Annotated in this window: 49 protein-coding genes, 1 riboswitch and 1 other annotated feature; of the genes, 32 read left to right on the forward strand and 17 right to left on the reverse strand. The window is 42.5% G+C overall.

All coding sequences use genetic code 11. The features are described 5' to 3' along the window. Nucleotides 1–336: 336 nt before the first annotated feature. Together E2626_RS15835 and E2626_RS15840 are read right to left on the reverse strand one after the other, a co-directional pair. A complete protein-coding gene (locus E2626_RS15835) occupies nt 337–939 on the reverse strand; it encodes a TraR/DksA C4-type zinc finger protein (RefSeq protein WP_134383021.1) in 603 nt (200 codons plus the stop codon). Between the two features lie 147 nt (nt 940–1,086). Then, entirely contained in the window at nt 1,087–2,016 is a 930-nt protein-coding gene (locus E2626_RS15840; protein WP_134382931.1) for a 1,4-dihydroxy-2-naphthoate polyprenyltransferase, read from the reverse strand. Nucleotides 2,017–2,250: 234 nt separating this feature from the next. Between E2626_RS15840 and E2626_RS15845 the strand changes: the two genes are divergently transcribed. The 6 genes from E2626_RS15845 to menC all read left to right on the forward strand — a co-directional run bounded on the left by E2626_RS15845 (nt 2,251) and on the right by menC (nt 9,595). Beyond that, entirely contained in the window at nt 2,251–3,645 is a 1,395-nt protein-coding gene (locus E2626_RS15845) for an isochorismate synthase (RefSeq protein WP_134382933.1), read from the forward strand. Then, on the forward strand, nt 3,642–5,351 hold the full coding sequence (menD, locus tag E2626_RS15850; RefSeq protein WP_134382935.1) for a 2-succinyl-5-enolpyruvyl-6-hydroxy-3-cyclohexene-1-carboxylic-acid synthase: 1,710 nt from the start codon (nt 3,642–3,644) through the stop codon (nt 5,349–5,351). The genes E2626_RS15845 and menD overlap by 4 nt, the downstream gene beginning before the upstream one ends. After that, entirely contained in the window at nt 5,352–6,170 is an 819-nt protein-coding gene (gene menH / locus E2626_RS15855) for a 2-succinyl-6-hydroxy-2,4-cyclohexadiene-1-carboxylate synthase (RefSeq protein ID WP_134382937.1), read from the forward strand. 16 nt (nt 6,171–6,186) lie between these two features. Beyond that, nucleotides 6,187–7,005 (forward strand): 1,4-dihydroxy-2-naphthoyl-CoA synthase, encoded by an 819-nt coding sequence (menB, locus tag E2626_RS15860; RefSeq protein ID WP_134382939.1) that lies wholly within the window; start codon nt 6,187–6,189, stop codon nt 7,003–7,005. 69 nt (nt 7,006–7,074) lie between these two features. After that, nucleotides 7,075–8,505: an o-succinylbenzoate--CoA ligase gene (locus E2626_RS15865; RefSeq protein WP_341785748.1), complete on the forward strand. Its 1,431-nt coding sequence runs from the start codon at nt 7,075–7,077 to the stop codon at nt 8,503–8,505. Continuing rightward, entirely contained in the window at nt 8,492–9,595 is a 1,104-nt protein-coding gene (gene menC / locus E2626_RS15870; protein WP_134382943.1) for an o-succinylbenzoate synthase, read from the forward strand. Before E2626_RS15865 ends, menC begins: the two co-directional genes overlap by 14 nt. Before the next feature lie 41 nt (nt 9,596–9,636). Here the strand turns inward: menC and E2626_RS15875 are convergent, their stop codons facing one another. Together E2626_RS15875 and yidD are read right to left on the reverse strand one after the other, a co-directional pair. Further along, on the reverse strand, nt 9,637–10,791 hold the full coding sequence (locus tag E2626_RS15875) for a metal ABC transporter solute-binding protein, Zn/Mn family (RefSeq protein WP_134382945.1): 1,155 nt from the start codon (nt 10,789–10,791) through the stop codon (nt 9,637–9,639). A 91-nt stretch (nt 10,792–10,882) separates the two neighbouring features. Next, on the reverse strand, nt 10,883–11,122 hold the full coding sequence (yidD, locus tag E2626_RS15880; RefSeq protein ID WP_134382947.1) for a membrane protein insertion efficiency factor YidD: 240 nt from the start codon (nt 11,120–11,122) through the stop codon (nt 10,883–10,885). A 140-nt stretch (nt 11,123–11,262) separates the two neighbouring features. On the opposite strand from yidD, the gene E2626_RS15885 reads away from it, so the two are divergent. Beyond that, a complete protein-coding gene (locus tag E2626_RS15885) occupies nt 11,263–11,709 on the forward strand; it encodes a Dps family protein (protein ID WP_134382949.1) in 447 nt (148 codons plus the stop codon). 112 nt (nt 11,710–11,821) lie between these two features. Here the strand turns inward: E2626_RS15885 and E2626_RS15890 are convergent, their stop codons facing one another. Next, nucleotides 11,822–12,055, reverse strand: a complete 234-nt coding sequence (locus tag E2626_RS15890; protein WP_134382951.1) for a DUF6154 family protein — start codon at nt 12,053–12,055, stop codon at nt 11,822–11,824. A gap of 132 nt (nt 12,056–12,187) precedes the next feature. Between E2626_RS15890 and E2626_RS15895 the strand changes: the two genes are divergently transcribed. After that, complete coding sequence (locus E2626_RS15895; protein ID WP_134382953.1) at nt 12,188–12,538, forward strand: hydrolase; 351 nt, start codon at nt 12,188–12,190, stop codon at nt 12,536–12,538. A 233-nt stretch (nt 12,539–12,771) separates the two neighbouring features. On the opposite strand, the gene E2626_RS15900 is transcribed toward E2626_RS15895, so the two are convergent. Next, on the reverse strand, nt 12,772–13,629 hold the full coding sequence (locus E2626_RS15900) for a DUF6612 family protein (protein ID WP_134382955.1): 858 nt from the start codon (nt 13,627–13,629) through the stop codon (nt 12,772–12,774). Nucleotides 13,630–13,717: 88 nt separating this feature from the next. On the opposite strand from E2626_RS15900, the gene ytkD reads away from it, so the two are divergent. Genes ytkD through E2626_RS15915 form a run of 3 tightly spaced genes read left to right on the forward strand, consistent with a single transcriptional unit; the run spans nt 13,718 to nt 15,232 of the window. Beyond that, a complete protein-coding gene (ytkD, locus tag E2626_RS15905; protein WP_134382957.1) occupies nt 13,718–14,203 on the forward strand; it encodes an RNA deprotection pyrophosphohydrolase in 486 nt (161 codons plus the stop codon). A 55-nt stretch (nt 14,204–14,258) separates the two neighbouring features. Continuing rightward, a complete protein-coding gene (locus E2626_RS15910) occupies nt 14,259–14,984 on the forward strand; it encodes an alpha/beta hydrolase family protein (RefSeq protein ID WP_134383023.1) in 726 nt (241 codons plus the stop codon). A gap of 5 nt (nt 14,985–14,989) precedes the next feature. Beyond that, the gene (locus E2626_RS15915; RefSeq protein WP_134382959.1) at nt 14,990–15,232 is read left to right on the forward strand and encodes a DUF2584 family protein; all 243 of its coding nucleotides are present in this window, start codon (nt 14,990–14,992) and stop codon (nt 15,230–15,232) included. 39 nt (nt 15,233–15,271) lie between these two features. Here E2626_RS15915 and pckA read toward each other — a convergent pair whose 3' ends face one another. Continuing rightward, entirely contained in the window at nt 15,272–16,864 is a 1,593-nt protein-coding gene (gene pckA / locus E2626_RS15920; protein ID WP_134382961.1) for a phosphoenolpyruvate carboxykinase (ATP), read from the reverse strand. A 166-nt stretch (nt 16,865–17,030) separates the two neighbouring features. Continuing rightward, nucleotides 17,031–17,173: riboswitch (SAM riboswitch) on the forward strand. Between the two features lie 158 nt (nt 17,174–17,331). Between pckA and metK the strand changes: the two genes are divergently transcribed. Together metK and E2626_RS15930 are read left to right on the forward strand one after the other, a co-directional pair. Beyond that, nucleotides 17,332–18,531 carry a methionine adenosyltransferase gene (gene metK / locus E2626_RS15925; RefSeq protein WP_134382963.1) on the forward strand — a complete coding sequence of 400 codons (1,200 nt, stop codon included), beginning with the start codon at nt 17,332–17,334 and terminating at the stop codon, nt 18,529–18,531. A 301-nt stretch (nt 18,532–18,832) separates the two neighbouring features. Continuing rightward, a complete protein-coding gene (locus E2626_RS15930; protein WP_134382965.1) occupies nt 18,833–20,941 on the forward strand; it encodes a type IA DNA topoisomerase in 2,109 nt (702 codons plus the stop codon). A gap of 26 nt (nt 20,942–20,967) precedes the next feature. On the opposite strand, the gene E2626_RS15935 is transcribed toward E2626_RS15930, so the two are convergent. Further along, nucleotides 20,968–22,461 (reverse strand): potassium/proton antiporter, encoded by a 1,494-nt coding sequence (locus E2626_RS15935; RefSeq protein WP_208528161.1) that lies wholly within the window; start codon nt 22,459–22,461, stop codon nt 20,968–20,970. A gap of 12 nt (nt 22,462–22,473) precedes the next feature. After that, nucleotides 22,474–23,010: a gamma carbonic anhydrase gene (locus E2626_RS15940; protein ID WP_134382967.1), complete on the reverse strand. Its 537-nt coding sequence runs from the start codon at nt 23,008–23,010 to the stop codon at nt 22,474–22,476. 106 nt (nt 23,011–23,116) lie between these two features. Between E2626_RS15940 and E2626_RS15945 the strand changes: the two genes are divergently transcribed. The 3 genes from E2626_RS15945 (at nt 23,117) to E2626_RS15955 (ending at nt 26,142) form a co-directional block, all read left to right on the forward strand. Next, nucleotides 23,117–23,920 (forward strand): alpha/beta fold hydrolase, encoded by an 804-nt coding sequence (locus E2626_RS15945; protein WP_134382969.1) that lies wholly within the window; start codon nt 23,117–23,119, stop codon nt 23,918–23,920. A gap of 43 nt (nt 23,921–23,963) precedes the next feature. Further along, entirely contained in the window at nt 23,964–25,058 is a 1,095-nt protein-coding gene (locus E2626_RS15950) for a tetraprenyl-beta-curcumene synthase family protein (protein WP_134382971.1), read from the forward strand. A gap of 82 nt (nt 25,059–25,140) precedes the next feature. Next, entirely contained in the window at nt 25,141–26,142 is a 1,002-nt protein-coding gene (locus E2626_RS15955; protein ID WP_134382973.1) for an LLM class flavin-dependent oxidoreductase, read from the forward strand. A gap of 246 nt (nt 26,143–26,388) precedes the next feature. Here E2626_RS15955 and mnmM read toward each other — a convergent pair whose 3' ends face one another. Both mnmM and mnmL read right to left on the reverse strand, forming a co-directional pair. Beyond that, nucleotides 26,389–26,961, reverse strand: coding sequence for a tRNA 5-(aminomethyl)-2-thiouridylate-methyltransferase MnmM (gene mnmM / locus E2626_RS15960; protein ID WP_134382975.1), 573 nt, complete (start codon nt 26,959–26,961; stop codon nt 26,389–26,391). Then, nucleotides 26,958–27,917 carry a tRNA modification radical SAM protein MnmL/YtqA gene (gene mnmL / locus E2626_RS15965; RefSeq protein ID WP_134382977.1) on the reverse strand — a complete coding sequence of 320 codons (960 nt, stop codon included), beginning with the start codon at nt 27,915–27,917 and terminating at the stop codon, nt 26,958–26,960. Before mnmL ends, mnmM begins: the two co-directional genes overlap by 4 nt. Before the next feature lie 444 nt (nt 27,918–28,361). Here mnmL and E2626_RS15970 point away from each other — a divergent pair, with 444 nt between their 5' ends. From E2626_RS15970 to E2626_RS15980, 3 genes are all read left to right on the forward strand, one after another. Then, nucleotides 28,362–29,543 carry an MDR family MFS transporter gene (locus tag E2626_RS15970; RefSeq protein ID WP_134382979.1) on the forward strand — a complete coding sequence of 394 codons (1,182 nt, stop codon included), beginning with the start codon at nt 28,362–28,364 and terminating at the stop codon, nt 29,541–29,543. A 52-nt stretch (nt 29,544–29,595) separates the two neighbouring features. Then, nucleotides 29,596–29,804, forward strand: a binding site (T-box leader). Between the two features lie 57 nt (nt 29,805–29,861). After that, nucleotides 29,862–32,273 (forward strand): leucine--tRNA ligase, encoded by a 2,412-nt coding sequence (gene leuS / locus E2626_RS15975; protein WP_134382981.1) that lies wholly within the window; start codon nt 29,862–29,864, stop codon nt 32,271–32,273. A gap of 251 nt (nt 32,274–32,524) precedes the next feature. Then, entirely contained in the window at nt 32,525–32,839 is a 315-nt protein-coding gene (locus E2626_RS15980) for a rhodanese-like domain-containing protein (RefSeq protein ID WP_134382983.1), read from the forward strand. Nucleotides 32,840–33,138: 299 nt separating this feature from the next. Here E2626_RS15980 and E2626_RS15985 read toward each other — a convergent pair whose 3' ends face one another. Further along, nucleotides 33,139–34,401, reverse strand: a complete 1,263-nt coding sequence (locus E2626_RS15985) for a BaiN/RdsA family NAD(P)/FAD-dependent oxidoreductase (RefSeq protein WP_134382985.1) — start codon at nt 34,399–34,401, stop codon at nt 33,139–33,141. A 153-nt stretch (nt 34,402–34,554) separates the two neighbouring features. On the opposite strand from E2626_RS15985, the gene E2626_RS15990 reads away from it, so the two are divergent. Both E2626_RS15990 and E2626_RS15995 read left to right on the forward strand, forming a co-directional pair. Continuing rightward, nucleotides 34,555–36,171: a putative polysaccharide biosynthesis protein gene (locus tag E2626_RS15990; RefSeq protein ID WP_134382987.1), complete on the forward strand. Its 1,617-nt coding sequence runs from the start codon at nt 34,555–34,557 to the stop codon at nt 36,169–36,171. A 12-nt stretch (nt 36,172–36,183) separates the two neighbouring features. Beyond that, a complete protein-coding gene (locus tag E2626_RS15995; RefSeq protein ID WP_134382989.1) occupies nt 36,184–36,900 on the forward strand; it encodes a pseudouridine synthase in 717 nt (238 codons plus the stop codon). Nucleotides 36,901–37,146: 246 nt separating this feature from the next. Here the strand turns inward: E2626_RS15995 and E2626_RS16000 are convergent, their stop codons facing one another. After that, entirely contained in the window at nt 37,147–37,365 is a 219-nt protein-coding gene (locus tag E2626_RS16000) for a DeoR family transcriptional regulator (protein WP_134382991.1), read from the reverse strand. Nucleotides 37,366–37,684: 319 nt separating this feature from the next. Here E2626_RS16000 and pepV point away from each other — a divergent pair, with 319 nt between their 5' ends. After that, nucleotides 37,685–39,106: a dipeptidase PepV gene (pepV, locus tag E2626_RS16005; protein WP_244094362.1), complete on the forward strand. Its 1,422-nt coding sequence runs from the start codon at nt 37,685–37,687 to the stop codon at nt 39,104–39,106. A 14-nt stretch (nt 39,107–39,120) separates the two neighbouring features. Then, entirely contained in the window at nt 39,121–39,990 is an 870-nt protein-coding gene (gene dat, locus E2626_RS16010) for a D-amino-acid transaminase (RefSeq protein WP_134382993.1), read from the forward strand. 420 nt (nt 39,991–40,410) lie between these two features. On the opposite strand, the gene cysK is transcribed toward dat, so the two are convergent. Then, a complete protein-coding gene (gene cysK, locus E2626_RS16015) occupies nt 40,411–41,343 on the reverse strand; it encodes a cysteine synthase A (protein ID WP_134382995.1) in 933 nt (310 codons plus the stop codon). Between the two features lie 128 nt (nt 41,344–41,471). Between cysK and thpR the strand changes: the two genes are divergently transcribed. The 4 genes from thpR to E2626_RS16035 all read left to right on the forward strand — a co-directional run bounded on the left by thpR (nt 41,472) and on the right by E2626_RS16035 (nt 44,830). After that, entirely contained in the window at nt 41,472–42,038 is a 567-nt protein-coding gene (thpR, locus tag E2626_RS16020; RefSeq protein ID WP_134382997.1) for an RNA 2',3'-cyclic phosphodiesterase, read from the forward strand. Next, nucleotides 42,022–42,990 (forward strand): NERD domain-containing protein, encoded by a 969-nt coding sequence (locus tag E2626_RS16025; RefSeq protein WP_134382999.1) that lies wholly within the window; start codon nt 42,022–42,024, stop codon nt 42,988–42,990. The genes thpR and E2626_RS16025 overlap by 17 nt, the downstream gene beginning before the upstream one ends. Next, nucleotides 42,987–43,931 (forward strand): diacylglycerol/lipid kinase family protein, encoded by a 945-nt coding sequence (locus E2626_RS16030; RefSeq protein WP_134383001.1) that lies wholly within the window; start codon nt 42,987–42,989, stop codon nt 43,929–43,931. Before E2626_RS16025 ends, E2626_RS16030 begins: the two co-directional genes overlap by 4 nt. 104 nt (nt 43,932–44,035) lie before the next feature. Beyond that, entirely contained in the window at nt 44,036–44,830 is a 795-nt protein-coding gene (locus E2626_RS16035; RefSeq protein ID WP_134383003.1) for a phosphotransferase family protein, read from the forward strand. Here the strand turns inward: E2626_RS16035 and E2626_RS16040 are convergent. Further along, nucleotides 44,823–45,032, reverse strand: a complete 210-nt coding sequence (locus tag E2626_RS16040) for a hypothetical protein (RefSeq protein WP_166786855.1) — start codon at nt 45,030–45,032, stop codon at nt 44,823–44,825. The two genes, E2626_RS16035 and E2626_RS16040, sit on opposite strands and share 8 nt — an antisense overlap. A gap of 109 nt (nt 45,033–45,141) precedes the next feature. On the opposite strand from E2626_RS16040, the gene trmB reads away from it, so the two are divergent. Both trmB and E2626_RS16050 read left to right on the forward strand, forming a co-directional pair. Continuing rightward, nucleotides 45,142–45,783 (forward strand): tRNA (guanosine(46)-N7)-methyltransferase TrmB, encoded by a 642-nt coding sequence (trmB, locus tag E2626_RS16045; RefSeq protein ID WP_134383007.1) that lies wholly within the window; start codon nt 45,142–45,144, stop codon nt 45,781–45,783. 86 nt (nt 45,784–45,869) lie between these two features. Beyond that, a complete protein-coding gene (locus E2626_RS16050; protein ID WP_134383009.1) occupies nt 45,870–46,724 on the forward strand; it encodes a YtnP family quorum-quenching lactonase in 855 nt (284 codons plus the stop codon). A 45-nt stretch (nt 46,725–46,769) separates the two neighbouring features. Here the strand turns inward: E2626_RS16050 and E2626_RS16055 are convergent, their stop codons facing one another. Further along, complete coding sequence (locus E2626_RS16055; protein ID WP_134383011.1) at nt 46,770–47,087, reverse strand: PepSY domain-containing protein; 318 nt, start codon at nt 47,085–47,087, stop codon at nt 46,770–46,772. Between the two features lie 167 nt (nt 47,088–47,254). On the opposite strand from E2626_RS16055, the gene E2626_RS16060 reads away from it, so the two are divergent. Both E2626_RS16060 and E2626_RS16065 read left to right on the forward strand, forming a co-directional pair. After that, nucleotides 47,255–48,328, forward strand: a complete 1,074-nt coding sequence (locus tag E2626_RS16060; protein ID WP_134383013.1) for a M42 family metallopeptidase — start codon at nt 47,255–47,257, stop codon at nt 48,326–48,328. A 2-nt stretch (nt 48,329–48,330) separates the two neighbouring features. Continuing rightward, the gene (locus tag E2626_RS16065) at nt 48,331–48,840 is read left to right on the forward strand and encodes a DUF84 family protein (RefSeq protein WP_134383015.1); all 510 of its coding nucleotides are present in this window, start codon (nt 48,331–48,333) and stop codon (nt 48,838–48,840) included. A 34-nt stretch (nt 48,841–48,874) separates the two neighbouring features. Here E2626_RS16065 and E2626_RS16070 read toward each other — a convergent pair whose 3' ends face one another. Next, nucleotides 48,875–49,321: a YtoQ family protein gene (locus E2626_RS16070; RefSeq protein WP_134383017.1), complete on the reverse strand. Its 447-nt coding sequence runs from the start codon at nt 49,319–49,321 to the stop codon at nt 48,875–48,877. Between the two features lie 145 nt (nt 49,322–49,466). Here E2626_RS16070 and E2626_RS16075 point away from each other — a divergent pair, with 145 nt between their 5' ends. Beyond that, nucleotides 49,467–49,991: a hypothetical protein gene (locus E2626_RS16075; protein ID WP_134383019.1), complete on the forward strand. Its 525-nt coding sequence runs from the start codon at nt 49,467–49,469 to the stop codon at nt 49,989–49,991. The last annotated feature ends 64 nt before the right edge of the window (nt 49,992–50,055 follow it).

Here is a 50,055-nt window from a genome sequence, read left to right on the forward strand (position 1 = left end):
TAAGACACCGCCCTTTCACGGCGGTAACACGGGTTCGAATCCCGTACGGGTCATAAATAAAAGCAGTTTCCAGATCAATTTGATTTGGAAACTGCTTTTTTCTTTTGGTTATATGAAAGCAGGATGTTGATTTCTGCTTCGGGCCGACGCTCACGGCCGGGCGGTGAGCCTTGTATAGCTTTAAAGCTATACAAGGGTTTCATTTCATCACCTAATCGACTTCTCATGCGTAGCTATTCGCCGTCTGGCGCTATATATAATTAAAGTTGTTGAAAACGATAACTAAGATTTCAATATAAAAAACCCCCTTCAGCAAAAGAGAAGGGGGCGTTAACCTTATTTATCATCATCAGGCATAATTTTTCTGTGCGTACCGTCAATTTCGTTTGCAACGTCTTCATCTTCAGAGTCATCTTCATAAAGGTCATCATAACTTTTTCCGCCGTTTGGCATATCAGAAGGCGTTTCTGAAGTACCATAACGTGCTGCCTCATCAAAACTGTTTTCATAATCCCTTACTTCCTCATCTTCACCACGATAAGGGTGGTCTGCAGAAGGGCTGATCACAGCTTCTTCACTTGGACGCTGATTCTGGTTGTTGTAATCTTCAGCATGCTCCACACACGTTAAAGCTGTCGGTATCGCTTCTAGGCGCTCAAAAGGTATCTCTTCTCCACTAACTGTACATATACCATATGTGCCTTCTTTCATTGCATTTAACGCTGCATTGATATCATCAAGCTCTTTTTGTGTATGTTCTTCAAGTGCCAGATCCTTTTCGCGTTCAAAAAGGTCAGTAGCATTATCTGCAGGGTGATTATCATAATTTGATAGCTCAGTAGTTTCATACGGCTCTGAATTTTCATGTTGCTCTATAATTTGTTTCTTACGTGTATATAATTCCTCTTTTAACAGGTTTTGCTGTTCATTCGTAATCATGGTTGTCATCCTTCCTTCATATCTAATGGCATATTACAGTTTATCCTTCTGACAGAATTTAAAACCTTTCGAACTTTTCGGAATGTCTGTACAAATAGAGTATAAATCTGAAAATGAATACCCCCGCTGCAAGTAGCGGGGGTATTGTTATGAAAAATATCCGATTAAAAAGCCAATTGATAACAAAAAGCCAAATATGGTGTTTGTCTGAGCTGTCGCTTTCATAGCCGGCATCATCTGCATGGGTTTTGTTTTACCTATGAAGCCTTTGGTCGCTTTTACTGCTTTAGGTATGCTCAGGAAACTGATGAGCATCCATGGCGTTACTGTGCCCGTAAGCACTAAGATCACGACAAAGCTGTAAGCAGTGATAAACATTGAAGCAAGGAAATAAATTGCGTATTTTCTGCCTAAAAGTATCGCAATCGTTTTTCTGCCATTCTCTTTATCGCCATCCAGGTCACGGATATTATTAGCAAGCAAAATCGCACCGACTAAAATTGAGACGGGTATTGAAACAAACATTGCAACGGCATTAATCATTCCGGTCTGAATATAAAACGAAATCAGAATGATGACAAATCCCATGAAAAATCCTGCTGCCAGCTCTCCAAATGGAGTATAGGCAATTGGCACGGGGCCTCCTGTATAAAAGTAAGCTGCTGCCATACAGATTAAACCGATCACGGCGATCCACCAGGAGCTGTTTATACAAATATAAATTCCCAGCAAAAGAGCAATTCCGAATAAAGCGTAGGCTAGATTGATCACTGTTTTAGGCTTCACACCATTCCGTACAATTGCTCCACCAATTCCGACAGAGTTTTCATTATCGAGTCCGCGCACATAATCAAAGTATTCATTAATCATATTTGCGGCTGCCTGGATCAGTATGCTGGCAGTTAACATTGCCAGGAACAATAACCAGTCCATTTCAGCATAATTTAATGCGAGTACTGTACCCAGCAGGACTGGTACAAAGGCGGCAGTCAGCGTATGGGGGCGTGTTAGCTGCCACCAGATTCGCCAACCCTTGTCGCGTTCAGGTCTTTCGCTCATATTATTCTCTCCTAACATTCTATTAAAGTTCGCTAATGCGAATAGTGACAAAATATCTACATCTATTATATCGTTTTTAAGTGTTTATAAAAAGAAACAGATTGTTTTGAAAAGCGTGTGAAATACAAGGATGAAAACAGTTTCAAAAAAAGCATTCAAAAATGACGATTCGTTGACAGTGCTGTCAAAAGAAGTGTATCTTTAAGAGAGCAAATTGTGGACAAATGTGCGTATTTTTTGGAGGGAAGCACAGTGAGAATCCTACATCAATCTCAAGGATTTACAACTTTTGAACAGGCTTTTGAAATTGCTGAAAAGTCGAATCAGCCTGTCTTATATAGTAAAACAATGGAAATCGAAGCGATTGACCCTCTTCAGTTTTATGAAGCGGGTTATTCTATCTTTAATGGAGAGCGTTCTTATTGGCAGGATCCTAAATCTGAGTGTACTTATGCAGGTGCAGGTTCAGCTAAAACTTTTCATATTAAAGAAACAGATCGTTTTAATGCGCTAAGTGAACAGTGGAAAAGGTTTTTAAAAGATGCAGTGATTGAAAAAGGTGCAGTATGGACGGGTCCAGTTATTTTGGGTGGATTTTCATTTGACCCTGAAAAAAATAAGGGTGCTGAATGGGGTTCATTTAACCAGGGTCATTTCCAGCTTCCTGCATTTATGCTGACTGTTGATCAGTATGGGAAATCATTTTTGACTGTTAATGTTGTGTGCAACAAGGGTGAGCATGCTGTCACAGTATGGAATCAGATGCAAAAGCAAAAAGCTGCACTATTAAACAAAACTGTAAACAGTTTGAAGGATGTAAATGTTTTATCAATAAAAGAATGTCAGCCGCTGGAATGGAAATCATCTCTTACTGCAGTTGTTGAGCGAATCAACCGGGATGAGCTTGAAAAAGTGGTGCTCGCGAGAAAAGTGAAAGTTGAATTTGATGACAGGAAACGTTCTGATTCTATACTTGAAAAGCTGCGAGATGATCAGAGTGAAAGCTTTATATTTTCATTTGAAGCTGGTGAGAGCTGCTTTATAGGAGCGACACCGGAGCGATTGATTAAAAAATACAAAAATAAAGTGCTGTCCACTTGTCTTGCCGGTTCCATTGCACGGGGTAAGACAATGAATGAAGATCAGGAGTTCGGGAAAGAATTGCTGAGTGATGAAAAAAATCTGGGAGAGCATGAAATCGTCGTGCGTATGATTTCACAAAGCCTGGAAGACTTGTGCAGTCATTTATCCGTACCAGATCAGCCTGTATTGATGAAAATGAGAGATATTCAGCATTTGTATACACCGGTTGAAGGAATAACTGAACGCGATTCAATCCTTGAGTTCGTGAAAAAGCTGCATCCTACACCAGCATTAGGCGGTACACCAACGCATAAAGCGATGGAGATTATTCGTGAGGAAGAAGAGATGGACCGCGGATTTTATGCAGCACCTGTCGGCTGGCTGAATGCTGAAGGTGATGGAGAGTTTGCAGTAGCAATCCGGTCAGGACTGTTGTCGGGTAAACACGCTTATCTATATGCAGGATGTGGTGTGGTGAAAGATTCTGATGCTGAAAGCGAGTATCAGGAAACGTTAATTAAGCTGCGTCCAATGGTAAGAGCAGTGGGAGGAACAATTTCATGAATCACAAAGAAAGTTTGACGATTTATACGTCATCATTTATAGAACAGCTTTATCAAAGCGGCGTCAAAAGAGCAGTGATCAGTCCAGGATCACGCTCTACGCCGCTTGCTTATTTGTTGGAGGCTCATCCGCACATTCAAACCTTTGTAAATGTTGATGAGCGTTCAGCCGCTTTTTATGCGCTTGGCATGGCAAAAGCTTCACAGGAGCCAGTTGCGATTGTCTGCACTTCTGGTACTGCAGCTGCGAATTATTTTCCTGCTGTTGTTGAAGCGCGTTATGCCAGGGTGCCACTGGTCGTATTAACCGCAGATCGTCCTCATGAACTGCGTGATAACGGGGCACCGCAGGCAATCGATCAAATCAACCTGTTCGGAAAGCATGCTAAATGGTTTTACGATATGCCGCTTCCTGAATCAGACACAAATATTCTGCAGTACACAGGCCGTATAGCAGCAAAAGCAGCTGCAAAATCAATTACTTCACCAAAAGGACCGGTCCATCTGAATTTTCCTTTCAGAGAGCCTCTGTCTCCTGATCTGTCAAAGTACCGTGAAATGAAATCTTATACCTCAGTTTTCGGGGCAGAAAAACAGTTGAGCAGTCATCATGTTTCACAGCTGACTGACCAGGTGAATAACGCTTCTAAAGGGTTAATCATTGCCGGACCTTCTGAAGATGATAGCGCAGTTGAAGCGATCCTGTATTTAGCAGAAGTCACAGGTTATCCGGTGCTAGCGGATCCTTTAAGCGGGCTGAGAACGAATATGGAGAATCATAAACACGTAATTGAATGCTATGATGCATTTTTACGGGAAGATGAATTAAAGAAACAATTATCAGCTGACATTGTGATCCGCTTCGGTGGTATGCCTGTGTCGAAAGCTCTTTCACAGTATTTAAAAGGAAATTCATCCGGGCAGTGGTTGATTGATGAAGGTGCTGACTGGCGGGATCCGACTTCTTCGGCGACGTCATATATTGAAGCGAATGATCGTCTGTTTGCAGAGCAATTGGCTTCAGCAGTTACCGTGCGTGCTGATCAGGAGTGGCTGGATAAATGGATCAGCTATAACCAGAAAGCAACAGGTGAAATCCGACAATACATCGATCAGGAAAAAGATGAGGGAGCGGCAGTCGGAACGCTTCTACAGTCTCTGCCGGAAGGTGCCCATTTAGTGGCTGGTAACAGTATGCCCATCCGGGATGTGGACACGTTTTGGATTCGGGGAATGAAAAAAATTCATGTGTGGGCCAATCGTGGGGCGAATGGAATCGATGGAGTGGTTTCCACAGCTTTGGGCATTGCCTCGGTGAAAGCAGAACCTGTTTACTTATTAATAGGAGATCTCTCAATGTTCCATGATTTAAATGGACTGCTTGTGACCAAACAGTACTCAAATCAATTGCAGATTATCATTATGAATAATAATGGCGGCGGTATTTTCTCTTTTCTTCCACAGGCATCTGAGCCTGAACACTTTGAAACGCTGTTTGGCACACCACCTTCACTCGATTTTAAACATGCTGCAAAATTATACAGCCTGGATTATATTCGATGCGAATCAAAGGAAGAGCTGCAGCAAGCAATGACACACCATCATGATCAAGTAAACATGATTGAAGTCATCACTGATCGTGAGGAAAATACAGCGGCCCACCGTATATTGTGGGAACGCATAGCCACAGCATTACGGGGTGAGTAAATGGATATTCAGGTGAAAGAAGCTCATTACAATGTGCAGATTACGGGCAAAGGTTCTCCACTTGTTCTGCTTCACGGCTTTACCGGAAGCACAGCAACATGGAAGAGGTTCGCAGACTGCTTCAAAAACGATCATCAACTGATTGCGATTGATTTACCCGGACATGGTCTCACATCCGCACCACTGAATGAGCACTATTTTTTGATGGAGAATGTTTGTGAAGCAATACAAGACATTTTAGACCAGCTGAATATTGATCAGGCGGCATTTCTTGGTTATTCAATGGGAGGCAGAACTGCATTGGCTTTTTCAGTTTTGTACCCTGAATATGTCAACAGTCTGATACTCGAGAGTGCTTCGCCTGGACTAAAGACGACAGCTGAACGTGTTGATCGAAAGACACGTGATGAAAAGCTTGCGACGTTTATTGAAAATGAAGGGTTAGAGCGTTTCACAGATAAATGGGAAGAAATTCCGCTTTTCGAGTCTCAAAAAAAATTGAGTCCTGAACAACGTATGGAGATTCGTTCTGAGCGTCTTCGCAATACGACAGAAGGCCTTTCAGCCAGTTTGCGCTACATGGGAACCGGCAGCCAGCCCTCCTACTGGAGTATGCTGGACGTGATTGGAATTCCTGTTCTTTTAATCACCGGTGAATGGGATCGGAAGTTTATTGATATTGCGAAAAAAATGAAAAAATTGTTCAAAAATGCTGAACATCAAATTATTTTACAGGCAGGGCATGCAATACAGGTGGAACAGCCAGAAAAATTTGATACAATGGTAAGGGAGTTTTTAGTGAAAAACTCGACTACATAATAAGGAGGTTTCTTTCATGACTCGTGAATGGGTACAGGAACGAAACTATGAAGATATTTTATATGAAACGTATAATGGGATTGCGAAAATCTCTATCAACCGTCCGGAAGTGCGCAATGCATTCCGTCCGAAAACAGTAATGGAATTGATCAATGCATTTGCATATGCGCGTGACGATTCTAAAATCGGTGTGATCGTACTTGCAGGTGTGGGTGAAAAAGCATTCTGTTCAGGCGGTGACCAAAGCGTCCGCGGACACGGAGGTTATGTTGGAGAAGACGAAATTCCCCGTCTGAATGTACTTGACCTTCAGCGATTAATCCGCGTGATTCCTAAGCCGGTTGTAGCGATGGTATCAGGTTATGCGATTGGTGGCGGACACGTATTGCACGTTGTCTGTGACCTGACAATTGCTGCTGATAATGCAATCTTTGGTCAAACGGGTCCAAATGTAGGCTCATTTGACGCTGGTTATGGTTCAGGTTACCTGGCGCGTATTATCGGTCATAAGAAAGCGCGTGAAATCTGGTTCCTTTGCCGTCAATACGACGCGAAAGAAGCACTTGATATGGGCTTAGTCAATACAGTTGTGCCTTTAGATGAGCTTGAAGATGAAACGGTTAAGTGGTGTGAAGAAATGCTTGAGAAGAGCCCAACAGCACTGCGCTTTATTAAAGCTGCTATGAACGCAGATACTGATGGTCTTGCAGGTCTTCAGCAGTTCGCTGGAGATGCAACACTTCTATACTATACAACTGATGAAGCAAAAGAAGGCCGCGATGCCTTTAAAGAGAAGCGTAAACCTGACTTTGGTCAGTTCCCGCGTTTCCCGTAAATCGAATTGTCTGCCCTGTGAGCTCCGTGCTGCAGGGCAGTTTTCAATTTAAAGAAAGGAGGAAGAATGATGAAGAGCTGGCTTGAGAAGAGAGCGGATTTGTCACCGGATAAAGTTGGACTTTATTGTAATAAAAACGTCTGGACTTTCAGAGAGATGGAAGAGGAAGCAACCGTGCTGGCAGAAAAAATTTGGCCATATTTAAAAAATCAAATGCCTGTTGCGCTGTTGATTACGAATCAGCCACAATCTGTTTTTCTTATACACGCACTACAAAAAATTCGTGTACCTGTCCTGATGCTTAATAACCGTCTTACATATGAAGAATGGCAGTACCAGCTGAAAGACAGTCAGGCGCAGCTGGTGATTTATGAGGACCGGTTCGGGATTGAGGCAGATTCAGCTGTTTCGATCGATGAGTTGAAGCAAAGTGAGCGTAAAAAATTAACTGCATTTGACTCTCAGGATGTGTGTTCCATTATGTACACATCCGGAACGACCGGGAATCCTAAAGGCGTAATACAAACTTACGAGAATCACTTTGCAAGTGCTTCCGGGTCTGCATTTAATATTGGGCTTGATCCTGAAGATATCTGGTTGTGTGCAGTCCCGCTTTTTCATATAAGCGGATACTCAATTCTAATGAGAAGCGTTGTCTATGGGATCGCTGTGCGGCTGTATGAGAAGTTTGATGAACATGAAATGAATAATGATCTTGTAAATGGAAAAGGATCGATTGTCTCAGTCGTCACAACGATGCTCCAAAGACTGCTGGATGTAAAAAGTGATCGTTATCATTCATTTTTCAGATGTATGATTCTGGGTGGGGGACCTGCGCCATTACATATGGTTGAACGCTGTCACAGTGAAAAAATTCCGGTTTATCAATCTTACGGTATGACGGAAACATCATCACAGTTCACTACACTTTCCCCGGCGGATGCTTCCCGGAAGATCGGCTCATCCGGGAAGCCCTTATTTCCAGGTGAAATGAAGATTGCTGATCAAGATGGTGGAAAGTGCGCTGTAAATGAAATTGGTGAAATTCTTGTGAAAGGTCCTTCTGTTACGAGAGGTTATCTGAATAACGAATCAGCGACCAATGAGGCTCTGACAGATGGATGGCTTAAAACAGGTGATGTCGGTTATCTCGATCATGAAGGATTCCTTTATGTTGCAGACAGACGATCAGATCTCATTATATCAGGCGGCGAAAATATTTATCCTGCTGAAGTTGAATCTGTATTAGCGAGTCATCCTGCTGTGAGAGAAGCTGGTGTAGTCGGGAAAAAGGATGAAAAATGGGGAGAAGTCCCGGTTGCTTTCCTTGTTATGGCAGATCAGGTGAAAAGCGAGTCTTTGGAACAGTTTTTGAGAGAGCGTCTTGCGGGTTATAAAATACCGAAATTGTTCATGTTTGTTGAAGAACTGCCGAGAAATGCTGCAGGTAAACTTGTTAGAAGAAAGCTTAAAAAGGAGATAGATCATGAATCTTTCTAACGCGGTCATCAGTAAAATCAGCATGACGTTAAAAACGCCTTTTCACACGAGTCTCGGCACGGTATCTGAACGTGAGGGACTTATTATTGAGCTTTATGACAATGAGGGTCTTTACGGTCTTGGAGAAGGAGTCGCTTTTTCTTCACCCTGGTACACAGAGGAAACAGTAGATTCTAGTTTTTCAATCATTCAACAGCATCTTTTGCCATTATTATTTGAAGAGGTAATTTCACACCCTGAAGATCTCGAGACAAGATTTACATCTGTCAGAGGAAATCCAATGTCCAAAGCTGCACTGGACATGGCTGTATGGGATTTGTTCGCAAAACAGCAGAAGAAACCTTTGTTCGAGCTGATTGGTGGTTCGAGAACGCACGCACTAGCAGGTGTAGCGATCGGATCTAAAGATTTGGATGACCTCTTAGCTAAGGCGGCATCAGCCGTTAAGCAGGGTTATAAACGGGTCAAGGTGAAAATACATCCAGGTTATGATTACGAGCCACTTCGAGCCTTAAAGGAACACTTTCCTGACCTGGAGATTCTGGCCGATGCAAACTCAGCTTACAGTGGTTTTACAGATGATCTTTTAGCGTTGGATCAACTCGGTCTTCAAATGATTGAGCAGCCATTTTCACCGCAGGATCTTGCGCTGCATGCAGGAGTTCAGCGTGTGATGAATACAGCGATTTGTCTTGATGAGAGTATTACGTCATATGAGACGGCAGTTAACGCGATCACTTTTAACAGTTGCAAGGCAATTAATATTAAAATTGGACGTGTTGGCGGGCTGACTGCAGCGAAGAAGATTCATGACTTGTGTATAGCGAATGATATACAGGTCTGGTGCGGCGGCATGCTTGAGTTTGGTGTTTCGAGGGCACATAATGTATCACTTTCACTGCTACCCGGTTTTACGATTCCTGGAGACTTATCTTCGTCGGACAGGTACTGGACGGAGGATATTACACTACCTGAACTGAAAGTGACTGATGGTCTTGTGAAACCATTCCAGGGAAGCGGAATAGGTGTGGAAATTAATAGAAAAAGACTGAACGAGGTTACACTTGAGCGGTTTGAATATAAAAAATAGACATTGTCGCGAAGACAATGTCTATTTTTAAGAAGTAAGCACTACTCGGCTCTCATAGCAGTTCTTAATGATTCAATATTCTTTTCCATTAGTGAGAAATAAGTTTCTTCATTTTGAAGATCTTCATCAGTTAGAACGGACAAATTGTGGAGCGGAAGTGTTTCTGCACCAATCTCACTCTGAATGACATCAGTCAGCTTAGATGAAACGTTCTGCTCAACCAGCAGATACTCAACATTTTGCGCAGCTGCAGATTCAATCAGTTCCGTTAACTCACGTTGAGATGGTTCGTCAGTCGTTGACATGCCGGCAATGGCCTGTTGCTCAATGCCATATCGGCTTTCCCAATAACTAAAAGCTGCGTGGGAAACGAAAAATTGATTAATTTCAGCATCATGTGCGAGTTCTTCAAACTGATGATCCAATTCATCCAGCTGTTCAATCAGACTTTCATAATTCTCTGTGAAATATGCTTCCTGATCGGGCATTTCTTCAATCAATGTATCTTTCACAGTCTCAGCAAGTGACTGGGAGAGCACTGGATCCAGCCATACATGCGGATCTGTATCACCGTGATCATGCCCTTCATGCCCTTCTTCGGTTGCGTGCTCGTCTTCTTCGTGAGCATGTTCTTCTTCATCTTCATGAGCGTGCTCATCTTCCTCGTGAGCATGTTCTTCTTCATCTTCATGAGCGTGCTCATCTTCCTCGTGAGCGTGTTCTTCTTCATCTTCATGAGCATTCTCGTCTTCCTCGTGAGCATGTTCTTCTTCATCTTCGTGGGCGTGCTCATCTTCCTCGTGAGCATGTTCTTCATGCCCTCCAGCCTCAAGTTCTTCATCTGAAATTGCATCAGCTGCAGCAACCATATTCAGATCTTCACTTTGCAGAACATCTTTTGCATTTTCAACAAAGCCTTCAAGTCCAAGACCAATGTAAAAGAAGACGTCACCTTCAGCAAGATCGATCATATCTCTTTGTGACGGTTCAAATGTATGTTCATCAGAGCCGGGCGGGTAGATTGTCTCAACAGATACAAACTCTCCGCCAATTTCTTCTGCAAAATATTGAAGTGGATATACAGTCGTATATACTTCAAGTGCATCTTCATTGCTGGATTCATTTGATCCTGTATTACAGCCTGCAAGTATCCATGGGGCTACAGCAGCTAACATTAAAAGTGATTTTTTCTTCATGGTGCACCTCTTGTAAATAGTAATAATTACGATTTGTGACTCAACAATCGTTACTTTACTATGAAATTAAAAAGAATGCAAGAGGAAACCGTCAGGAATTTTTTCTTCCTGACGGCCATTGATCCGGTACGTGATCTACTCCACCCGGGTGAAGGGGCTGGCATTTTAAAATTCTTATCAGTGTCATAAGACCACCTTTAAGAGCGCCATGTTTCTGTATGGCCTCTAATCCATATTGCGAACAGGTAGGATAAAATCGGCAGCTTGGGGGTGTTAATGGAGAGATTCCTTTTTGGTAAAATCGTATCATTGCAAGCATTATTTTTTTCATGTTGTGTCACCTCTGAGTTATTCATTTCAGTTTAGCATGAGTTTGTTCACACATACTTAATAATGCTCACACGTTTAGATTTATTAGGTAGTGGTAAAAAATAAGAGAGAAGAAAAACGAATTGAAAGGATGAATGTAAGATGAGTGCAAATCCAGAATTAGTTCAAAACGTGAACAAACAAATTGCGAGCTGGACGGTGTTATACACGAAGCTACATAACTACCATTGGTATGTTAAAGGACATCAGTTCTTTACGCTTCATGAGAAATTTGAAGAGCTTTACAATGAAGCAGGGGTCAACATTGATGAGCTGGCTGAAAGACTGTTAGCGTTAAAAGGTGAGCCTGTTGCAACGCTGAAAGAATCTCTGGAACTTTCTCTAGTGGAAGAAGCAAGAGGCGGTGAGACTGCTGACCAGATGGTGGAAACGCTTAATGGAGACTTCGAAATCTTAATGAATGACCTCAGATCAGGCATGAGTCTTGCTCAGAAAGATGATGATGAAATGACGAGTGACATGCTGCTGTCTATTCATCAAAGCCTTGAAAAACACGCCTGGATGCTGCGTTCATTTCTTGGTCAATAACGTATAAGCAATCAATTTCATTGTTCATCAACGATGGATCTGAATGATAAAAAACGCACTCTCCAATTTGGACAGTGCGTTTTTTTAGATATGTAATGACTGACAAGAGCTGCTAATGATAAAAAGGTCTCGTATCTTCCATTTGTTCGAGTCGTCCCTTGAGTGATTCAACTATGTACAGGCGTATAAAATAAGCGAGCTCTTCTTCTGATAGCTCTTTTACCATATCAAACAGTTCTGATTGATCTAATTGCTCTAGAATTGTAAATGCAATCATGTCGAGATCTTCCTGACTGCCCCGGATTTTACCTTTATACATTTCAAAAATTTCGTCTACCAGCTTCATTTTGCCGTCCTCCTTTCAAAATGTGCAGGATGTCCGTAGTTCTCAGGTCTCATTACCACTATACCCAGAGAGTTCGTTTTTAATCATGAATATTCTGGTTGATGGACATACTCTTAACAGAGGAGTGGTGAAATGGATCAAAAAAATACGTATTATGTTTCTGTTGCGCGACGCGAGATACTTAGAAGTGGTACAGATTCGCCTTACGAATTTGTCGTAAATGCCACGGATGATGAAATTACAAAATTGAGGATCTTATTTGACAGGAATGAAGAAAGTGAAATGGAAGGGTTCTTGATCGGACAAATGCCATCAGTTCCTTATCATGTAGATGGACCTAACCAGGAATCAGATAATTTACTGATTAAAATTTACAAATTAATCGGTGAAATTGGAGACGACGAGGCACGTAATCATATCGTTACGATGGGGATTAAGCCTCCCACTGAAGATAATCCATTTATTGACAGGGAGCATGAATAGGTTTATAAGGTTGGGACAAAATGTCTCAGCCTTATAAATCGTTTCGCTGCGCTTCAGACGGACGCTTTCCGCAGGGCCGGCGCTGAGCCTCCTCGGGCTTTGCCCTGCGGGGTCTCAGCTGTCCGGCTTCTCCTGCTGGAGTCGCCGCCTTACGCTCCGCTACACTAAATTCTTATACAGAAGTTGTTTTATGCAGGGGAATTTATCATTTGTAACAGCTTCTTCTTTTTGACTTACATACTTATTTCTTCGGCAGAATCGATGACTTCCTGAGGAACAGTAATTTCATCAATTGCGTTATAATCAGTATAGTCGGATTCTAAATTTTGTTCGATTTTCATGGATTGTTCGGCAAAATTCATGTTCATTGTCATATCAAGATCCAGTGATTCGATAAGAAAGCTTTCTTTATCTAAAGTAATGACATACAATACATCTTCAAAAGTTGTGTCTTTGAATAGAGTTTCAGCAGGGATACCGAGTCCGAGATCAGGCATTAACTCTCCTGTCTGCTCGATCAGCATGTCGCTAAACTTTTCTCCTGAAGCATTCAGCGTTAAAATAAAGCTGTCATCGTTCTGTTCAAAAGTGAAGTCTTCAATATATGCTTCCAGGTTTTCGAGTTCACTGCCTGGATTTGATTGTGAATGACTCATCTGGATGAGTTGATCAGACATTTCAGCAGGCATCTTCAGCCACTGAGATGACGCAGGGTCCTGCATATAAAATCCATCTTCTGTCATATAAGATTCTACCGTAAAGCTTTGGTTCGGTGCTTCAGTTCCTTCGCCGCCTGACATTTCGGTCGTGTTCACCTGGTGTAAAGTGAGCGGATTACTTACAACAGTCATGTCAATCTCAGACGTTGTATGAATGGTTTCATCTTCACTGCCCATTATCACTGCCTGGTTAAGTATTGCGGAGGATTTCACACTCTCAATTTCGTTGTTTTTTTCCAGTGCCATGCTGTAAACTTCTTCAAGCGTCATTGATGAAGTGTCTTTACTGCCTTCAGCAGGTTCAGCAGTTTCAGTACACGCTGCAAGGGTTAAAGTTAAAGCAGCAGTTGAAAGAAGTAATGATTTTTTCATTTGATCATCTCCTATATGTGAGGTTCTTACTAAAAGGTACGGTTCACAAGTCAAAAAGTTTCAATTATCTGAAAGCAGGTGTCAATATATGTATCAATTCAAAGACGATAATGGTTATTCAGTTACATATTCGCATCAGATGAATCCCTTCTCGCAAGCGCCTGCTCATGTATTCATATTAACACGCTTTAACAAACAGTGGGTTCTCACGAAACATAAAAAAAGAGGTTACGAATTTCCTGGTGGGAAAATTGAAACAGGTGAATCACCAGAAGAAGCTGCAGGCAGAGAAGTGATGGAAGAACTGGGCGGTCAGGTTGGAGAGCTGATCTATATTGGACAGTATAAAGTAGATGTAGATCCTGTCATTATTAAGAACGTATATTATACAGAACTTACCTCTCTCACTCCAAAACATGATTATCATGAAACGGAAGGTCCGATCATGGTTGCAGGAGACATTTTAGCAAAACGTTTTGATGATCAATTCAGTTTTATTATGAAAGACAATACAGTGAGATTTTCTATTGAATATATACTAAAAGACATTAAGGGAGTGGAAGGAATTGGGTGAAAATGGCCAAGTGATTCACAAATATCTTTATCCCTCACCGAACCCGCACATCATCATGCATGAAGTGCTTTATTGGTCTGAAGGACTTAAAGTGAAGGGGTTACTGGCAGAACCGGTTAAAAAGGGAAGTTATGATGGATTTTTGTATTTAAGGGGCGGTATCAAAGGAATTGGTATGGTCAGACCTTCAAGAATTGCACAGTTTGCTGCACAGGGGTTCATCGTTTTTGCTCCTTATTACAGAGGAAACAGAGGAGGAGAGGGAAACGAGGATTTTGCAGGAGATGATCGCATGGACGCTGTAAATGGGAATATCATTCTCCGCAGACATTCTTCATTTTCAGGACATCTTCACGTTTTTGGTTTTTCAAGAGGCGGTGTAATGGCGCTGCTTGTAGGTATGGAAGACCCTGGGACGTCATCTGTTGTGACCTGGAACGGGGTCTCAGATATGGTGCTGACATATGAAGAACGAAAAGATATGAGAAGAATGATGAAAAGGGTGATAGGAGGTTCTCCAACTAAAGTGCCTGATTCTTATGCATGGCGTACACCGCTGAATGAGATAGAAAAAATGAATTGTCCGGTACTGATTATACATGGTGAGCGTGATGAGCATGTTTCTGCGGAACATGCCTACCAGTTGGAGCGTAAGTTGAAGGAACATCAAAAACCTGTAGAAAGCTGGTATTATGCTTCATATGATCACGTATTTCCGCCACTCGAAAATATTGCAACCGTCAAGCGGCTGACAGACTGGATGAAAAAACAAAGGAGCTGAATGTAATGGGAATGCCATTAGAATTGAACACAATGATCGTTACTAAAGGAAGAGAAGAGAGAATAGAAAATAACTTCTTTAAACTTGAAAAGGATGAGTACAGATTATACCCGATGCATATTCCACTGGAAGTGAAAAATTCGATTTCGGGTGAAATTCGTGGGATCGCAGAAATATATAAGCTTGAGTGGAGCGATCAGAAAACATTGATTTATTTTGAACTAAAATCTCTTGAGTCTACAAATTAAAACGCGTAGCGGCATTATGCCGTTACGCGTTTTTATCAGTTAAACAATCGGTCCGCCAAGACGGGCGATACGTTCATCTACACTGTTGAATTTTTTAAAGTTCTCTTTAAATTTCATCGCCAGATCCATTGCTTTCTCTTCATAATCGCGCTCATTCTTCCAGGCAAACCGGGGCTGAAGTACATCGTCTGGAACACCGGGAACATGAATCGGTGTTTCAAGTCCGAAAAGACCATTTTTAGCAGTCTCTGTGTTTGCAAGTTCACCATGTAACGCAGCTCTGACCATTGCTCTTGTATAAGTAAGTTTCATGCGTGAACCTGTGCCATATGCGCCACCAGTCCAGCCCGTATTGACTAAGTATACTTCAGCTTCATGTTCTTCGAGCTTTTTGCCAAGCATTTCAGCATAAACGGTCGGCTCTAAAGGCAGAAAAGGTGAGCCGAAGCAGGTAGAGAATGTTGCCTCAGGTTCAGTGATTCCACGCTCAGTTCCAGCCAGTTTTGATGTGTATCCGCTTAAGAAGTGGTACATCGCCTGTTCCTTCGTCAGCTTTGAAATTGGAGGGAGTACGCCGAATGCGTCTGCAGTCAAAAATACAATTGTATTCGGATGGCCGGCTCTGCTTGGTTCTACGATGTTATCCATCGCCTGAAGCGGGTAGGCAGCACGCGTATTCTCAGTTAATGATGCGTCATCATAATCTGCTTCATGTGAATCTGCATCTAGCATGACATTTTCAAGAACTGAACCAAATCGGATGGCATCGAAGATTTGCGGTTCTTTTTCCCGTGAAAGGTTAATGCACTTTGCATAGCATCCACCTTCAATATTGAAGACACCATTATCCGACCAGCCGTGCTCATCATCACCAATCAGTTTGCGGTCGGGATCTGCAGAAAGGGTTGTTTTACCTGTTCCTGAAAGGCCGAAGAACAGCGCAACATCACCTTCAGCTCCGACATTCGAAGAGCAGTGCATTGGTAAGATATCGTTTTGGGGCAGCAGGTAGTTCATAACAGAGAAAATGGATTTCTTCATTTCACCCGCATATTCTGTACCACCAATTAAGATTGTGCGCTGTTCAAATGACACGATAATAAATGTTTCAGATCTTGTACCATCTGTTTCAGGATCGGCTTTTAATGAAGGAGCTGATAGAATTGTAAAAGGAGCTTCATTTTGGCTGGTCCACTTTTCACCTTTTTCAGGTCTGATGAAGAGCTGATGTGCAAAAAGATTGTGCCAGGCACGCTCGTTCACTACACGAATCGGGAGGCGGGAAGAAGCATCAGCTCCTGCAAACCCTTCAAATACAAATAATTCTTCTTTATCACTTAGATGATTCAGCACTTTCGTATATAAACGGTCAAATGATTCCTCAGAAATCGGCTGATTGACTTTACCCCAGTCAATTTTGTCGCTTACTGAAGGCTCATCCACAATAAATTTGTCTTTGGGTGAGCGTCCGGTATAAGTACCAGTTTCAGCTCTGACTGAACCAGTAGAAGTTAAAGTACCTTCTTCTCTCATTAATACTTTCTCAACAAGTTGAGGTACAGACAGGTTCGTATTTACGCGTTCACTCATTAATAATTCATTTAGTTCTGAAGTGTTTCGGATTGTTGTCATGTTATCTCCCACCTTTTCACTAAGTCATTCACCTTTGTTCGAAATTAGTATAACACATTCAAATCAATAGTCTATACTAATAGGACATTTCGTCAAAAATTCTTATTTAGCATCTTATGATTGACATTAGGCATTCATTTACGTATGATTATTTTTTGAACGGATACTCTTATCCCGAGCTGGTGGAGGGACAGGCCCTATGAAACCCAGCAACCTGCTCCGCAAAAAAAAGCATGATGCTTTTGCGGTCCAACAACTTGGAGCGAAGGTGCTAACCTGGAGCAAGACACATGTCTTGAACGATAAGAGTGAAAGGCGAACTGATTATTGAACCTTTCCTCGATGCTCCAATGGGGAAAGGTTTCTTTTATTTTTATGCCGAAACTTGGATGATCTTGTAGGTTAACGTTCGATCTCTAAGGGTAATGAGTACCGTCGACTATTTGCTTCACAAGGAGGAAACTTTCATGTCAACAAAACGTCGTTTGTTTACATCCGAGTCCGTAACTGAGGGACATCCGGATAAAATCTGTGATCAGATTTCTGATTCAATTTTAGATGCAATTCTGAAGGATGATCCGAATGCCCGCGTGGCTTGCGAAACTTCTGTTACTACAGGACTTGTACTTGTAGCAGGAGAAATCTCAACGTCTACTTATGTAGATATTCCAAAGATCGTACGTGAAACGATTAAAGAAATCGGTTATACACGTGCAAAATACGGCTTTGATGCTGACACTTGTGCAGTACTTACTTCTATTGATGAGCAGTCGCCTGATATTGCTGCCGGAGTGGATCGTGCACTTGAAGACCGTGAAAGCCAAATGAGTGATGAAGAAATCGATTCAATCGGTGCCGGTGATCAGGGATTAATGTTTGGTTATGCAAATAACGAAACAGCTGAATTAATGCCACTGCCAATTTCACTTGCTCACAAACTTTCACGTCGTCTGACTGAAGTACGTAAAGAAGACATTCTTCCTTACCTTCGTCCGGATGGTAAGACACAGGTCACTGTTGAGTATGATGAAAATGACAAACCGGTACGTGTCGATACAATTGTTATTTCTACACAGCATCACCCTGAAGTAAGCCTTGAACAGATCCAACGCAATTTGAAGGAACACGTAATCAATCAGGTTGTTCCTGCTGAACTGATCGACGAGGATACTAAATATTTCATTAACCCTACAGGACGTTTTGTCATTGGCGGACCTCAGGGAGACGCAGGACTGACAGGACGTAAAATCATCGTTGATACTTACGGTGGCTATGCACGTCACGGCGGTGGCGCATTTTCAGGTAAAGATGCAACTAAAGTTGACCGCTCAGGTGCTTATGCAGCCCGTTATGTAGCAAAAAACATTGTAGCAGCCGGTCTTGCTGATAAATGTGAAGTGCAGCTCGCATATGCAATCGGCGTTGCGCAGCCAGTATCAATCTCAATCAATACATTTGAGACTGGTAAAGCTGACGAAGAAACACTGATCGAACTGGTCCGTAACCATTTTGACCTTCGTCCTGCCGGCATCATCAAAATGCTTGACCTTCGCCGTCCGATTTACAAGCAGACAGCTGCTTACGGACACTTCGGCCGTAATGATCTTGACCTTCCATGGGAAAGAACAGATAAGGCTGGCGTGCTTAAAAAAGAAGCGAACGTTTAATAGATGAAGCATCCGGTAAATATCTTTTGAGATATTTACCGGATTTTTTATTGTTGGGACATAGGTCAAATTACACTTTTCTGTGAAGGTGATGGCACTTTCTCCGAACCACCTGCTTTTTTCCCCGAAACCCAAAGAGCTTTCTGTGAACATTCATCAGATTTCTCCGAACACCCACCAATTTTCTCCGAACCACCACCCAACCAAATAGAATAAGTGTTCGCTAACTGAGTCGCGCCATGATATGATGAATGCACAAATCCCCGATTGATGCTTCGGACAATGTTTAGGAGGAATTCCTTTGTTTACAGTCATTCTCGCAGAAAAACCTTCTCAGGCTAAAAGCTATGCAGACGCTTTTCAAAATTCCAGAAAAACTGATGGATATTTTCATATAGAAGATGCGCTGTTCCCTGGTGGAGCGGCAATTACATGGGGATTTGGACATTTAGTGTCCCTTGAAGAGCCTCAAAAGTATAAACCGGAGTGGAAGAGGTGGAAGCTTGAAACCCTGCCGATGATTCCGGAAGAATTCAAGTTTACAGTACCTTATGCGAAAAGAACGCAGTTTAATATTGTAAAAGGGCTCCTCAGAAAGGCTGACCAGATCGTGGTGGCTACTGATAGTGACAGAGAAGGCGAAAATATTGCCCGGTCTATTATTGAACAGGCGGGAATGATGCATAAGCCTACAAAAAGGCTGTGGATTAATTCACTTGAAAAAGATGTCATCAGAAAAGGGTTTCAGGAGCTTCGTGAGGGAGAAGACTATCTCTCTTTATATGACGAAGCTCAGACCAGACAAGTGAGTGACTGGCTGGTCGGAATGAATATTTCCAGGCTTTATACATTGCTTTTACAGGAAAAAGGAATTGATGGACCTTTCAGTTTAGGAAGAGTCCAGACACCGACTTTATATATGATCTGGCAGCGCCAGCATGAAATCGAAAACTTCACACCTGAGCCATTTTTTCAGCTGATTGCAGATCATAAAGAAAGTGGTCTGACATTCCAGACGAAACATAAGACGACTTTTAAGAAAAAAGAAGAAGCAGAAGATACATTAAATCAGCATCTTATTTCAGAAGGAACCGGCGCACTAGGGAAAATCATCAAGGCTGACAAAAAGCTCAAGAAAATGCAGGCACCGAGTCTCCACAGTCTGTCATCGCTTCAGGCAAAGATGAACAGGCGCTATAAATACAGTCCATCCAACGTCCTTAAAACGGTACAGGGTTTGTACGAAAAGAAACTCGTTTCTTATCCGCGGACAGATTGTCAGTTTATTACGATGAGTGAATTCCGTTATTTATCAGGACAGCTTGACTCAATGAAGCAGGCAGCCGGTACTTCTTTTAACACTGCTCACCCGAAACCAAGGCCGAAGTATGTGCAGGATAAAAAAGTTCAGGAACACTACGCCATTATTCCGACTAAAAAAGTGCTGACAAGAGAAAGAATTGAAAAGCTGAAGCCAATGGAAAAGAATATATATAATGAAATTCTGAACAGTACGCTCGCGATGTTTCATGAGGATTATCATTATGAGGAAACCCTGATAGATGTGGATATCAATGCGCTGATTTTCAGTGTAAAAGGAACTGTAGAAAAAAAGCGCGGCTGGAAAGAGCTTTTTAATGAGAGTGCGAAAAAAGATACAATTTTGCCGCCATTGAAAGCAGGAGATGTCATCGAATCAGTTGTAAACATCAAAGAAGATGTGACAAAGCCCCCTAAGCCTTACACGGAAGGTCAGCTTATTACGATGATGAAAACGGCTGGAAAAATGCTCGAAGATGAGCAGGATCAGGCAATGCTGAAAGAAGTGGAAGGAATCGGAACAGAAGCCACACGCGCATCGATAATTGATACGTTAAAAAAACAGCAGTATATCAATGTGACAAAAAATACGGTTTCAGTAACACAAAAAGGCGTAACGCTTTGCCAGGTTATTGGCGGTACGCTGCTCAGCAGTCCGGAAATGACGGCCAGATGGGAAACGTACCTAAAGAAAATCGGCCGAAAAGAAGGCAGTCAGGAGGCATTTCTCAATAATATTGCTAAATTTATTCAGCATATGATTGAAGAAGCACCGAAACAAATGGTTAATATAAAATCAATTGCCGGAAGCGGAACAAAAAAGTCATCCTCGATGCCGCTATGCCCAACTTGCAAAACGGGTGTGATGGTGGACAAAGGCGGATTTTATGGATGCAGTGATTACAAAAAAGGATGTAAGCAGACATTACCGAAAATGCTGTTAAAAAAGAAAATATCAGATGCGCAAATCAAAGCACTGTGTGAGAAAGGACAGACTGGTTTGCTGAAAGGCTTCAAGAGCAAAGCAGGCAAAACGTTCAGTGCAAGGCTGATATTGAAAGAAGGAAAAATCGAAATGGCATTTAAGTAAAAGAAGCAGCCCGAGGGCTGCTTTTTCTATTTTGAGACTTCAGTTTTTGGACGTCTTTTTTCCAGCAGTTTTTTTACTTCTTCTTTATGCTTCGTATTTACAAGAATATAAAGAAAATCGCCTGCTTTAATTTGTGTTTCACCATAAGGACTGATCAGGTTGTCATTTCTTACAATCGCGCTGATTGTTGCCTGATGAGGAAAGTTAAGATCCTTCAGCTTTTTCCCAACGATTTCAATGTCTCTATTTGTATGGAATTGGATCATTTCAGCGTTTGCCTTTCCAATCGAGATTAGTTCGAGGGAATGGTGAGGTGTATCTTTTTTAGGTCCGACAAGGTCCAGCTTCTTTGCCACATATGAAATCGTGGAGCCCTGAAGCAATGTCGAGGTTAAAACGATAAAGAACACGACATTAAAAAATAATTGTCCGTTTTCAAGTCCTGCTACTACAGGAAACGTAGCAAGAACAATTGGAACAGCACCACGTAAACCAGCCCATGATATAAAGATTTTCTCTTTCATTTTGTATTTCATACCGATCACGGAAAGGAAAACAGCAATTGGGCGGGCAATGAAGATAAGGATCACAGAAAGAATAAGACCACTAATGACAATATCAAGTGAAAATAGCTGCCCGGGGAATACTAGCAGACCCAGAATAATGAACATCATAATTTGTGACATCCATGCAAATCCCTCATTGAATTGGAAAATTGAATAACGGTATGTTAATTCATTATTCCCGATGATTAAAGCAGCTACATAAACTGCAAGGAATCCGCTCCCTCCAACAATGGCAGTGATACTGTACGTTAATAGTGCAAAAGAAACTGAGAAAATTGGATAAAGACCACTGGAGTCCAGTTTGATTCTATTGAGTGCAGAAGAAGCAATTTTTCCAAGAATCAATCCGAAAGCAAGGCCGGCGCCCATTTGTAGTATAAACGAAGGAAACAATCCCCAAATCGAAGAATTTTCATTCGTAATGAGTTCAATAAATGACAATGTGAGAAAGACAGCCATAGGATCATTTGTCCCGGATTCAGCTTCAAGTGTTGCACCCATTTTGGCTTTGATATTACGCTCTTTTAATACTGAGAATACAGCTGCAGCATCAGTCGAACCGACTATGGCACCAAAAAGAAGACCTTCAAGAAGAGTTACATCAAATATCAGATAAGCGGCATAGCCGACGATTCCTGATGTGAGAAGAACGCCTAAAGTAGCGAGTGAAAGTGAAGGGAGAGAAACGGCTTTTACTGTCTGCCACTTTGTCTGCATCCCGCCCTCAAACAGAATAATGACTAACGCCAGTATACCGATCAGCTGTGCAGCCTGTGCATCATCAAAATACACAATTCCAAGACCATCACTGCCAATGATCATTCCGATGAGTATAAATAGAACGAGGGCGGGAAGTCCCCACTTATTAGAGAACTTTGCCACTAATACCCCTGTTACCAGCAGTAGTCCGGTTAAAAGTATAAACGAATCGATTCCGAAAGATTCAATCAGCATGACAATCACTCATCAGGAATCATCTCCGCTTAATTTTTTCATTTCTGCTTTTTTATACAGCTGAGCTTTTTCAGCATATTCTCTGACAATGCGCTCCATATCTTTTCTGTCTTCTTCATTCACTTCACGGATGACTTTTGCCGGACGGCCGAATGCCATCATTCCTGCAGGGATTTTTTTGCCTGGCGGTACGAGACTTCCAGCGCCGACAAACGCGCCTTCACCGATTTCAGCGCCATCAAGGATAATTGATCCCATGCCAATCAGTGCATTTTTTCTGATTGTGCAGCTGTGCAAAGTGACCTGATGACCGACTGTTACTTCATCTTCAATTACCAGAGGAAGGTCCGGACTCTGGTGCAGAACTGAAAGGTCCTGTATGTTGACTTTAGTTCCGATGATTGTAGGAGACACGTCGCCCCGTATGACAACGCCCGGCCAGACGCTGGATTCAGCACCGATCTTTATATCACCTGTTACTGTAGCTGAATGAGATATGTACACACTTTCATGAATATCAGGATGTCTATCCTTAAAAGGGAGAATCATCTTATCACTCCTTTATCTAGTTAAAAATATGTTATAGTTTATTTTATCACAGGCATTTAAAATGTCGCACATCTAAGATTTTACTTGAGAGGCGGGTGTTCCAGTCATGTGGAAATGGGAAACAGATGGGATCGCTCACGGTGTGGTGGTCATCATTCATGGTGAACTTGAGCACCACGCCAGGTATGGCTGGCTGATTGAAAAATGGCGTTCAAGAGGGTTTCATGTAGTCATGGGAGATTTACCCGGACAAGGTATGGTTAAAAGAACTGAGAGAGGGCACATCGACTCTTTCAAAGAATATGAAACGGCTGTCGGGCAGTGGATCGAAGCGGCAATGCTTTTTAACCTGCCAATCTTCCTGCTCGGACACGGTTTAGGCGGACTGATTGCAGTGAGGATGATGTATAAGAAAAACTATGAAATTGCAGGGATCATGCTATCTAACCCGACTTTTGCATATGAACATACACCATCAAAATTCAGTCATCTGCTATCAGGAAGCTTGAATAAACTAACGCCGGAACATCGATTTGCATTTGGTTTCACAGTGCAGGATGCAACGAGAAATAGTGAAATTATAGAATTGGATCTTGAAGACCCTATTTATGTGTCGAGAGTATCAGTGAGATGGTATCGTGAAATGCTGTTTGCGATGAAACAAACACTTGCAGAAGACAGTGAATTTCCGGATACACCACTTTTGCTCATGCAAAGCGGGGAAAATAAACTGGTTGATACAGCTGTTGCAAAGAAGTGGCTGTTAGCCCTTAATCTCACAGAGTTTCAATTTAAGGAATGGACACAGTGCTATCACGAATTATTTAATGAACCTGAACGTGATGAAGTCTTTCATTATGCAGAATCATTTGTGAAAAACCGTTTAAGATCAATCGGTTATGATCTTTAAATAAATGACTAAAAATAGATGATAGATAAAGAGGTGAGGACATATGTCAGTGCCGATCGAACCGCTGTTTTTAATGAATCAAACTTATCGAAAAGTGTTCCCTATCGTGCATAGGGAAATGCATATATGGAAACAGAAGGCTCAGAGAATAGAAAATGAAGAATGCAGGAGCCAGGCGCTTGCAAGTCTGAATGATAAAGCGTTTCACTGTGAAGGTGGCGGCATTATGTCACTTCTTGCTTTGAAGGGAAAGCGTGATGCGATCGAGTTCATTGTGGCCTATCAGACGATTAGTGATTACCTTGATAATCTTTGCGATCGCAGTACCTCTCTGGATCCCGAGGATTTCACCATGCTGCATTATGCGATGGAGGATGCGCTGACTGTAGGCGCTGTCCCGAGAGATTATTATCAGATGAGGGAAGACAGTGAAAATCATTATTTATCCGGACTCGTTTTAAGGTGTCAGGAAGTATTATCGCGTATTCCAAATTATTTGCTGATTAAGGATGAACTTCTTTTTCTTTCTAAGATCTATTGCGAACTGCAAATTCATAAGCATGTTGCTGAAGAAGAAAGAGAAGAGCGGCTCCAAAGCTGGTTTGAAACACATCGTAAAGACTTTCCTGAAATGGAATGGTTTGAATTTTCAGCCTGTACAGGGTCTACACTTGGAATTTTCTGTCTCGTTTCGTATGCGCTCAGACCAGATTTTAAGCCGGAGTATGCAGCTGTCATCCGGGAAGGTTATTTTCCATACATACAGGGGCTACATATTCTTCTGGATTATTTCATCGATCAGGAAGAAGACAGGGAAGAAGGAGATCTGAACTTCTGTTTTTACTATCAGGATCCTGAGAGCTTATTTGCACGGTTGCAGCATTTCGTGGAAGAGGCAGACCGGCATACAAACAAACTCCCGCACAGCAGATTTCATAAATTAATTAACCGGGGACTTCTTGGCGTATATCTTTCTGATGAAAAGGTGAACAATCAGAAAAAGGTAAGAATGCTCGCCAGAAAAATCATCCGTTCAAGTGGTACTGTCAGTTTATTTTTTTATGTGAATGGTCGTGCATACAGGAGCATTATGAAGATGATGCCTGGAAATATATACTTAAAAGAAGAACGTATCTGACAAGTCGAACGTTTCGCTAAGCGAAATGTTCGACTTTTTAAATGGAATTTACAATAATGGTGATTGAGAGAGGAGTGAGCGTATGTCATTGACATTAAGTATATTAGATCAATCATCCATAGCTGAAGGAGGTACTGCAGAACAGGGGCTTAAGCAGACTGTTGAGCTGGCGCAGCTGGCGGATGAGTTAGGCTTCACACGATTTTGGGTATCAGAACATCACGATACACCTACACTCGCAGGCTCATCCCCTGAAGTACTGATTGCACATTTAGCAGCTAAAACTGAACGGATTAAAGTCGGATCCGGCGGTGTCATGCTGCCTCACTACAGCGCTTATAAAGTAGCTGAAAACTTTAAGGTGCTTGAAGGTTTGACACCGGGAAGAATTGACGTTGGTATTGGCCGTGCTCCAGGCGGGATGCCAAGAGCTTCATATGCATTGTCTGACGGAAAACCGCGCGATGTAAACCGTTATCCTGAACAGGTGAATGAATTATTACAATACCTGCACGATGACCTGCCGGAAGATCACCCATATGGCAATATTAAAGCTACACCTGTCACCCGGACGATACCTGATCTGTGGATGCTTGGTTCAAGTCCATCTTCTGCTGCTTTGGCGGCTGAACTGGGCGTGCCATATACTTTTGCTTTATTTATCAATGGTCAGGGAGGACCTTCTTATACGAAGCAGTATCTAAATCGTTTCAAGCCGTCAAAATATTATGACCAGCCGAAACACTCAGTTGCTGTGTTTACAATTTGTGGTGAAACGATGGAGGACGCTGAGAGAATCGCATCAAGTCTTGATCTTTCAATGGTCATGCTTGAACAGGGCATGGCTTCAAAAGGAACACCAAGTCCTGAAAAAGCCATGTCTTATCCATACAGCCATTTTGAAAGAATTCGTGTGCTTGAAAACAGAAAGCGCATGGTGATTGGCGATGTTGATCACGTTGAAAAAGAGCTGCACAGACTTGCTGAGGAGTACGAAACGGATGAGATCATGCTGACGACGATCGCGTATGATTTTGAAGATAAGCTGAATTCGTATAAGCGGATTGCGGAGAGAATGCTTTAAGGTTTTATGAAAATTCTCAGACACCGCTGCCCCTTTCCATGGAGAGCTGCGCTTTCCGCACCCGGGCGGTGAGCTATCAGGCTTCGCCGTGATCATCTCACCTGTCCCTTCCTGGTGCAGGAGTCTCCGCTCTCCATTCCAAGTAGCAAGTAGCAGCTGGATGTTTTTTAAAATCAGAACGACTGCACACTTAAAGGTAGATAATAAATAAAACAGCCATGTGATCACGAATCACATGGCTGTTACTTATTTCTTCTCAATTGCTAATATAAATGGTGATGGTGTTTGTGTGTTTGTGAACTGATAGCGTAGCACTTGTGCTTCAAAGTGGTCTATTTTCTCGCAGTAACGCAGTAAATAATCACGTTCAACTGCTCCTTCCGGATGACCATGGTAAATGACAAGGATCATCATACCGCCTGAACGCATCACACTCAGACACTGTTCAACTGCAGCAATTGTTGTGCGGGGTCTTGTGACGATTGTTTCGTCACCGCCGGGAAGATAGCCGAGATTGAATATTGCCCCCGCCACTGCCCCGTGATGAACCGGAGGCAGCGTATCCTCGATCGTCTCGTGTCCCTGGTTAAAAAGCAGAACACGATTCTTTAATTCATGCTCCTCAAGCTTTGAGGTTGTTTCCTCAATCGCTTCCTGCTGCACATCAAATCCGTATACTCTTCCATGTTCTCCAACAAGCCTCGCCAGAAACAGTGTGTCATTGCCGTTCCCAACAGTGGCATCAATCACAACCTCACCAGGAGATACCGCTCTTTCTAAAAGCGTTCTTGTATATGGGAGGATTCTGTCGAGATTCATGAACGCACCCCGCTTACATACTTACTACCCTGGCAGGAGCCTCTCTTAATGAGTTCACGGTCAATGCCAGTCAGCACTTCCCATTTATTTACGCTCCACATTGGTCCTACCATTAATTCGATTGGTCCATCACCAGTAATGCGGTGAATAATCATTTCGGGCGGAATCATTTCAAGCTGGTCACAGACTAACTGAACATAATCTTCCTGTGACATAAACTCGAGCTGTCCTTTTTCATATTGTTTCACCATTGGCGTTCCTTTTAAAAGGTGAAGGAGATGGATTTTTATGCCCTGAACATCAAGGTCAGCGACAGCCTTTGCTGTTTCCATCATCATATCGTAGTCTTCACCCGGGAGACCGTTAATAATATGTGAACACACTCTGATCCCGCGGTCACGCAGCTTCTGAACGCCTTCTTTGTAGCATTCAAAATCATGTGCGCGGTTAATCATGTCGGCAGTTGATTCATGAACGGTCTGTAAACCTAACTCAACCCACAGATAAGTTCTTTCATTCAGTTCCGCCAGATAGTCCACGACATCATCGGGCAGACAGTCTGGACGGGTGGCAATTGATAAGCCGACCACATCTTCAAAACCAAGCACTTTTTCATACTTTTCACGCAGCACTTCAACTGGAGCATGCGTATTCGTAAATGCCTGGAAGTAGGCCATATATTTGCCTTCTTTCCATTTGCGGTGCATACGTGTTTTGACTTCATTAAACTGGACCTCGAGCGGATCGACACGATTCCCTGCAAAATCTCCGGAACCGGCTGCACTGCAAAATGTACATCCGCCGTGTGCCACTGTACCATCGCGATTCGGGCAGTCAAAACCGCCGTCAAGCGCTACTTTAAAAACCTTATGTCCAAACTCATTTCTTAAATGATAGTTCCATGTATGATAGCGCTTGTTATCAACCGCATATTGAAAAGGATTGTTTGTTGTCAAAGGTGTGAACCTCCTTCATTGCTATTAGCGTACTCTTGGCATTCTACCATGATTTACGTAGTGGGACTACTGAATGGAGGCGGATTGATCAAAAAGCTCTATGTAACACCTCTTATGATCTTCACTCCAGGCGGACCCCCTGAGCGGTGAAGAAGTTAAGTACTGCCGACGGTATTCTAGGTGCTGTCAGTCATGATCTGCTCGTCGACGGTCATGATATCGCCGGTGAAGGTCGTATTAGGCTCAGCGAACGTACGATACACCCGGGTGACGGTCGTGACAGCGCCTGCGACAGTCATGACAGCCATCCCCACGGTCGTCTTCCTCGCCAAACATCAACCAAATATTAAGAATCCTCCATTTTCATTCCGCCACCTTGTATTCACTCACATTTCCCGTTAAAATAATTTGGTACACGAAATAGATACGAAATGAGGGACAATTGTGCCGCGTTCTTTGTGGTTTTTGGTGATTGGGATGGCAATTAATGTGACGGGGGCTTCTTTTTTATGGCCGCTTAACACAATTTATATTAGCGGGGAACTTGGTAAGTCTTTGACAACCGCCGGGCTTGTACTGATGGCAAATGCGGGTGCGAGTGTGATAGGAAATCTGCTTGGCGGTATTTTGTTTGATAAAATAGGCGGGTACAGATCGATTATGACAGGGATACTGATTACACTCACTGCAGTCGGTGGTCTGATGATCTGGCACGAATGGCCTCATTATGTATTTTTTATGATCTTTATCGGTTTTGGTTCAGGAATTGTTTTTCCTTCTATGTATGCAATGGCAGGTTCGGTGTGGCCAGAAGGTGGAAGGAAAGCTTTCAATGCAATCTATCTCGCAACTAATATAGGTGTTGCAACAGGTGCAGCACTTGGCGGTCTTGTCGCATCATTTTCATTTGATTATATATTTATAGCGAATTTCGGTATGTATGTCGTATTCTTTCTCATTGCGTTATTTACTTATAAAAATATTGAACTGCAGCCGAACATTCAAACGAGCGTTTTACAGGAACGTGGAAGAATTAAAAACAAAGCTGCTTTTACATCCTTATTAATTTTATGTGCTGCTTATTTATTATGCTGGGTTGGATACGTGCAGTGGCAGTCTACGATAGCGGATTATACGCAGAAGATAAATATTCCTTTAGAGCAGTACAGTATTCTCTGGACAGTTAATGGTTTGCTGATCGTTGCAGGACAGCCGCTGATCAAGCCGATTGTGAAGCGTTTTGAACATAATCTTAAAATTCAAATGGCGATTGGTACTGTCATTTTTATGATTTCATTCGGGGTGACTGCGTATGCCGGCAGCTTTCAGGGCTTTCTGGCTGCGATGATCATATTAACAATTGGTGAAATGCTGATCTGGCCGGCAGTTCCAACGATAGCGAGCAGACTGGCGCCTAAAGGACGGGAAGGTTTCTATCAGGGGATTGTGAACAGTACAGCGACAGGCGGAAGAATGATCGGTCCGCTTCTTGGCGGGGTTATGGTAGATCTCTATGGGATGACGCCGCTTTTCTTCCTGCTGATCGGTTTACTCGTTGTGTCAATATTTATTACGTTTATCTACGACCTCCCTTTAAAAAAGGAAGAAGTGGAAGCTGCTGTTTAAAAAAACTTGCAAGCCTACAGCCAATTGCATACAATAGGAAATAGTCATCATAAACAAGACATTGAGAAGGATTAGTAACAGGAAGCGGCTGAAAAAGAGAGTCTGTATTTGGTGAAAGCAGACCGGCAGCACTGTGAACTCACCTTTGAGTCGATCATGTGAAAGATAGTAGCGTGATCCGTTTTCCGCGATAAGGATTGAGCGCGTGTACACGAAATTGGGTGGTACCGCGGGAGCGTATAAGCACCTCCCGTCCCATTATAGGGGCGGGAGTTTTTTGTTTTTAAAAGGTAATTTTTTACATTAGGAGGAAATTTCATGAGCTTCGATCATAAGACGATTGAAAAGAAATGGCAAAAACACTGGCTTCAAGAAAAAACATTTAAAACGGAAGAAGATTTTTCAAAAAAGAAATTCTATGCACTTGATATGTTCCCTTATCCATCAGGAGCGGGACTGCATGTAGGACACCCTGAAGGATATACGGCAACTGATATCCTTTCACGCTATAAGCGGATGCAGGGGTATAATGTGCTCCACCCAATGGGCTGGGATGCATTCGGACTTCCGGCAGAACAATATGCACTTGATACAGGAAACGATCCTGCTGACTTCACAAAGAAAAATATCGATACGTTCCGTCGTCAGATTCAGGAACTTGGCTTCTCTTATGACTGGGATCGCGAAATCAGCACGACGGATCCTGAGTATTATAAATGGACACAGTGGATTTTCCTGAAGCTTTATGAAAAAGGACTTGCTTATGTTGATGAAGTTGCTGTGAACTGGTGCCCGGCACTTGGTACAGTACTTGCAAACGAAGAAGTCATTGATGGTAAAAGTGAGCGCGGGGGACACCCGGTAGAGCGCCGTCCGATGAAGCAATGGGTACTGAAAATTACTGCTTACGCTGACCGTCTGATTGATGATCTGGAAGAGCTGGACTGGCCTGAAAGCATTAAAGATATGCAGCGTAACTGGGTTGGCCGTTCTGAAGGTGCTGAACTCACATTTAACATTGACAATACAGAAGAAAAGATTGATGTATTTACAACACGTCCTGATACACTTTTTGGCGCCACTTATGCCGTGCTTGCGCCTGAACATCCACTTGTGGACATAGTGACTTCAGCTGATCAGAAAAGTGCTGTAGCTGCATATATTGATAAAATTAAATCAAAAAGTGATCTTGAACGTACGGATCTTGCGAAAGAAAAGACGGGTGTGTTTACAGGTGCGTATGCAATCAATCCTGTCAACGATGAAAAAATGCCGATCTGGATCGCAGATTACGTACTGATGAGCTATGGCAGCGGCGCAATTATGGCTGTACCGGCTCACGATGAAAGAGACTATGAGTTTGCCAAGGAATTTAACCTGCCGATCAGAGAAGTCGTTGAAGGCGGAGATATTTCCAAAGAGGCTTATACAGGAGAAGGAAAGCATGTGAACTCCGGATTTCTGGATGGTCTTGATAAAGAGGAAGCGATTACCAAATCTATCGAGTGGCTTGAAGAGAAGAATCTTGGAACGAAGAAGATCACATACCGTCTGCGTGACTGGCTGTTCAGCCGTCAGCGTTACTGGGGAGAGCCGATTCCGATCATTCACTGGGAGGATGGCACGATGACAGGTGTACCTGAATCTGAACTTCCACTGGTATTGCCAATCACAGAAAACATCAAGCCTTCAGGTACAGGTGAATCACCACTCGCCAACATTGAGGACTGGGTAAATGTCACGCACCCTGAAACAGGTATGAAGGGTAGACGTGAAACGAATACAATGCCACAGTGGGCGGGCAGCTGCTGGTACTACCTGCGCTATATTGACCCTGAAAACAGTGAGGCGCTGGCTGACCCGGAAAAAATTAAGCACTGGCTGCCGATAGATATTTATGTAGGCGGAGCTGAACATGCGGTACTTCACCTGCTATACGCACGCTTCTGGCACAAAGTTCTATATGATATTGGGATCGTACCAACAAAAGAACCATTCCAAAAGCTGTTCAATCAGGGGATGATCCTTGGTGAAAACAACGAAAAGATGAGTAAATCTAAAGGAAATGTTGTAAATCCTGATGAAATTATCCGCACACATGGTGCAGATACACTGCGCATTTATGAAATGTTCATGGGGCCGCTTGAAGCCTCTGTTGCATGGTCTGAAAATGGTCTTGACGGTGCAAGAAGATTCCTTGAGCGTGTATGGCGCCTGCTTGTTACAGATCAGGGGACATTGACAGACAAAGTATCAGATCAGTCGAGTGAAGCACTTGAAAAAGTGTATCATCAGACTGTGAAAAAAGTGACTGAGGATATCGAAGGCATCCGCTTCAACACAGCAATTTCTCAGCTGATGGTATTTGTGAATGAATCTTATAAAGCAGACACCATTCCGGTTGATTATGTACAGGGCTTTGTTAAAATGCTTTCACCATTTGCACCACACATTGCTGAAGAGCTGTGGGAGAAAGTTGGAGAAGGCGAGCTGAGTTACACTGAATGGCCGACATTTGATGAATCTAAGCTGATCAGTGACGAAGTTGAAATCGTTGTGCAAATCAATGGCAAACTGAAAAAGAAATTGATGGTACCGCGTGAAGCTTCAAGAGAAGAAATGGAAGCCCTGGCTATGGACCAGGACGAAGTGAAGTCTGCCATTGAAGGAAAAACGATTCGTAAAGTCATCGCAGTACCAGGGAAACTGGTTAATATCGTAGCAAACTGACGGTAAGGATTGTTATAATCTAATTATGAAATTTAGTTTAATGGTATTAGCTTCTGGAATGTTCACGATTTTTTAAAGTGTTTTATGCATTAAGCACAGCGATGATCGGAGTGGAAGGCGGCAGCTCAGATAAGCGTGACAGCTGAGACCCCGCAGGCGTTTGCGCTGAGGAGGCTTAGCGCACGCCTGAAACGGAGATCAAACGCCAAGTTATTAAAGTTAGTTTTATTAAAAGGAAAGGGTGAATGAATGTGTCTGAATTAAACACTATTACTGCAAGTGAAGTGCAAAAGAAGCTTGAAGCAGGAGAAAACCTGAACCTGATTGATGTACGTGAAAATGATGAAGTAGCTGAAGGCATGATCCCTGAGGCAACTCATATTCCGATGGGTGACATTTCAATGCACCTTGATGAGCTGGATCAGGATGAAGAATATATCGTGATCTGCCGTTCAGGGCGACGAAGTGAAAATGTAGGCTGGTTCCTGCATGACCACGGTTATAAGGTAACGAATATGACTGGCGGAATGCTCGAGTATGAGGGCGAGACGAAGCCGAAAGCTTAAGTATAGTAAAAAGCCTGGAATCTTTTTTAAGATTCCAGGCTTTTATTTTTGGGATGAGAGCTGAGCTAACGGGAATTGAGGTCACGTACTGTGATTTTTAGGTCATATCCGAGAAATTTGAGGTCAGATTCTGATCATCCCGGTTCACATTCAGCGTGGGGCAGAATTTTCGGATCAGATCAAAAAATTTTCAGGTTACATTCACAATTTTTCGGATCACATCTGCAAAAACCCGGGTCACATTCACCCTCACACGCAACCACAAGATCCATTAAAATCTAAAACCTAAAACCTAAAACCTAAACAGGGTCACCAGCCGCATTGCTCCCGGCAAGTCTGCCTGTCACGAGTGCAGATGTAATATTGTATCCGCCTGTATACCCGTGAATATCGAGCAATTCACCACATAGAAATAGTCCTTCACATTTCTTCGATTTCATTGTCTTCGGCTCAATTTCCTTAATTGAAACGCCTCCGCCAGTGACGAATGCTTTTTCAATAGACTGTGTGCCGTTTACTTTCATCTCAAATGAAGTAAGGGAGGCAGCCATACCGCGAATTTTTTCAGCAGAGATGGTTCCTGCCTGCTGATCCGGGTCAATTTCGTTCAGTTCCATGAGGAAATGAATGTAACGCTCAGGCGCAAGGCCTTTCCACACATTTTTCACAGCTTTCTTTGCTTCATCTTTCGCCATCTGGTTCAGCTGCTGAAATACGCTTTCTGCGTTTTGTTCAGCCATCACATTAATCCGCACAGTAACCGGTGCACCTTTTTGCTTTTTCATCTCTTTCACAGCGTACTGGCTGCAGCGCAGAATCGCAGGGCCAGACAGTCCAAAATGCGTAAACAGCATATCCATATGATGAGTCACAATCGGTTTACCATTTTTCTTCAAAACGCTGACTGCCGCATCACGCAGTGCCAGTCCCTGAAGAGATTTGTTTTTAATAAAAGCTTCATCTGAAAGCAAAGGCACTTCAGTAGGGAACAGGTCTGTGACAGTGTGACCTGCTTTTTCAACCCACGGGTAGCCGTCACCTTCTGATCCAGTCTGTGGAACCGATTTTCCGCCAACTGCCAATACGACAGCATCAGAAAGTATTTCTTCATCGTTACGAGTCTCAATTCCAATTACTTTTCCTTCTTCAATCAAAAGGTCTTTAACTGGTACGTTCGTTCTGATTTCTACATTTAACTCGCCAAGCTTGCGTAACATTGCATCAACAACAGACTGGGCTTTATTTGATACCGGGAACATGCGTCCGTGATCTTCTTCTTTCAGCGCAACTCCAAGCTTTTCAAAAAACTGAATAATATCTTCATTGTTAAACACAGAAAACGCACTATATAAAAATCGGCCGTTTCCGGGGATATGCTTGATGATTTCATCGATAGGCAGCCGATTTGTGACATTACAGCGCCCTCCGCCTGAAATCGCCAGCTTACGTCCAAGCTTATTGCCTTTATCTATTAAAAGAACGCGTTCTTTTTTCTCGCCAGCTGCAATGGCTGCCATCAGACCGGATGGACCTCCGCCAACGATAATGACATCGTATTTCATTCGTTTTCAACTCTTTTCTGCAATATGCATACATTCTACCGTGCGAATCACGACAATTCAATATGCTTATCATTGTCATTCGATGTTTCCGGTAGTACACTCTTATATAGTGTCAAAATTCTTGTCGGACGATTAGGAAGTGAATATAAATAAATGTCTACATCAACACTTGTCAGAGGTACGTTTATACTGACGTTAGGTACTTTTATTTCTAAATTTCTAGGATTATTTTATGTAATTCCGTTTAATGAATTAGTCAGCGATGAACCTGGTGCGCTTGCATTATACCAGTACGGTTATATTCCTTATACGATATTTCTTTCCATTGCAACAGCAGGTGTACCGCTTGCCGTATCAAAATTTATATCCAAATACAATGCGATAGGTGAGTATGAAGTAGGCCGGAAGCTGTTCCGATCCGGATTGATTTTAATGTCGCTTACCGGTATTTTTTCATTTTTAATGATGTATTTATTCGCACCCGTTTTTGCAGACCTGGTTATTGAATCAAATGAACAGCAGGTCAGTACAGAACAGGTCATATCTGTTATCAGAGCAGTGAGTTTTGCACTGATTGTTATCCCCGTTATGAGTTTGATCAGGGGGTTCTTCCAGGGATATGAATCTATGGGACCTACCGCTGTATCAAATGTGATTGAACAGGTTGTTCGTATCGTCTTCCTTTTAGCGGGTGTCTATATTGTGCTGTATGTGATGGATGGCTCTATGACGGAAGCGATCGGTGTGGCAACTTTTGCTGCATTTGTGGGTGGAGTTGCCAGCCTTGCGCTGCTTGTATTTTACTATCTGAAACGTAAGCCCCATCTGGATAAAATGCGTGCAACAGGTAAGAACGAGATGAATGTTTCAATAAAAGACATGTACAAAGAAATCATTTTATATTCGATTCCTTTCGTCCTGGTTGGTGTTGCGAATCCAATGTTTCAGCTGATTGACTCGCTTACATTTAACAAAGCAATGGTATCAATCGGTCTCGCAGCTATCACAGATATTCAGCTTGAAGTGCTGAATTTTACTACACATAAGTTAGTGATCATTCCTGTTTCACTGGCCACGGCATTTGCAATGACACTGATCCCGGTGATTACTTCCAGCTTTTCAAAAGGAAACTGGAATAACCTGAACAGGCAGATGGATCAGACATTTCAGATCCTGTTATTTCTGACAATGCCTGCAGCAATCGGGCTGTCACTGCTTGCAGAGCCTGCTTATACAGTGTTTTATGGTGCTGATGAGTTAGGAACAGCTGTGCTCAGAACATATGCGCCTGTAGCGATTTTATTTGCCATATATACTGTTACGGCTGCGATGATGCAGGGGATTAATGAACAGCGATGGAGTGTGCTGAGTCTTCTTGTAGGGCTTCTTATTAAGCTGTCTTTGAATATTCCGCTCGTTCAGATGATGGAGGTTCAGGGTGCAGTGCTTGCAACCAGTATTGGTTATGTTGCAGCGATTGTTATCAACTTACTGGTGATTAAGTATTTTGCAGCTTACAAATATAGAATGGTTGTCAAACGAACATTACTCATGCTGATCTTTAATGTCGTTATGGCTGTTCCTGTCCTGCTGATTTATTTCGGGTTGGATATGGTGTTAAATCCTGAAAACAGATTGCATGCGATCATGATCCTTGCAGTTTGCGGACTTGCCGGTGCGTTTGTCTATCTTGTATTAAGTATGAAATCACGCCTGGCTGACAGATTGTTCGGAGATCGCATTACAAGATTAAGAAATAAATTTTCATAAGAGGAGTATGTTATGAGACTCGATAAACTGCTTTCCAATATGGGATATGGCAGCAGAAAAGAAATGAAGAAATGGCTGAAGGCAGGGAATGTCACAGTGGATGGCACCCCTGTAAAAGACGGAAAGCATCAGATTGATCCTGAGAAACAGACCGTTGCTGTAGGTGGAGAAGAAGTGCATTACCGCGAGTTTATCTATCTGATGATGAATAAACCTCAAAATGTAATCTCATCCACTGAGGATGGACTTCATGAAACCGTTATAAATCTGATTGACCCTCAGTACCATATTTTTGACCCGTTTCCGGTAGGGCGGCTCGATAAAGATACTGAAGGGTTCCTTCTGCTGACAAATGACGGTGGATTAGCCCATGAGCTTCTATCACCTAAAAAACATGTTGCAAAAACTTATTTTGCAAGGATTGATGGGAAGGTAACTGAAGACGACATCAAAGCTTTTCAACATGGTGTCACACTGGATGATGGTTACGAAACGAAACCCGGAGAACTTGTCATTTTAAACAGCGGAGATATTTCTGAGGTTGAACTGACCATTACTGAAGGGAAATTTCATCAGGTGAAAAGAATGTTCCAGGCAGTCGGTAAAGAAGTCGTGTTTCTTAAAAGACTATCCATGGGATCGCTCGAGCTTGATGAAGCACTGGAGCCTGGTGAGTATCGCGAACTGACAGAGAAAGAGCTGAGCAAGCTAAAAGAACGCTCATTATAAATATGGATAGACTTTATATAATTTAATTCATGCATTGGCACTATTCAGCTGACCCTTGGAGTGGAGGGCGAAGACTCCCGCCCCGGTAAGGGTCAGGTGAGACCCCACAGCCGCAAAGCGGCGAGGAGGCTCACCGCCCGGGGGCAGGAAAGCGAAGCCCTCCACGGAAAGGGTCAGCGGTTTTAGATGCAGGAATACACAAAACAAGAGCAGCGTAAATACACGCTGCTCTTTTATATTTTCAGTCTATGAAATTTTTACTTTTTTTTCTGTCGTTGTCCATCTGCCCCGACTGGGACTTGTCACCAAATCGTTATAGGCTAACACATTCAAATCTCGTTGAATGGTGCGAGGTGTAATGCCGAATTCGTCTACCAAATCGTTAGTTGTCACAGTTCCATTTTCTTTAATGAACATATAGACAGATTTGATACGTGTCAGCATTCTGTTCGTAGTTGGTTTCAAAAAACCACTCCCTCATCTTTTTTCCATGGCAATGACGACGGGTAACAGTGTATACAATCTCAGAAGTAAAATCGGATGCCTGACGACAGCCCCTTTTCATTCTTTTTCGACAATCGTTATTGTCTGACAATTTCATTGTACACCCCGATCAAGAAAATTTCCACCCTTTTATACCCATTTACAAACAATTAATAATTTTTTCTATCAAATGTTCGTTATTAAGATTTTCGATAAAATGGCAACTGAACCAAATTTCATGGTGATTCCCTCTGAGAAATGTTCTATAATAGGAACATTATCTAAGAACGGAGTGATTGCCGTGACAATCAGCTGGATTGACGAAGTGAATAAAAGAAAAGATGCGATTATTAACGAGCTTCAGCAGCTTTTAGCCATCCCAAGTGTGCTGAATGAAGCGGATACTGATGAACATGCCCCTCTTGGAAAAGAGGTCAAAAGGGCATTGGAATACTTACTTCATGCTGGCGAACAGGCCGGATTTAAAAGTAAAAATGTCGGAAATATTGCCGGGCATCTGGAAATGGGACAGGGAGAAGAGCTATTGGGTATCCTTTGCCACGTAGATGTAGTACCTGCAGGAAAAGGATGGTCACACCCGCCATTTGAAGGCGTGATTCAAAATGGAAAGCTTTACGGACGTGGTGCCATAGATGACAAAGGACCGACAATTGCTGCATACTATGCGATGAAAATCATTCAGGAACTTGATCTGAATATGAATAAAAGGGTAAGAATGATTATTGGAACTGACGAAGAAAGTGACTGGCGCTGCGTAGATCGCTATTTTAGTGAAGAGGAAATGCCGTCAATCGGCTTTGCGCCGGATGCAGACTTTCCGGTTATTCATGCTGAAAAGGGAATCATGGATGCAGATTTTCATCTGACGAAATATGAACCTGATGTACATGCGCCGAAAATTGAGATGCACTCTTTCCATTCAGGAGAAAGATATAACATGGTTCCGGATTTCGCGAAAGCTGAGCTGACTGTTCACGCTGAACAAACTTACCTGCTCCAGGAATATGAAGAGTTCCTTAAAGAATATGAATTAACAGGTGACTTTTATGTCAAAAGCGGTTTGCTTACAATGGAACTGCACGGAAAATCATCTCATGCAATGGAACCGGACAACGGTGTAAATGCAGGAGTCATGCTTCTGAGGTTTTTAAATCATTTTGAGCTTGATGCGCGTTCAAAAGCCTTCGCATCTTTTGCCAATAAATATTTATATAACGGGTCCAGAGGTGTAGCACTCGGGATAGCAGGCAAAGACGATGTGAGCGGTGATCTGACGCTCAATACCGGCCTGATCCGGTTCGATGAAAGTCATGCTTATTTCGGACTGAACATTCGCTATCCGGTTACTTATGATATGGACACAAAAAGAAAATGGCTGGCTGATGAGATGGAGAATAAGCATATTCAAATTAAAGTAAAAGATGATTCTAAACCTCATCACGTTGAAGGAGACGATCCATTCGTTCAGACTCTGCTTTCTGTTTATGAAAAGCAAACCGGCGAGAAAGGTGAACTCCTCGCGATTGGGGGAGGCACTTACGCCCGGTCACTTGAAAAAGGAGTGGCGTTTGGTGCACTTTTCCCTGGCAGAGAAGATGTTGCTCACCAGAAAGATGAATATATTGAGATAGAAGACTTACTCAAAGCCACGGCAATTTACGCAGAAGCAATCTATCAGCTTGCCTGTGTGGAACAATCATAGAGGGGGAGATCAGTTTGGGAACAATTCTTGTAAATGATCAGTTTTTGGATCGAGTAAATGGCACTGTGGATATTGAGGACCGCGGTTACCAGTTTGGTGACGGTGTTTATGAAGTAGTGAGAGTTTACGGTGGGAAAATGTTTACTGCCGAGGAGCATCTGACAAGGTTATTCGAGTCAGCTGAAAAGATTTTTCTGAAGCTTCCTTTCACACTTGAAGAATTAACGGCAAGACTTGAGAAGCTGATGGATGATAATCAGCTTGATACAGGCATTATTTATCTGCAGGTAACAAGAGGTGCTTCATCAAGGCAGCATCACTTTCCACAAGAACAAAATGCTGTATTAACAGCTTATACAAAAGAGGTTGCGCGTCCGGTCAAGGATATGAGCGCTGGCGTTAAAGCTATCACGACGCCTGATGTAAGATGGTTGAGATGTGATATTAAAAGCCTGAACTTACTCGGAAACCTGCTTGCTAAACAGGAAGCGGTCTCTAAAGGTGGCTTTGAAGCCATTCTTCATAGAGACGAGACAGTGACTGAAGGGTCATCATCCAATATTTTTATCATTTCAAACAACACGATGTACACTCATCCGGCCACTAACCTGATTTTAAATGGGATTACACGCAGGGAAATCCTGAAGCACTGTGCAAACATCGGTCTACAAGTTGCTGAACGTCCTTTCACGCTCGATGAACTGAAGAATGCAGATGAAGCATTTATGGCCAGCACAACGGCTGAAGTCATGCCTTTAACATCGATTAATGATGAGCTGATCGCAAATGGTGCTCCAGGCAACTGGACACGCAAGCTGCAGGAAGCATTCGAAACAGGCGTAGAAAAAGAGTGCGGTGCACTGACAGAGACAATTACATTATAGAAGTTAAGCTTAAAGCGATTGGCGTTTGATCTTCTTTCCAGGCGGACGCTTTCCGGACGGCGGTTGCTAAGCCTCCTCGCCTTCGGCTGCGGGGTCTCAGCTTCCCACTAATCGTCCCGGAGTCACCGCCTTCCACTGCGATCAACGCTGTGGATAAAATCAATTTTAGATTTCATTGATTTCTAATTACTTTTTTAAAAAAGCCTCCAATTTCAAATGTGAAATTGGAGGCTTTTTGTTTAACTTTATTTCATTTTGCTAAAACCAGATGATGATTGGAGTGGAGGACGGAGACTCCCGCCCCATGAAGGGACAGGTGAGACCCCACAGGCGAAGCCGAGGATTATCCAAGGCCAGAGGCCACGGGGGCAGGAAAGCGCAGTCCTCCACGGAAATCATCAGCGTTATTAAAGATCAAGATTATTCATACCTGAAAACATCACTAGAAAGATATCTTTCGCCTGTATCACACGCAATAAACACGACAAAAGAATCTTCAGGCAGTGTTTTAGCTACTTCCAGCGCCGCATAGCATGCCGCACCTGAAGATGGTCCAACGAGAATTCCTTCTTCTCTTGCCAGCCGTCTTGTGATGTCATAAGCCTGTTCATCATCAATCTGATGGATTTTATCGTATACTTCCTGATTTAAAATATCAGGAATAAAGCCCGGGCTAGTCCCGACAAGTTTATGTTTGCCGGGTTTTCCGCCAGAAAGTACAGGTGATCCCTTAGGCTCAACTACGTGTACCTGCAGATCTTTGTATTTTTCCTTCAGCACTTCACCGGTGCCGGTAATCGTCCCGCCGGTACCTGCTGTTGCAACAAACGCACTAAGCGGTTTTCCAAGCTGATCAGCAGCTTCAATAATTTCAAGAGCTGTTGATTTTCTGTGTGCATCAGGGTTTGCAAAGTTCTCGAATTGCATAGGAACAAAGCTGCCTTCGATCTCTTTTGCAAGATCATTTGCTTTTTTGATTGCACCAGGCATTTTTTCATCGCCTGGTGTCAGCACGACCTCAGCACCATATGCTTTAAGAAGGTTAATCCGTTCAGCAGTCATCGTATCCGGCATGACCAGAATGGAGCGGTATCCTCTTGCAGCTGCGTTCATCGCAATCCCTATTCCGGTGTTTCCGCTTGTTGGTTCAATAATGGTGGAGCCTTCTTTTAAATGACCTGCTTTTTCAGCTTCTATAATCATATTAAAAGCTGCACGGTCTTTTACGCTTTTACTCGGGTTATAATTTTCAAGTTTTGCATAAACAGCAGCCCCTTTTTCAGGCTGCAGGCGGTTTAATTTTACAAAGGGAGTGTCCCCGATAAGTTCTGCAATATTGTTTACTACTTTCATGACCATCATCCTTTCAAGACAATTCCGTGTTTACATTCTACCTTTAAGCAGCGAATGATTCAATTTAGACTGTCCAGACTTCCAAAAAACGTTATAATGAAGCCAATACCAAATGATGGAGGCCTGTAATGGAGAATCATTATTTTATTGCATGCACATTATCAGAAGAAGCAAAAGATCAATTACATAACATCCGTCGCAAGTATCTGACGCATGACTGCTTTATGAAATACCCTCATCAAAATGATCTGCATGTAACACTGTCATTTCTTGGTGCGGTAACAGCTCAACAATTGAAAATAATTTGTGATGAATTGTCAGAAAAACTGATGAATCTTCAACAATTCCCGCTAACATTCAAACATATCAGTACGTTTGGAAGTGAAGAATCACCCCGGGTCTGGTGGACCGGTCCAGCAGAGTCAAAAGAGTTAACGGCTTTATATGAAACCGTTCAATCAGCGGTAAGTAAAATTCACAAAAACGAAAACAGACCGTTCCGCCCACACGTAACGCTTGCGAAGAAGTGGAAAGGTGAAAAAGGTGAAGTTTTTAAAGGAAGTATCGAACCTGTTTCTGATTGGATAAAATACGTCACGATCTATGAGATAAACCCTGGTCAGATTCCTTTATATACAAATTTTGCGTCATACAAGCTTAAAGAAAGCGGTGAAAATCATGGCACAGTTAATTAAACTGCAGGATTACGTTTCACGTTATGAGAAAGATATGATCCGCTATCCATCACAATATGTCAGGTTGAAAAAGCAGCAGTGGACCAAGATCAAACAGCAGTGGGAAGATGGCGGCGTATATCTGAATGAGGATGAGATTCAGCGTTTTAAAGAAGAAGTCGAAGGTAAAGAGGGAATCTTGAAGCGCTTTAAAAAAATTCTCGTGAAGCACGATGAGGAACCTGAAATAACGGAGGAAACGAATGAAAGTGATGACTTTTCATTCGAACCGGCAGTCTACTACAAGCCGGAAACACTGGACGATTTAAAGCACTTATACCTAGATCAACTGCTTCAATTTCAGCTCAAGTGGGCAAGCTCAACATTAACGGAAAAATCTTATGTTGATCCGAAATATCATCGTGACGATCATCTGAAATTTTTTCTTCAGCGATTTCCCGATACGTTTTTATTAATGTATGAACCTATTTTATTATTAAAAAAAGCACCGGTGGAACTCGAGGTTCTTCTTTTTACGCCAACAGGTCTGTGGTGCATGTCTTTCCTTGATGAAGGAGATGATACAGTATTCGTGGGCTCAGCAGAACGTTTTTGGAAAGTAAAAAAAGGAGAAAGTGAGCACACGCTGTTAAATCCGCTCATTTCTCTTGACCGGACTGCATCAATTATTCAGCAGATTTTTGATAAAAACGATGTGGACTTCACGATTCACAAAGCAATTTTATCGAGAAATGGTTATTTTGATTTTCCGGATATCCCGTATGGTTACAAGTTAATTGATAAAAGAAACATTGAAAAATGGCATGAACAGCAGCGCACAATGACATCTCCGTTTAAACATATGCAGATGAAAGCAGCACGTTCAGTGATCGAATATACACAAACAACTTCAGTGAAGAGAATGCAGTGGAGTGAAGCGGATGAAGAGCTGCTTTCAGATTTACAGGAATGAAGAAGATTGCGGTATGTAATCCGAATGCGGGAAAAGGGTTAAGTAAACGGCTGCTATCAACACTCATCCCGGTTCTACAGAATGACGGCATTGAAATTTGGATGACCCGATCGAAACATGATGCGGAACACAGAATTAGAGATTGGTGCAATGAAAATCCCGATCTGGAAGTATGTTTTATCATTTCAGGAGGAGACGGTACAATGCACGAAGCTGTAAATGGCGCAGCCGGTCATCAACATGCTTCTTTTGCATCAATTCCAACAGGATCAGGAAATGATTTTGCCAGGTATTTTGGCGGTTTTGAGCTGGATCAAGATCTCTCCGCTGCCATGGAGCGCTCGACTTTATCAAAGCATGATGTAATCAGATATAAACTGAACGGTGGTCAGACGAGAACAGCTGTGAGCAATATGGGCGCCGGGTTTGATGCGGAAGTCGCTTTTTCAGCTAATCAATCTCCATTGAAAAAGCTGTTGAATAAGCTATCAATCGGAAAAGTCGTGTATGTGTTATTTTTAGTACGTCAGCTTATGATATTCAAACCTTATTCTTTAGAAGTGACCGTTCACAATAAGACGTTTCTTTTTGATAAAGTCTGGTTTGCGACAATTTCCAATCAGCCATACTACGGAGGTGGTATGAAAATTGCACCAAAGGCAGATACAAGAGACGGTGAACTGGACTTAACCATTGTTCATGGATTATCACGTATTAAATTTTTATTCGTATTTTTAAGTGTATTCAAAGGCACTCATACTAAATTTAAAGAAGTTTATCACTTACGATCAGAAAAAGTCGATTTAAAGGCTGGCGCTGATGTCAGAGTGCATGCAGATGGGGAAGACAACGGTCTTTTGAAAGAGAATCAGAGATTAACAGCTACGGCAATCCCATCTGAAATCCTGATCTCAGCTAAGTTGGCTCTTGACGAATCATAGGGAAAAACGATAATATTTTAAAAGGATAGCGCTTCGACTAGCTGCTATCTTTTTCTATTCTATGTTGAAGATCTTAAACCACTCCGCTATAGAAGGTGAATGAATTGGAACATTTATTTGATGATCAGGACTGGGAGATCAAATCTGCAGGAGGCGCTTCAGGTGAAGCCTTTTTTGCAAGATATCATGAACAGAAGCTTTTTTTGAAGCGCAACTCATCTCCTTTTCTGGCTGTGCTGTCAGCTGAGGGAATTGTGCCGAGACTTAAGTGGACAAAACAACTCGAAAACGGTGATGTCATTACGGCACAACACTGGCTGAACGGTCGTGAACTTCATGCGTATGAAATGAACGGTCCCCGAATCGCTAAAATGCTGAAAAAAATTCATAGCTCCAAGCCATTAACTTCTATGCTGCATCGATTGGGTAAAGAACCTTATGACCCTTCTCTCATGTATGAAGAGGTGGCTGATACGCTTGATACCGAGCTCAAACTTCTGCCTCCTGTCAGAGAAGCATTGTCATTTTTACGTCTGCACCTTGAAGACATTACAGCAGAAAGCTATGTCGTCTGTCATGGAGACGTGAATCATAATAATTGGCTTTTATCAGATGTGAATGAATTATTTTTAATAGATTGGGATGGCGCGATGCTTGCTGATCCTGCGGTTGATGTCGGTATGCTTTTATACTGGTATGTACCCGAGGCTGAATGGGCCGCCTGGATGTCTCATTACGGCGAGGAACTGACCGCTGACTTCCGTTTGAGAATGAAATGGTATGTTGTCAGTCAGGCACTCGTGATGCTGCAGTGGCAAAAAGATAAAGGCCGTCTGCACGATGTGACCAAGTGGATGAATTTTCTGCAGCGCACCCAAAAGAAAGAAAACCTTAAGTAGCCTGATTCTTTTCTGGCAACATCAGAAGAGTACAGGCTACTTTTAATTTGAACATAGCTTTGATCTTTACAGTAGGCGTTTCGATCTGCGTTCCACGTGGATGCTTTCCGCGTGGACGGCGGTAATCCTCCTCGAGCTGGCGCTCTGCGGTAATCCTCCTCGAGCTGGCGCTCTGCGGTGTCTCACCTAACCGTCTTCTCACACTGGAGTCACCGCCTTCCACTCCGATCAACGCTATGGATATAAAACTGATAGCATTTACAGATTGTGTATGTTTCTTAAATGTATTCATCTTAAAGGAGAGTTTTTGTATGAGAGCTAGAAATAAACCTTGGGCGGAGGATCATCTGAAGGCCAATCCGCAATTTGTGCCTGCTGATCCGCAATCTCATAAAGGATGCTGGAAAGCAGATGTGTTTGGAAATAATCACGAGCTGCATATTGAAGTAGGCTCAGGTAAAGGCCGGTTTATCACTGAAATGGCTAAACTGCACCCTGACATTAATTATATCGCCATCGAGCTTTCTGAAAGTATTGCACTTTCAGCGTTGGAATGTATGATTGAAGCGGATGTGCCTAACGTCCGTTTGCTTACAATTAATGCTGAAATTTTGAACGATGTGTTTGATAAAGGGGAAGTTGACCGTGTGTACCTTAATTTTTCCGATCCGTGGCCAAAAAATCGTCATGAAAAACGCCGTTTAACATTTAAAAAGTTTTTAGATCTATATAAAACAGTGCTTCCCGAAAACGGTGAAATTCATTTTAAAACCGATAACAGGGGATTGTTTGAATATTCTTTGGAAAGCTTTTCAGCGTATGGACTGCTGTTGACTTATGTGAGTCTGGACCTTCATAACAGTGAATACGAAGGAAATGTGATGACTGAGTACGAAGAGAAGTTTTCATCAATGGGTCAGCCGATTTACCGCTGTGAAGTGCGTTATCAATGATATTCAATCCGTTCTACTGGCAAACAGATAGGACGGATTTTTGTTTTATGTTAATATGTAAGCGTATACATAAGGAGGCGATTTAGATGGATTCATTTAAATTTGGTGAATGGGAGATTTACTGGCTTGATGGCGGGATTACAAATATGGATGGCGGGGCGATGTTTGGCGTTGTGCCAAAACCGCTTTGGTCAAAAAAATATCCTGTGAATGAAAAGAATCAGATTGAACTGGTATGTGAGCCACTCCTGATTAAAACCGGAGAGCGGAATATACTCATAGATGCAGGCGTTGGTTATGGTAAGTATGACGAGAAAAAGAAAAGAAACTACGGTATTACACGGGAAGCGTCGATTGAACGCTCGCTCGAAGAATTAAATATGACAGTCGAAGATGTTGATACGGTTGTGATGACGCATATGCATTTTGACCATGTAGGCGGACTGACAACTCCGGATGGCATGGAAATGAAATCTGTATTCCCAAATGCAAAGGTTTATACGAGTGAAACAGAGTGGAATGAAATTAGAAATCCGAATATAAGATCGAGAAATACATACTGGAAAGAAAATTGGGAAGCGGTTCAGAATCAGGTGACAACGTTTTCCGGTGAACTGGAAGTCATGCCGGGGATGACAATGATTCATACAGGTGGACATAGTGACGGTCACGCTATTGTAAAAATGGAACAAGACGGTGAAGTGATTCTTCATATGGCAGACCTGATGCCAACGCATGCCCATCAGAATCCGCTTTGGGTACTTGCTTATGATGATTATCCAATGACTTCTGTATTTGCCAAAGAGAAATGGGTAAAAGACGGACTGAAAAGCGGCTGGTGGTTCAGCTTTTATCATGATGCTCAGGTTCGTATGATTAAATGGAATGATACAGGAAAAGAAGTGACTGGTGAACTGAGCAGAACGCCATTTAAGGATTAATCACAAAAGGGGTGTCCTTTGACGGACACCCCTTCATTTAAATCATTATATTTTATAGACGTTCATCACTGTACCTGTTTTTGCATCAGCGATGAATTCGAATTGTTCGAGTTCACTGCCATGGTGGCGGGAAATTCCTCCACGATATACATTGTTTTTTACAGCAAGTACCTGATGTTCTTCTGGGTTCATCTGAATCCAGGATCCATCAATCGGTCCTTCCTGTTTAAACTGATCTTTTACATTTTGTAGAACTTTTTCTGCAGAAACCTGATTGGATTGTATGACATTTGTACTTTGACTAATGGCAACACCAGCTGTTAAACCTACTGCTGCGCCAATCGCTGCATCTTTCCAGTTCATATGATTCACCTCCGGATATATTCAACTCATCTTCAGTATAGCGGATTCACACGGCCGATGCACTTCAAAAATGATCAGGTTCTTCCAATTCCAATGCTTGAAGTGGAAAGATGAAAGAAAGTTCTGTAAAATAAATGAGAATGCACACAAGAAAGGAAGTATACATAATGAATCAGGATACACTTGCGTTATTTAAGCAATTAACAGAACTGCCCGGAGCGCCTGGTAATGAACACGCGATCCGTAAGCTGATGAAAGAAGAACTTTCTAAATACTCGGATGAGATTGTCCAGGACGGACTCGGAAGTATTTTTGGATTGAAAAAAGGGGCAGAAGACGGTCCCGTAGTCATGGCTGCAGGTCATATGGATGAAGTTGGATTTATGGTTACCGGTATTACAGACAATGGCATGATCCGATTTCAGACTTTGGGCGGCTGGTGGAGCCAGGTCCTGCTTGCTCAGCGCGTAGAAGTCGTGACGAATGATAAAAAGATTACGGGTGTGATTGGCTCAATTCCCCCTCATCTTTTAAGTGAAGAGAAACGCGCTAAACCGATGGAGATCAAAAACATGCTGATTGATGTTGGCGCAGATGATAAAGCGGATGCGGAATCTATGGGCATTTTACCTGGTCAGCAAATCGTACCGGTCTGTCCGTTTACACCGATGGAAAACAAGAAAAAGATTCTGGCAAAAGCATGGGATAACCGCTATGGCTGTGGTATTTCAATTGAACTGCTAAAAGAGCTTCAAAACGAATCTCTGCCAAATACTTTATATAGCGGCGCGACTGTACAGGAAGAGGTCGGCCTGAGAGGTGCGCAGACGGCTGCAAATCTGATCAAACCTGATATTTTCTTCGCGATGGATGCAAGTCCTGCAAATGATATGTCCGGTGATAAAAATGAGTTTGGTCAGCTTGGAAACGGCACGCTGTTACGTATCCTTGACCGAAGCATGGTCACTCACCGCGGAATGAGAGAGTTTGTGCTGGATACTGCTGAATCGAATAACATTCCTTATCAGTACTTTGTATCAGCTGGTGGTACAGATGCAGGACGTGTTCATATCTCAAATGAGGGTGTTCCAAGTGCTGTTGTTGGTATTTGCTCAAGATATATTCACACTTCTGCTTCTATGATTCATATCGATGATTACGCAGCAGCTAAAGAACTGCTTGTGAAGCTTGTGAAGTCATGTGATAAGTCGACAGTTGAGACAATCAGACAAGGTTCTTAATTGTGAATATAGCAGTTGGAACTAATAATAAAGCAAAAGTTAGCGCAGTGGAAAACTGCTGGACTTTTGGCAATGTGAAAAGTTTTCAAACTGAATCCGGTGTTAAGGATCAGCCTTTTGGTCATGAGGAAACAATGCAGGGAGCTATTAACCGTGCGAAATATGCAGCCAAGTCTTATGAAGGCGCTGCAGGCATCGGGCTTGAAGGAGGAGTTGCGGAAACAGCTAACGGACTTTATATCTGCAACTGGGGAGCCCTTTATGTACCAGGTTACAAAGAGCCGTTTACAGCTTCCGGCGCCAGCATCAGGCTACCTGAAGAACTTGCAGAACCTCTGCGCAATGGAGCTGAATTGGGCCCAATAATGGAACAGTTCAGCAAACAGAAAAATATTAGACAAAATGAAGGGGCTGTAGGATTCTTTACAAATGGCAGAATCTCGAGAGCCAGGATGTTTGAACATATTGTTGAGCTGCTGATCGGGCAGTGGGAATATGCAAAAATGCATTAAAAAAGGGATCGTCGATGACGATCCCTTTTTATGATTATTCTGTTTCAAAAATATAAGACACTGCCTTCAAAGCCTGTTCAGGTGTTTCGACGGTTACTGTTGCTTTTCGTGACAGTTCTTTTAGCGCATGATGCAGCTTTTCAGCTCTGATTAAAATGAGTGGTTTATTCATCGTTAAGGCAGCAGATGCATCCATGGCAGTGTTCCACTGTTTATATTGTTCTCCAAATAAAGCGATGACTAAATCGGACTTTTGCAGCAGCACCTGTGTGCGAAGGTTATTAAATGCTGAGGCCGCATCGTCTTTGAAGACTGCATTCGGCTGTTCACCAAGAATTTCTTCACCAATATCATCAGAGCGGCTGTGATTTTCCATCGGTCCTGTAAAATGCAGTTTGTAAGGAAGTGATTGTGCCGCTTCCTTTAATTTGGCACGCCAGTCACTATGAATTTCTCCTGCTAAATAAATAGTTAATTCCATCATAATCGCCCCTTTGCAATATGTAATAGCTAAAGTATAACATGTGAGAATTTTGACTGGAAATCATTTGCTAGTTTTAAGGGTTGTCAAATCAAGGGTAGATTAGTATGATGTATAGCGAACGTGTTCTTAAGGAGGAAAACAATTGAAGAAACAACTTTTTATATTATTTATTATCCTTACAACCGCTGTACTTGCAGCTTGTAATACAACGATAGAGCAGGAAAGAGAAAATACGCTGAATGATGTTGAAGATATCTTTCTTGAAGAAGCCGAGAGACCGAATACTGAACTAGACGATTTGGAAGTTCATATTCCTTACACTGCAGAGGTTGCTGAAACATCTGAACATAATGCTGTGATTGAAAAAAGTAATGAAACATTTGTTCTCTTTCATCATTTAAATGAAGAAGCGGGAAATGATGTGATCTACACGATGACAGAAGCAGTTGAGGAAGAATGGCTCGTGAATGAGACATTTGAAGAAAAAGACCGGTTTGGTTATGTACTTCTCAGACAGGTAGATGAAGAAAATTATGAATTAACCACAGGTATGAATTATACGAAGATGACAACCATCACAAAGCTGAACGATATTAGTTCAAATGCAAAATGGATGATGGAAACAGTCAGGTCAGCAGACTGGTCACAGGAAAATCCGGAAGAATAATCTTCCGGATTTTTCAGGTTGTTGAATTTCATAAGCCGTGCCGGATCATTCCTTCGCTTTCCGC

The sequence above is a fragment of the Jeotgalibacillus salarius genome (assembly GCF_004405125.1).
Classification (GTDB): Bacteria; Bacillota; Bacilli; order Bacillales; family Jeotgalibacillaceae; genus Jeotgalibacillus; species Jeotgalibacillus salarius.

Bases quoted from the DNA above. Each gene is read 5' to 3' on its own strand.
- E2626_RS15915 (WP_134382959.1), top strand. From the start codon at position 14,990: ATGGGAATGCCATTAGAATTGAACACAATGATCGTTACTAAAGGAAGA.
- menH (WP_134382937.1), top strand. From the start codon at position 5,352: ATGGATATTCAGGTGAAAGAAGCTCATTACAATGTGCAGATTACGGGC.
- E2626_RS16030 (WP_134383001.1), top strand. From the start codon at position 42,987: ATGAAGAAGATTGCGGTATGTAATCCGAATGCGGGAAAAGGGTTAAGT.
- E2626_RS15985 (WP_134382985.1), bottom strand. From the start codon at position 34,401: ATGAAATACGATGTCATTATCGTTGGCGGAGGTCCATCCGGTCTGATG.
- E2626_RS16055 (WP_134383011.1), bottom strand. From the start codon at position 47,087: ATGAACTGGAAAGATGCAGCGATTGGCGCAGCAGTAGGTTTAACAGCT.
- E2626_RS15875 (WP_134382945.1), bottom strand. From the start codon at position 10,791: ATGAAGAAAAAATCACTTTTAATGTTAGCTGCTGTAGCCCCATGGATA.
- E2626_RS15990 (WP_134382987.1), top strand. From the start codon at position 34,555: ATGTCTACATCAACACTTGTCAGAGGTACGTTTATACTGACGTTAGGT.
- E2626_RS15940 (WP_134382967.1), bottom strand. From the start codon at position 23,010: ATGATTCTCCCTTTTAAGGATAGACATCCTGATATTCATGAAAGTGTG.
- pckA (WP_134382961.1), bottom strand. From the start codon at position 16,864: ATGACAACAATCCGAAACACTTCAGAACTAAATGAATTATTAATGAGT.
- E2626_RS15865 (WP_341785748.1), top strand. From the start codon at position 7,075: ATGAAGAGCTGGCTTGAGAAGAGAGCGGATTTGTCACCGGATAAAGTT.
- cysK (WP_134382995.1), bottom strand. From the start codon at position 41,343: ATGAAAGTAGTAAACAATATTGCAGAACTTATCGGGGACACTCCCTTT.
- menB (WP_134382939.1), top strand. From the start codon at position 6,187: ATGACTCGTGAATGGGTACAGGAACGAAACTATGAAGATATTTTATAT.
- E2626_RS15835 (WP_134383021.1), bottom strand. From the start codon at position 939: ATGATTACGAATGAACAGCAAAACCTGTTAAAAGAGGAATTATATACA.
- yidD (WP_134382947.1), bottom strand. From the start codon at position 11,122: ATGAAAAAAATAATGCTTGCAATGATACGATTTTACCAAAAAGGAATC.
- E2626_RS15910 (WP_134383023.1), top strand. From the start codon at position 14,259: ATGCATGAAGTGCTTTATTGGTCTGAAGGACTTAAAGTGAAGGGGTTA.
- E2626_RS15950 (WP_134382971.1), top strand. From the start codon at position 23,964: ATGTCAGTGCCGATCGAACCGCTGTTTTTAATGAATCAAACTTATCGA.
- ytkD (WP_134382957.1), top strand. From the start codon at position 13,718: ATGTATCAATTCAAAGACGATAATGGTTATTCAGTTACATATTCGCAT.
- E2626_RS15955 (WP_134382973.1), top strand. From the start codon at position 25,141: ATGTCATTGACATTAAGTATATTAGATCAATCATCCATAGCTGAAGGA.
- E2626_RS15995 (WP_134382989.1), top strand. From the start codon at position 36,184: ATGAGACTCGATAAACTGCTTTCCAATATGGGATATGGCAGCAGAAAA.
- E2626_RS15945 (WP_134382969.1), top strand. From the start codon at position 23,117: ATGTGGAAATGGGAAACAGATGGGATCGCTCACGGTGTGGTGGTCATC.
- E2626_RS15895 (WP_134382953.1), top strand. From the start codon at position 12,188: ATGGATCAAAAAAATACGTATTATGTTTCTGTTGCGCGACGCGAGATA.
- E2626_RS16070 (WP_134383017.1), bottom strand. From the start codon at position 49,321: ATGGAATTAACTATTTATTTAGCAGGAGAAATTCATAGTGACTGGCGT.
- E2626_RS16025 (WP_134382999.1), top strand. From the start codon at position 42,022: ATGGCACAGTTAATTAAACTGCAGGATTACGTTTCACGTTATGAGAAA.
- E2626_RS16060 (WP_134383013.1), top strand. From the start codon at position 47,255: ATGAATCAGGATACACTTGCGTTATTTAAGCAATTAACAGAACTGCCC.
- trmB (WP_134383007.1), top strand. From the start codon at position 45,142: ATGAGAGCTAGAAATAAACCTTGGGCGGAGGATCATCTGAAGGCCAAT.
- metK (WP_134382963.1), top strand. From the start codon at position 17,332: ATGTCAACAAAACGTCGTTTGTTTACATCCGAGTCCGTAACTGAGGGA.
- E2626_RS15900 (WP_134382955.1), bottom strand. From the start codon at position 13,629: ATGAAAAAATCATTACTTCTTTCAACTGCTGCTTTAACTTTAACCCTT.
- mnmM (WP_134382975.1), bottom strand. From the start codon at position 26,961: ATGAATCTCGACAGAATCCTCCCATATACAAGAACGCTTTTAGAAAGA.
- menC (WP_134382943.1), top strand. From the start codon at position 8,492: ATGAATCTTTCTAACGCGGTCATCAGTAAAATCAGCATGACGTTAAAA.
- leuS (WP_134382981.1), top strand. From the start codon at position 29,862: ATGAGCTTCGATCATAAGACGATTGAAAAGAAATGGCAAAAACACTGG.
- E2626_RS15935 (WP_208528161.1), bottom strand. From the start codon at position 22,461: ATGCTGATTGAATCTTTCGGAATCGATTCGTTTATACTTTTAACCGGA.
- menD (WP_134382935.1), top strand. From the start codon at position 3,642: ATGAATCACAAAGAAAGTTTGACGATTTATACGTCATCATTTATAGAA.
- E2626_RS15885 (WP_134382949.1), top strand. From the start codon at position 11,263: ATGAGTGCAAATCCAGAATTAGTTCAAAACGTGAACAAACAAATTGCG.
- E2626_RS15840 (WP_134382931.1), bottom strand. From the start codon at position 2,016: ATGTTAGGAGAGAATAATATGAGCGAAAGACCTGAACGCGACAAGGGT.
- E2626_RS16050 (WP_134383009.1), top strand. From the start codon at position 45,870: ATGGATTCATTTAAATTTGGTGAATGGGAGATTTACTGGCTTGATGGC.
- thpR (WP_134382997.1), top strand. From the start codon at position 41,472: ATGGAGAATCATTATTTTATTGCATGCACATTATCAGAAGAAGCAAAA.
- E2626_RS15890 (WP_134382951.1), bottom strand. From the start codon at position 12,055: ATGAAGCTGGTAGACGAAATTTTTGAAATGTATAAAGGTAAAATCCGG.